Raw genomic sequence first — 57,671 nt, forward strand, 5'->3', positions numbered from 1 at the left:
GAAGACCCTGACGGACGCCTTCTTCAACGATCCGACGGGCACCGACATGAGCAAGATCTTTGCCACCAAGCTTGAACTGACCTGTCAGCCAGAAGGATAATTCCGGTGACGAAACCGTCCCTGCGTTTGGCATTCGGCCTCTTGGCCGTCGCCCTGGTGATGACGCACTTCCTTGGTTCCGCCCACGCCCAGAGTTCGCTCGGCATCGGCACCAATGACGGCATGGCCCCCAGCGCCTCTGGCCCGTTCGCGCACATACTGATGTGGATCAATCTCAAACAGCAGGAATTCTACCGCGCGCTGGCGACGGCCATGAAGGCAATGCGCGAGGACGGCAGCAAGCTGTGGCTGCTCGTCGGCCTCTCCTTCGCCTACGGCATTTTCCATGCCGCCGGCCCTGGCCATGGCAAGGCGGTGATCTCGTCCTACATGGTGGCGAACGAAGTGGCGCTGAAGCGCGGCATCCTGCTGTCCTTCGTCTCGGCGCTGCTGCAGGGATTGACGGCAGTCGCCGTCATGCTGCTCGCCTATTTCGTGCTGCGCGGCACCGCTATCTCGATGACCGACGCGGCATGGTTCATGGAGATCATGAGCTTTGTCTTCGTTACTTTGTTCGGCGCCTGGCTGTTGTGGCGCAAGCTCGGCCCCTCCGTTCTGCGCCTGTTCGGCGCCAGCCCAGCCTACAGCCTCTCGGCCGCCCACGCTGGCCACTCGCATGCAGGCCATTCGCATGCTGCCCATTCGGCACATGCCCATTCGCACGCGCATGACGACCACGACCACGCGCATGATCACGATCACGACCACGGCGCGCATGACCATGCTCAAGGCGCGCACGCTCACCACGATCATGCGGCCGGCGAGGTCTGTGAAACCTGCGGCCATTCGCATGCGCCGGACCCGGCGCTGCTTTCCGGCGATCGCTTCGACTGGCGCACGGCCTGGTCCGCAGTGGCCGCCGTCGGCATCCGCCCCTGCTCCGGCGCGCTGATCGTGCTGAGCTTCGCTTTGCTCAACGGGCTCTGGCTCGGCGGCTTGCTGTCAGTGCTGGCGATGTCTCTGGGAACCGCCATCACGGTTTCGGCGCTGGCGACGATTGCCGTGACCGCCAAGAACTGGGCAGTCTATTTCGCCGGCGACGGCCGCATGGGCAACCGCATCCACTCGATCGTCGAGATCGGCGGCGCGGCTTTCGTCTTCCTGTTCGGACTGCTGCTTTTGTCGGCAAGCCTCACCGGCAGCGTGTAACGCCCGTTCGCGTCTCCGGCTGGACGCGTACTGGTCCGCCTCAAGCGCAAATCTTGCCGTCCAGCTCATCCTCGATATGGGCGCGGATGATGTCGTCGAAGCTTTCTTCGGCGGCAAAGCCGAGTTCTTTTGAGCGTCGGGCCTCGAATCGCGTCGGCCAGCCCTGCACGATCGCCCAGATCGTATCATCGGGCTCCTCGCGGATCAGTTTCACCGCCTCGACGCCGGCAATGCGTTCCAGTGCCTCGATCTGTTCGCCGACGGTGACGGCGACACCGGGCATGGTCAGGTTGCGGCGCGGCCCGACTGTGGCGCCGTCGATCTCTGCCGCATGGATCAGGAAATTCACCGCCGAGCGCGGGCTGGCATGGGTATGCACCACCGAACGCGGCACCGGCAGTATCGCCTCCTGGCCGCTCAGCGGCTCCCGGATGATGCCCGAGAAGAAGCCCGATGCCGCCTTGTTCGGTTTGCCCGGCCGCACGCAGATGGTCGGCAGCCGGATGCCGATGCCGTCGAAGAAGCCGCGCCTGGAATAGTCGGCAAGCAGCGCCTCGCCCATCAGTTTCTGCGTGCCGTAGGAGGTCAGCGGCGTCGGATGGAATTCGTCCGGAATGATATCCGGGAACGGCGCGCCGAATACGGCGATCGACGAGGTGAAGACGACGCGCGGTACAAAATCCGCCAGCCTTATGGCATCGAACAGCGCCCTCGTGCCGTCGAGATTGACGCGGTAGCCAAGGTCGAAATTGGCTTCCGCCTCGCCCGACACGACGCCGGCGAGGTGGAAGATCACATCCGGTCGCGAAGCGACCAGCCTTTGCGTCGCGCCGGACGCGGCAAGATCGCCGGTATGGATGGCGACGTTGACGCCTTCCAGGGCCGGCGCCTGCGGCGGCACGATATCGTGGAGGTCGAGCGCGGCGATCTTGCGACCGTTGAGCGTCCCATCCTTTGCCAGCCGGGCGACGAGCTTGCGGGCGACCATGCCAGCGGCACCGGTAATCAGAATGCGCATATCAAAGATCCTTTTTGCGCTGGTTGCGGCCACGCAGCCAGAACACGACAAAAATCGCTACCATGAAGACGGCGGCGACGACACCGGCAAGGACGGTCGAAACGCTGCCGACCGCCAGCATCACCGTTGGCAGATAGTAGGCGGCAATGCCGAACAGGAGCAGGACCCAGGCAGCGCCGATCGCCGCATTGCGCGTGTCGCGATCCATCACGCGGCTGCCGACCGGCGGGGGTTCATCAAGCTCATTGCCAATGCCATGGAGTTCCCTGGATCAGTGATAGTGGCCACCATGCGGTGCCGCTTCGTGCGTATGGTCGTGCTCACGGTGCTCATCATGCTCGTGAAGGCTGTCGGCGCACTGGCCGAATTCCGGTTCGACGGTAGCATGTGAAATGCCATGCTCGGCCGCAAGCCGCTTCTTGATGGCGCTGACCGCGCTATGGGCGTCGACCCCCTCGTTGAGGCAGGCATGCAATGTCGCCATGTTGCTTGAACCGTCGAGCGACCAGACATGCATGTGATGCACTTCGCACACGCCCTTGACCGTCCCCTCCAGATCCCTGGCGATCAGGTCGCGGTCGAGGCTTGCCGGCACGCCTTCGAGCAGCACATGGGCGGCTTCGCGCATCAGCGACCATGCCGTGGACAGGATCAGCAGTGAAACGAGCACCGACAGGATCGGATCGATCGGCGTCCAGCCCGTCGCCAGGATGACCAGCGCCGCCACGATCGCCGCCGCCGAACCGAGCAGATCGCCCAGCACATGCAGGATGGCGCCGCGCATGTTCAGGCTTTCACGATCGCCGCCATGCAGCACGAAGAAGGAACCGATATTGACCGCCAGGCCGGCGATCGCAACGACCAGCATCGGCCCACCGAGCACCGGCGCCGGCGCCTGCAGGCGCCCCCAGGCCTCATAGACGATCCACAGCGCAATGGCGAAGATGGCAATGCCGTTGGTGTAGGCGACCAAAGTCTTGACCCGGCCGAAACCGTAGGTGAGGCGAACGGTCGCCGGCCGGCTTGCCAGATGGAAGGCATACCAGGCAAGGCCGAGCGCGATGCAATCGGCGAGCATGTGGCCGGCATCCGCCAGCAGCGCCAGCGACCCGGTGAGGAGGCCGCCGAGCGCTTCCACGACCATGAAGCCGGCGGTCAGGCAGGCAGCGATCAGGACGCGTTTTTTGTCAGTCGAGCCATGCACATGGCCGGCGCCGTGGTCGTGCCCTTGCGAACCATGGTCATGGCTATGAGCCATCCGCCTGCTCCTGTTACGCTCCGAACTCGGCGCGGAAATCCTCGAGCCGTCGCTTCTGCCGGCTCTCGCCATCGAAATTGGCCGGATCGAGCCATGCCTCATAGGCTCTGCGCAATGCCGGCCACTCCTTGTCGATGATCGAATACCACGCGGTATCGCGGTTTTCGCCCTTGACCACAAGATGCTGACGGAAAATGCCTTCGAACTTGAAGCCGAAACGCTCCGCCGCGCGCTTCGACGGTTCGTTGCGGTTGTTGCATTTCCATTCGTAGCGGCGATAGCCAAGCTCGTCGAAGATATATTGCATGAACAGGAACTGCGCTTCCGTCGCCGCCGGCTTGCGCGAGATAAGCGGACCCCAATAGATGTTGCCGATCTCGATCACGCCATAGGCCGGATCGATGCGCATCAGCGTCTGGCGCCCGGCGACCTTGCCGCTGGCCTTGTCGATTACGCTGAAGAACAGTGGATCCTCGCTGGCCTCGGCCTTGTCCAGCCAGGGCTGGAAGGCGGCGCGGGTTTCCGGTGGATAATCGGGCAGCCAGGCGAAGCGGCCACCGATGTCAGGCACCGACGATGCCTCGTAGAGGCCGTCGCCATGCTTTGCCGCGTTCAGCGGTTCGAGCCTGACATAGCGGCCTTCGATGATCCTGCGTTCCGGCCGCGGACGCGGCTGCCAATTCTCGAGATTTTCCGACACCCCAATATTTTCCGACACGGGGACTCCAATCCGTTTGACATTTGGCTACGGACGCTCACAAAAACGCTCGCCCACAGTAAGAACCACAGGGATGGGAAAAATGCTCCACACGATTGCGGCCTTCGACCGTCTCGGCGAGGAAAATGCCTTCGCGGTGCTCGCGCGTGCCACGGCACTTGCCCATCAGGGCCGCGACATTATCAATCTCGGCATCGGCCAGCCCGACTTCAAGACGCCGCAGCACATTGTCGAAGCGGCGATCAAGGCGCTGCGCGACGGCCATCACGGCTATACGCCGGCCAACGGCCTGCTGGCGACGCGCGAGGCGGTGGTGCGCCGCACGCTGACCACCACCGGCGTCGAGGTTTCTCCGGAATCCGTGATGATCCTGCCCGGCGGCAAGCCGACCATGTTCGCCGCGATCCTGATGTTCGGCGAAGCGGGCGCCGAGATCCTCTATCCCGATCCCGGCTTTCCCATCTACCGCTCGATGATCGAGTTCACCGGCGCTGCCCCCGTGCCGGTGCCGATGCGCGAGGAGAACGGCTTTGCCTTTTCGGCGCAGGAGACGCTGGCGCTGATCACGCCGAAGACCAGGCTCCTGATCCTCAACTCGCCGGCCAACCCGACCGGCGGCGTCACGCCCAGGGTCGAGATCGAGAAGCTCGTGAAGGGGCTGGAAGCGCACCCGCATGTCGCCATCCTCTCCGACGAGATCTACGACGTGATGACCTATGACGGCGAGACGCATTGCTCGCTGCTCAATTTTCCCGAAATCCGCGACCGGCTGATCATCCTCAACGGCTGGTCGAAGACCTGGGCGATGACCGGCTGGCGCATGGGCTGGTCGATCTGGCCGAACGGCGACAAGGGCGCCCACCTCTACGACAAGGTGCGCAAGCTGGCAGTCAACTGCTGGTCCTGCGTCAACGCGCCGAGCCAATATGCCGGCATCGCCGCCATCGATGGCCCGCAGGACGATGTCGACACGATGATGCGCGCCTTCGACCGTCGCAGGAAGGTCGTGGTCGAGGGGCTGAATGCCTTGCCCGGCGTTTCCTGCATCACGCCCAAGGGTGCGTTCTATGCCTTCCCCAACATCTCCGGGACAGGTCGAAAGGCCAAGAAACTCGCCTCGGCGCTGCTCGAGGATGCCGGCGTCGCGCTGATCGGCGGTCCTGATTTCGGCATTCTCGGCGAAGGCTATGTCAGGCTCTCCTACGCCAATTCCGAAGAAAACATTCTGCGCGCGCTGGAGCGGATCGAGGCCTTCCTGGGCAAGTGACACGGGAACCCGGGCTGACCATTTTGGCAAAGGCCCCCTTCGATCGTCCTTGGATATTCACGACTTGAGAAAGGAACCCTCGATGTTTTACGCCATCCTTGCCTATCACGTGGAAGAAGCGATCGAGGCGCTGACGCCGGAGCAGGATACGGCGCTGATGACCGATCTGCTCCAGATCAACGATCGGCTCTACCGGGAAGGCACACTTGGGCCTTCGGCGCGGCTCGGGGCGACCCAGGATGCCTGGACCTTGCGCGGGCCGGGCGACGGATTGATCATCGACGGCCCCTTCGCCGAGACCAAGGAGCAATTGCTGGGTCTTTATGTCGTCGACTGCGCCACACGCGATGCCGCGATCGCGATCGCGCGCGACCTGCGCCGTGTCAATCCGACCGCCGTCTACGAGATCCGCCCTATTTCGCTGTATCTTCCCGGCGTGCCGCTATCGCAGGGATGAGCGGCTACCCTCGTCCGACAAACGGCATCTTCGTCGCCATCACCGTCATGAACAGCACATTGGCGTCGAGCGGCAGGCTGGCCATATGGACGACGGCATCGGCGACATGCTGAACGTCCATCACCGCTTCGGCGGCGATCGAGCCATTGGCCTGCGGCACGCCGACCGTCATCGCCTGCGCCATGTCGGTCAGCGCGTTGCCGATGTCGATCTGGCCGCAGGCGATATCATAGGGCCTGCCATCCAGCGCCAGCGTCTTGGTCAGTCCGGTAATGGCGTGCTTGGTCGCGGTGTAGGGCACCGAGCCCGGCCGCGGCGCATAGGCCGACACCGAGCCATTGTTGATGATGCGGCCGCCCATAGGCTGCTGCTTGCGCATGGCGCCGAAGGCGGCGCGGGCGCATAGGAACGAGCCGGTGAGATTGACCCCGACAATGTCGTTCCACACTTCGACCGGAATTTCGTCGATCGGTGTCGACTTATAGCCCATGCCGGCATTGTTGAAGAGCAGGTCGACGCGACCGAAGGCGGCCGCTACCGTCTCGAACAGGTCGTCGACCTGATCGGCCTTGCTGATATCGCAGGCGACAGCCAATGCCTTGGCCTGTGTCGGTCCGGCCTCTGCGATCGCCTCGTCCAGCACCTTCTTGCGGCGCCCGCAGAACACCGTGTTCCAGCCGGCCCCGAGCAGCGCCGTGGCGACGCTTTTGCCAATTCCGGTGCCGGCGCCGGTGACGATGGCGGTTCTGGAATCTGTCTTGGCTGTCATCGCCGTCCTCCCGAGTCATGGCTGGAAGTGCCATCGCAAATGATGACGCCGATGGCAAGCTGAAGCTGCCAGCGGCAAGCTGAACTGGCGAGGCAAAGCCGGACAAAAAGGGCGGCCAAGGAGCGGCCGCCCTGATCTGAACCGGGCTTGGGAGGAGGAAGGCCGATCCGACTGCCTAAAATCATGCGCTTGCCGGGTTAACGAAACGTTAGCGCGAAATCGTACCAGTCGGCCCTCTATGGTTGCAGCCTACCAGCGCGAATTGGGCGCGGTCTTGCTGGCTGGCTTCGCTTCCTTGCCGGCGTCCGATGCCGGTACCTTTGCCGCCGACACCGTCGCCTCGACATGGTCGACCAGCGCATCCGGCAGACCGAGGCGGCCGGCGAGCAGATCGAGATAGCCGCGTTCGGCACGCGTATCGGGATCAATGGTCAGGCGCGAAGCGGTGTAGAGTTCGAGCTTCTGCGCATCGGTCTGGGCGCCGGCGACCAGCGTATCAAGATCGAGCGGCGTCTCCAGCTCCGACATCAGGAATTTCTCTGCGTCGGGGCCGATGCCCGCGAGGCTGAGCTTGCCGGCGATCTTTTGCCGCTCGCCATCGTCGATATGGCCGTCGGCCTTCGCCGCCGAAATCATCGCCCGCACCAGCGTCAGCGTGAAGGCGTCCTCGCCTTGCGGCGCCTGCGAGGGGTGGAAGCTGGTGTCGGCGGGCGGCGGCAGCAATTCCGGTTCGCCGGCTGCCTGCGTTTCCGCCGGCGCGCTGCCGTTCTTGTAATTCTGGTAGGCCTTGTAGGCGAGACCACCGATCGCGGCCAAGCCGCCGAGCTTGACCGCGGCACCGGTTACCTGACGACCCGCGCCGGTCCCAAGCAAAACCGCGGCCAGAGCACCCGCGGCCAGCGGATTATCCTTGGCCATCTGCACCGCCTGACCCGCCTTGTCACGGACGGTCGACCCTGTTCCGGGAATTTGCGAGCCAAGCAGATCGTCGAGAAGCTTCTTGGGATCGAGCATCAATGCCTCCAGAATTGGCCCGGCCGAACGTGCACGGGCAGGTTGCGGACGTTGAAGAGGTAGGCCCCGCATAGCGACATTACAATGACGGGCTGCCGCTTTGCCAACGACGGCGGAAGCATGTCGCTCTAACGTCCGATATGTGGCTCTCTGCCATGCGCTTGCGCCAGTTCGACCTGGCGCTGGCGCTCGCCATAGCGCGCACGGTCCTCATCGGAACGCGCATCGAAACAATGCGGGCACGATATGCCGGCGCTGTAGTGGGGCGACAACAGGTCGTTCCCGGTCAGCGGATGCCGGCAGGCGCGGCAAAGTTCGGCCTTGCCCTCGACCAGTCCGTGCGACACCGAGACGCGCTCGTCGAATACGAAGCACTCGCCTTGCCAGAGGCTTTGTTCGGCCGACACCTCTTCGAGATACTTTAGGATGCCGCCCTTGAGATGGAAGACGTCCTCGAAGCCGAGCGACTTCACATAGGCCGTCGCCTTCTCGCAGCGTATGCCCCCGGTGCAGAACATGGCGATCTTGCGGCCATCGAGTTCGGCCCGATACCGCTCGACCCAGGCCGGAAACTCGCGAAAGCTGCTCGTGGCCGGATCGACCGCGCCCTTGAAGCTGCCGATCGACACTTCATAGGCGTTGCGCGTGTCGATGACGATCGTGTCGGCATCCGAAATCAGCGCATTCCAGTCGGCCGGTGCGACATAGGTGCCGGCGCTTGTAACCGGATCGAGACCTTCGACGCCCATGGTGACGATCTCGCGTTTCAGCCGCACCTTCATGCGGTGAAACGGCATCCCGGCAGCGCTGCTGTATTTCACTTCGAGACCGGCGAGACCGTCGATCGCTTCCAGATGATCGATAAGTGCCGCGATATCAGCCTCGCTGCCGGCGACGGTCCCGTTGATGCCCTCATGCGCCAGAAGCAGCGTTCCCTTGATGCCGCGCCCGCAGCAGAAGGCAGCAAGCGGCGCCCGCAGCGCCTCGAAGGCATCGAGCCGGGCGAAGCGGTAAAGTGCCGCGACGCGAACAGGTTGATCGTGACTGGAAATTGTCATCGCCAAGCCACTAAACTCTGCTGAAAGCCATTTCAAGGCAGCGTGAACGAAGCCTGGGCGTTGGAGGCTTGGCTGCCGGCGTGCGTGACATCGCGACACGCCTGCCTTCGTGGACTCGAAATCTGCCTTCTGCTAATCGGTTGAAATCATCGACACCGGAGAGACAAGCCAATGTCAGCCAAGACCGAGAAACTCCTGTCGCTCCTCAACGGCCAGCCGGTCATTCCGGTGCTGAAGATCGCCAATGTCGCTGACGCCGTACCCCTGGCCCGCGCGCTGGCGCGTGGCGGCCTGCCGGCGATCGAAATCACGCTCCGGACCGCCGACGCGCTGGAAGCGATCCGGCGCGTGGCCGGCGAAGTCGAGGGCGCCATCGTCGGCGCCGGCACCATTCTGGACGCACGCCAGTTCGACGAGGCGGCTGCAGCCGGCTCCAGGTTCATCGTCAGCCCCGGCATCACAATTCAGCTTCTGGCGGCGGCGAAAGACAGCCCGGTTCCGCTGCTGCCAGGCGCCATCACTCCCGGCGAGATCATGGCCGCCCGCGAGGCAGGCTTGCGCTTCCTGAAATTCTTTCCGGCCGAGCAGTCGGGCGGCATCGCCTCGCTCAAGGCATTCGCCTCGCCGCTTGCCGATGTGAAATTCTGCCCGACCGGCGGCATCACCGGCAAGAACGCCGCCGACTATCTCGCTTTGCCCAATGTCATCTGCGTCGGCGGCTCCTGGGTGGCGCCGGACGACATGGTCAAGGCCGGCAAATGGGATGAGATCGAGGCTCTCGCACGCGCGGCGAGCCAACTCGCACGATAACGCGGCGGTGAAAAAAGGCCCGAGCGGCTTTCGCGGATCGGGCCAGTTCGCTCTGTGCCGCGGGATCAGCCGCAGACCTTGACCCTTTTCGACGACCTCACGGTGATGCCGCCAGTGCATGACCATTTTGGTCCTGCAGTGGTTTTTCATATGCATATGGTCGTTGGTTTTGACGATCATCGTCGCAGCCTGCGTTGCAGCATTGGCGGCCGGAGCCGCCGGCACTGGCGTCGACCGCATCGCCGGCTGGTGCACGATTATGGACCTGAGCCGCGATCACACCTTCAACGGGCGCTGCACACACACAGGGGCTGACAGCAAAAAGCCGCGGGGGTTGCCCGGCGCGGCTTTGTATGTGGCTTGTTCGGTCCGCTATTTGGTCTGGAAGCGAGCGACCGACAGGAACTTGACGGCGTTGCCGGTGAACCGGTTGGCCTCCAAGATCTCGCCATTAGGCTGGAAGCCGACCGCGTAGACCTCGTTCGGTGGGGTGTGGACGATGTTGTAGGCATAGCGCGGCGCCGTCGTCGCATCGGAAACGGCCGCGACAGTTTCGCCGCTGCCCAGCGCCCAGCGGGCGGCTTGCGGTGCGGCGGCAACCACCAGAGCCTTGGGACCAGGCTTTGAATCGCGAGCAGTTGCCCGGGCTTCCTTGCGGGTGGTCTTCACACCCGCGCCGATCGCCGCTGCCGGATCGGAACCCGCCGGCCGGCCAGCGACAGCCTCGCGCGGCGATGCCGTGTCGGCGCTTGCCGCATCGCTGAAGACCGGGGCCGGTTCGGAGAGCGAAGCCACCTGGTAGCCGTCGGTGACGCTGACCTTTTCGAGAACCGCCTTCACTACGTCCGGTTGGGTGGTGTCGGGACGCGCCGTCGGCAACACCGAAAACGCATCGGTCGCGGTCTTGCCGTGCTCGGCCGTGCCGGCCAGCGCCATAAGCACGTCCTTGTCCTGCGGCGCCAAATCGTCCGCCGAAAGGTCGGCCGGCAGCGAGTGATCGGGACGCCAGGTCGGCAGCGGTATGTTGTTGGCCGCAACCTGAGCCGGGTCGCCAGCAGTTGACGGCTCAGCGGACGGGTCCGCCATGCCGAAGGGAACGCTTGCCGGCGCTTGCGCGGTCGCCACCGTCTGCTCGGTGGTGGCGGTGGCATCGGCCATGCCGAAGGGAACGTCCTCGGGCGGCTGGCCACCGACATCGGCCTTTGGCCGCGGAGCGAAATCAGGCAACGGCACGCTACGCGCCGGCAGGGCAGCGATAATCGTCTCCGGCGTATCCTGCTCCGGTTCCGGAGCCAGCTCAGGCGCATCGGCGATTTGCGGGATATTGGCGCGCTTGGCATCCTTGGGCGACACGATGGCAATACCCGGAAGGTTGTCGCTCTTGGCGGCCGGCTTCGCATTTGCCAGCTTTACGCTCTTCGACTTCGGGGCGGGCGCGGCCGACGCCACATCGGCGCTGTCATCCGCCTCATCTTCACCACCGCCAAAGAAGGCGGCAAGCAGACCACCGGATCTCTTGGAACCGCCACTGGCGCTGGCCAATTCGATGTTGGGAGTGCCGGCGCCCTTGCGCGCCTTGTAGGAGGCCAGCGCCTGCGCATAGCCAGGCAGCGGCTTGCCGTCGCTCGGCACATGCAGCGTCTTGCCATTGGGGAACACGCGCGCCAGTTCCTGGCGGCTGATGCCGGGCCAATGGCGCACATTGCCGACATCCATGTGGACGAAGGGCGAACCGGACGACGGATAATAGCCGACGCCACCGCCCTGCATCTTTAGGCCGATGTCGCGCAGTTTCTTCAGCGGCACGCCGGGAATGTAGAAATCCATGGCCCTGCCGAGCATATGCTGGCTTTTCTGGGCGACGCCCCTGCTGCGGCCGCGCAGCATCGAATTCGTCGACGGCGAGCGATAACCGCAGACGACCTGGATATAGTCGGTAGCGCCGCTTTGCCGATAGGCCTCCCAGACCAGATCCAGCAGGCGCGGATCCATCTTGGTCGGCTCGTTGCGGCGCCAGTCTCGCAGGATGATGTTGATCTTCCTCAGGCCCGACTGGTCGTAGCGGCCATTGCGCTTGAATACGATCTCCGCCTTCTCGTGCGTATGGAGGTTATACAGCTTGAGCGAGCGCGTATCCGCGCTGGCGCCCGTTGCAGCCGCTACAAGAAAACCACAAGCAAGAATCACCGCTGCCAGCCATTTCGGCCAAGCGCTCATGTGATCGTGCCGTCCGTTTGTGTGTCGTTCGACTTGGTTCAAATCAAAAGGCCTTGCAGGCTGCCGTTTGTCCCCGGATTTGCCCAAACGGATGCGTTGTTGTCACATCCGAATATCGATCCTAATGGTTAATCATCACTTATTGAAGCCGAAATGCGGTAACACCGTGGCGACATCCCGTCAAAAATATTGCGCAGGGTTTCTTGGTAAACCGCTGGTTTAGATCATGTTTCAGCCCTTGCCCGAAACACGATCTGTTACAAATTGCCTCAATCCGTGAACGTCGCCACTGACGTGCACCCCTCGCGCTGTCATGCGCGGGTTCGTTGGCACAATCAGGAGGCGAGCCGGTCGACACGGCCCGTTTCGGGATCGATGCCGTGTTCCTTGAGCTTCCTGTAGAGCGTGGAGCGGCCGATGCCCAGGCGGCGGGCGACCTCGCTCATCTGGCCGTTATAATGGTCGATGGCGAGCTTTATCATTTCAAGTTCGACGTCGGCCAGCGCCCGCACATTGCCGCGTTCGTCGAGCGCCTTTAGCGTGCCGAAGCGAGGTTGCAGCCTGGCCGGCGCCTCAGGCCCCGTCGCGGCCATGCCGTCTTCGTCCGGCCCCTCGCCACGCGATTCGATGGCCAGGTCGGGAAATGCGGAAGGCGGCAATGCGCCATAGGCACCGAGATTGACGGTGCCATCGACCTGCGCCCGGATCTGCGGAAACTCCTCCACCGTCAGCACATCGCCTTCGCAAAGCACGGAGGCCCTGAAGACGGCATTTTCGAGCTGCCTGATATTTCCCGGCCAATCATAGGCCTGCAGCATGGCGAGTGCCGCGGCCGAGATGCCGTTGAGACGGCGGCGCGGATCGGCGGGCGCGACCTTTTCCATGAAATGTTCGACAAGGTAGGGGATGTCGTCGCGGCGATCGCGCAGCGGCGGCACGAAGATCGGATAGACGTTCAGCCGGTAGAACAGATCCTCGCGGAACTTGCCGTCCTTGACCTGCTGCAGAAGATTGCGGTGCGTCGCCGAGATCAGCCTGATGTCGACCCTGACGGTCGAGCGCCCGCCGACCGGATCGACCTCGCCGTCCTGCACGGCGCGCAAAAGCTTGACCTGCACGTCGAGTGGCAGGTCGCCGATCTCGTCGAGGAAAAGCGTGCCCGAATGCGCTTCCACAAACTTGCCGGTGTGCTTTTCGGTTGCGCCGGTGAACGAGCCCTTCTCATGACCGAACAGGATCGATTCGACCAGATTGTCGGGAATGGCGCCGCAATTGACGGTGACGAAGGGTTTAGAGCGGCGGTCACTGCTGCCCTGGATGGCGCGCGCCACCAATTCCTTGCCGACGCCCGATTCGCCTTCGATGAGGACCGGGATGTTCGACGCTGCCGCCTTCTGGCCGAGACGGATCACCCGGTCCATCGTCGGGCTGTGCGTGATCAGATCCTTGAAGGTCAGATGGTCGCCTCGCCGTCGCGACGTGCGCTTCACCTCGCCCTCGACCGCCTCGACCTTGAGCGCATTGCCGATCGACGCCTGCAGCCTGTCGGGAGAGGCGGGCTTGACGACGAAATCGAAAGCGCCGTGGCGCATCGCCGAAACGACGGTCTCGATGCCGCCCTGTGCGGTCTGCACAATGACCGGAACATTGATGCCGCGCTCACGCATCGCCTTCAGCACGCCGATGCCGTCGAGGCCCGGCATGGCGAGATCGAGGATGACCACCGACACGTCGCGCGCATGCGGTCCGTCGAGCGCGTCGAGGCCTGCCTCGCCGCCGTCTGTGACAATAGCGGTGTGGCCGAATTTCGTTACCGCCGCCTCGAGCAGCCTGCGCTGCACGGGATCGTCATCGACTATGAGTATGGAACCTGCCATGACTGGATCAACTATGCCCGCCCAATTTGCCCAACCCCAACATGATCACCAGGGGGGAACTGCGCCCTATGGATCATCTTGGCACAGGGTTCTAAATAAGGTTTCAAAAAACCCGGTGAACGAATTCCTTAGGATTTGACCGGCTTCCCATTCTTCTTGAGTTTTGGGCCCTTTGAATTTTGGTCCCCTTTGAATTTTGACCCCTCGAATCCTGGTTCTGGAAAGATGGCAATGCGTATGGTTTTTGGTCGGCAGTTAGCGGCGTCGTCCGGTCAGGGCGCGGCGGGCCTCGGCGACCTGCCGGAATGGAACCTCGCCGATCTCTATTCGGGCATGGACGCCCCGGAGCTGAAGCGCGACATCGCCAGGGCGGCCGCCGACGCCATCGACTTCGAGAGCCGCTGGAAGGGTACGCTCGCCGCCGAGGCCGAGCGCGGCGACGGCGGCAGGCTGGGCGAAGCGCTTGCCGCCTATGAAGCGCTGGAGGAACTGATCGGCCGGATCGTCTCCTATGCCGGGCTGGTCTATGCCGGCAACACGGCTGACCCGCAGCGCGCCAAGCTGTACGGCGACATTCAGGAGAAGATGACCGACGCCAGCGCGCATCTTCTGTTTTTCGCGCTCGAACTGAACCTCATCGACGATGCCGCGATCGCGACCGCGCTGGCCGCCGATCCCGGTTTCGCCCACTATCGGCCGTGGGTGCTCGACTTGCGCATGGACAAGCCCTACCAGCTCGAGGACCGGGTCGAGCAGCTCTTCCACGAAAAGTCGATCACCGGGCGCGGCGCCTGGAACCGGCTGTTCGACGAGACGATGACCGATCTGCGCTTCGACATCGACGGCGAGGAATTGACGCTGGAGCCGGCGCTCAACCGGCTGCAGGACGCCGATGGCGACGTGCGCCGCCGGGCCTCCGAGGCGCTGGCCGCGACCTTCCGCAAGAATTTGCGCACCTTCACGCTGATCACCAACACTTTGGCCAAGGACAAGGAGATTTCCGACCGCTGGCGCGGCTTCGAGGACATCGCCGATTCGCGCCACCTCGCCAACCGTGTCGAGCGCAGCGTGGTGGGCGCGCTGGCCTCAGCCGTTCGCGACGCCTATCCGCGCCTGTCGCATCGCTATTACGCGATGAAGGCGCGCTGGCTCGGCATGGACATGATGAACCATTGGGACCGCAACGCGCCGTTGCCCGAAACCCCGCAAGCGGTCATCGGCTGGGACGAGGCCAAGAACACGGTGCTGTCCGCCTATCAGCGCTTCTCCCCCGACATGGCGGAAATCGCCAGGACATTCTTCGACCGCAACTGGATCGATGCGCCGGTCAGGCCCGGCAAGTCGCCGGGCGCCTTCGCGCATCCGACCGTGCCGTCGGCGCACCCTTACGTGCTGCTCAACTACATGGGCAAGCCGCGCGATGTGATGACGCTGGCGCACGAGCTCGGCCATGGCGTGCACCAGGTGCTGGCCGGCGACCAGGGCGCGCTGATGGCTTCGACGCCACTGACGCTGGCCGAGACAGCATCCGTCTTCGGCGAGATGCTGACCTTCCGCTCGCTGCTCGAGCAGACCACCGATAAGCGCGAGCGCAAGGCCATGCTCGCCCAGAAGGTCGAGGACATGATCAACACGGTGGTGCGCCAGATCGCCTTCTACGAATTCGAGCGCAAGGTGCATGCCGAGCGCAAGAACGGCGAACTGACATCCGACAGGCTCGGCCAGTTCTGGCTGGAAGTGCAGGCGGAAAGCCTCGGGCCGGCGATCAAGCTGCGCGAAGGTTACGAGGTCTTCTGGACCTACATCCCCCACTTCATCCATTCGCCCTTCTACGTCTATGCCTATGCTTTCGGCGACTGTCTGGTGAATTCGCTCTATGCGGTCTACCAGAACGCCGAGCGTGGCTTTCAGGAGAAGTATTTTGCCATGCTGCGCGCCGGCGGCACCAAGCATCATTCCGAACTTCTGGCGCCCTTCGGCCTCGATGCCACCGACCCTGCCTTCTGGCAGATCGGCCTAGGCGTGATCGGCGGCCTGATCGACGAGCTGGAAGCGCTGGACAATTGATGCGCGCAGGCGAGCGCGCGGGGCAGGCAGAACAATTTAGCCGCAATGCATATTGAACCCTTCTATTCTTGCGTTGAATATTTGTTCTTGAATAAGTTTCTATGGAATTTTTCCGTTAGCTTTCGGGGGGCTGTATGATAGCGTCCCGCCTCAAGCTCAACCGGGCGCGCGGCTCGGGCCGGGAGATTCTCTGGCCGGCCATGGCGCTTCGGCGAATGCGACAGCGGCCGTTGGCCTTGGCGGGAAAAGCCGGTAGCCGACAGCTCGATCGAAGCCGGCTGTTCCGCGAACCGCGGAACCACCATCGAATGGTCCTTCGCCAAGGTCGCTGCTCCTGACCGCGGCCGATAGACCGGACTGGAGAGAGAGACAATGGGCACTTTTTTCTACATGCTCCTGGCGTTCCTTGTAGGTGTGTTGGTTGGCTGGTTCATCTGGGGACGACTGCGTGGCGAACTCGACAGCCTGCGCGGCGACCTCGACCGTACGCGCAGCGAGCGAGACAGGCTGCGCGCCGATAGCGATCGTCTGACCGGTGAGCTGGACGCATGCGGCCGCACCCGCGCCGATCTCGAGCGCCGGCTGGCCGAGGCGCAAGCCGCCAGGACCGGCCCGGCCAAGGCTGCCGCCCAGGCGCCGGCGGCGCTGATGTCGACACCAACGCCCAGCAAACCCGCGGCAGCGGCACCGAAGGCAAGTGCGACGAAAGCAAGTGCCCCGAAAGCAAGTACACCAAAGGTGGGGACGACCAAAGCAGGCACATCAAAGGCAGCGACATCGAGTGCGGCGAAGACGAGCACTGCCGCGAAGAAGGCCGTTCCGCCGGCAAGGAAAGCCACGGCAGCCAAGGCGACAACAGCGGCAGCCGGCAAGGCCAGCGATTTGCGCCGGCTGATCGGCATCGGCCCGGCCAACGAGAAGCTGCTCAAGGGGCTGGGGGTCACGACCTATGCTCAGATCGCCGCATGGACGGCCGCCGATGTCACCCGGATCGAGAAGACCTTGAACTTCGACGGCCGCATCGAACGCGAGCGCTGGATCGAGCAGGCCAAGCTGCTCGCCGCCGGCGACGAAGCGGAATTCGCGCGACGCTTCCCGACCGCGGGGACCGCCAGCAACACCTGAATTTGCTTGGCGGCATCGAACCCAAGACAAATGGCGGCGTCCCCCAGGACGCCGCCAGTTCGCTTTTTACATCACGGCTGTCTTTGCGTCCTGAGACGCCGTTCCCTCGATTGCGCTGAAACAAGGCCCCATATAGAGCGATCGATGATCGCCATTGGCCGCAGCATCCGAGCCTCATGTCCCTGCCCTCTGCAATTTTCCGCAACGACCAGAGCGCGCGTCAGCTCGTCTTCGACGATCCGGCCGACATCCTTGTGGCGCATGAGGCGCAGGATTTCCTGCCGGCGCTCGAAGCCGCGCAAGCCGCGCACAATGCCGGCAAATGGCTGGCCGGCTATCTCTCCTACGAGGCCGGCTATCTGCTCGAACCAAAGCTCGTTCCGCTGCTGCCGGGCGGACGCCGCGCCCCGCTTGTCTGCCTGGGCGTCTTCGACGCGCCTGTCGAACAGGCGGTCGGGCCCGGCAACGCTGCTGCAACCAACGGCCCGATCTTCGACGCAAAAGCGGCCTGGTCTTCGCAGGACTATGCAAAGCGCTTTGCGCGGCTCCACGACCACATCCGCAAGGGCGATTGCTATCAGGGCAATCTGACCTTTCCGGTCCAGGCGCAGTGGTCGGGTGATCCCCTGACGGCGTTCGACGCGCTGACCGAACGCCAGCCGGTGAAATACGGCGCGCTGGTCGCGCTCGGCGATCCCGTCGTTCTGTCGCGGTCACCGGAACTGTTCTTCGAGATCGACGCCGAAGGCATGATCGAAACGCATCCGATGAAGGGCACCGCTCCGCGCGGCGCGACCAAGGCGCAGGACAAGCAACTGAAGGCGTTCTTGGCCAACGACGAGAAGAACCAGGCCGAGAACCGGATGATCGTCGATCTCCTGCGCAACGACATCTCGCTGATCAGCGAGGTCGGCACGCTGGAGGTGCCGGAGCTTTTCCGCATCGAAACCTACCCGACCGTCCACCAGATGGTGAGCCGCGTGCGTGCGCGGCTTTTGCCCGGCCTGACAATCCGCGAGATCCTTGCGGCACTCTTTCCCTGCGGCTCGATCACCGGCGCGCCGAAGATCCGCGCCATGGAGATCCTGCACGATCTGGAAACCGCGCCACGCGATGTCTATTGCGGCGCCATCGGCTGGATCGCACCTGGCGGCACGATGCGCTTTTCGGTGGCGATCCGCACCATCTCGCTCTTTTCCAATGGCGAAGCAGTCTACAATGTCGGCGGCGGCGTCGTCTTCGATTCGACGGCCGAGGAGGAGTATCAGGAGTGTCTGCTGAAAGCGCGCTTCGCGACGGGAACGCCGCCGATTTCGAGCTGATCGAAACCATGCGCTGGGAGCCCGGCCAGGGCTTCCTGCGTTTCGACCGCCACCTCGCGCGCCTCTACGGCTCGGCAAGCGAACTGGGCTTCGCCTGCGATCCGCGCAAGGTCGGCGAGGTGCTGACAAACGTCATCGACCGGCCTGGCATCGCCTTGCGCACACGCCTCGTCCTGTCGCGCAACGGCAAGGCGACGGCGTCGGCCGTACCCTTCGAGCCGCTCGCCGCCGACAAGGTCTGGCGGCTGCAACTGTCGCGGGTACGGCTCGATTCGAACGACACGCTGCTGCGCCACAAGACCAGCCGCCGCGGCGCCTACCAGCGGGCGCGCGCCGAATATCTGATCAGCCGGGCCGACGAGGTGCTGCTGGCCAACGAGCGTGGCGAAATCTGCGAGGGCACGATATCAAACCTCTTCGCCGATTTCGGCGACGGCGCGCTGGCGACGCCGCGGCTCGATTGCGGCCTGCTCCCTGGTGTCCTGCGCGGTGAGTTGCTGGATCAAGGCCGCGCCCGAGAAGCGATCTACACTTTGGACGATCTTAAGTCGGCCAAGGCGCTGTTCGTCGGCAATTCGCTGCGCGGATTGATCCCGGCGCGGCTGGGCTGACGCGATCCGATTGGATCCCATATAAAAGGCATGAGCATCCCCGCCCACACGCCCTATGACGGCTCCTCGAAGCTTTTTGCCATCGGGCTGAAGCCGCTCGATTTCGATAGCTGGATCGAGGTCGATGGCCATCTGCTGCCTCATCTCGCCGAAAAGCGCCGGCTGTATACCGAAATCCCCGGCAGCGTCTTTGTCGAAGAGGACGGCACGCGCGACGCCCAGCGCGAGGTGCTTGATCTGCTCGGCACGCATTTGCTGGCGAAGTATCCAGACGTCTATCGACGCTCTGGCACCGGGATCGAGGTGATCGGCACTAGGGCCGGAACTGCCGGCGGCTTCAGCGATGCGCCGCTTGTCGCAGCCTCGTTGCTTGTCCAGGAAGACCTGATCCTGATGCGCCGCGACGAGAGTGGCTGGCGGCTGGTTGCCGGCTCGCTCTGCTTTCCCTCCTCATGGTCGCTGAGCGAAAAATTCGGCAGGCCGCTGCAGGAAATCCACGCGCCGGTGCCGGGCTTCGGTCCAGGCACGCGCCCGGCCGACCTTATCAACCGTATGTTCGACGGTCTTCAGGGCCAGGCCGTCGAGCGCTACAACTGGTCGATCCAGGCCGGCGATGCCCTCTACCATCCCCTCTCGAACCTCGAGCGCATCGACCGCACCGCCAGCCGCCCCTCCAGATTTCCGGATGGCGACATCGATGCCCGCGCCTTCATCCGTGTCGAGCGGCAGACGCTCAGGAAACTTCCCGCCTCGCGTGACGTCCTGTTCACCATTCGCATCCATCTCGATCCGCTCAACGTGCTGGCGCGCCATCCCGATCGGGCAAGGCTGGCAGCATCTTTCGCCGCGCAACTTCTGGCCCTCGACGAGGCCCAACTCGACTACAAGGGCATGACATCGGACCGCAACCGGCTGGTTGCCTTCCTTAACCACGTGGCGAATGCGGCCTAGCCGGCGATTGGCGCTTTTCACTGGTTTATGACAATGATCTGTGGTGTAGCGCTTGGCCGTCCGGCGGAAAATGCCGGATTTTTCCCTGTATTTTGAGGAGTGTTCGATAAAATGGCGAATGAAAACTGGCCCGTTTACGGTGAAATCACCGGCCCTGTCGTGATGATCGGCTTCGGCTCGATCGGGCGGGGAACGCTGCCTCTGATCGAACGCCATTTCAACTTCGACAAGTCGCGCATGACGGTCGTCGACCCGCGCGATGCCGACCGTAAGCTGCTCGACGAGCGCGGCATCGCCTTCGTCCAGGAAGCGGTGACGCAGAAGAATTACAAGAAGCTTTTGACGCCGCTTCTGACCAAGGGCGGCGGCCAGGGCTTCTGCGTCAACCTGTCGGTCGACACCGGATCGGTGGACTTGATGCGGCTTTGCCGCAAGCTCGGCGTGCTCTACATCGACACCGTCGTCGAGCCATGGCTCGGGTTCTATTTCGACGCCGAGGCCGACAATGCCAGCCGCACCAACTATGCATTGCGCGAAGCGTTGATCGAGGAAAAGCGTAAGCATCCCGGCGGAACGACCGCGATCTCCACCTGCGGCGCCAATCCCGGCATGGTTTCATGGTTCGTCAAACAGGCGCTCCTTAACCTCGCCACCGATCTCGGGCTGGAATTTTCCGAACCGGCCGAAACCGATCGCGAGGGCTGGGCCAGACTGATGAAGAAGGCCGGCGTCAAGGGCATCCACATCGCCGAGCGCGACACCCAGCGCACGAAGAAGCCGAAGCCGATGGATGTCTTCTGGAACACCTGGTCGGTCGAGGGATTCATTTCCGAGGGGCTGCAGCCAGCCGAACTCGGCTGGGGCACACACGAGACCTGGATGCCGAAGAACGCCAAAAAGCACAAGCATGGCTCGAAGGCCGCTATCTATCTGGAGCAGCCGGGCGCCAACACGCGCGTTCGCAGTTGGTGCCCGACGCCCGGTCCGCAATATGGTTTCATGGTGACGCACAACGAGGCGATCTCGATCGCCGACTTTTTCACGGTGCGCGGCAAGAAGGGCAAGGTTCATTACCGCCCGACCTGCCACTACGCCTACCATCCCTGCAACGACGCCGTGCTTTCCTTGCATGAGATGTTCGGCGCCGCAGGCAAGGCCCAACCCGTGCACCATGTGCTCGACGAGAACGAACTGGTCGACGGCGTCGACGAGCTCGGCGTGCTGCTCTACGGCCACGACAAGAACGCCTATTGGTACGGCTCGCAATTGTCGCTGGCAGAGGCGCGCAAGCTGGCGCCCTACCAGAACGCGACCGGTATGCAGGTTACCTCAGCGGTGCTGGCCGGCATGGTCTGGGCGCTGGAAAATCCTGAAGCCGGCATCGTCGAGGCCGACGAGATGGATTACAGGCGCTGCCTCGAAGTGCAGTCCCCCTATCTCGGACCGGTCAAGGGCTACTATACTGACTGGACGCCGCTCGATAATCGCCCCGGCCTGTTCCCGGAAGATCTCGACAAAAACGACCCGTGGCAATTCCGCAACATCCTCGTTCGATAGCACTCCCACCGGCATACCGCACCGCCTTGCAATCGCCCGGAAATCGGGCGATTGAAGGAAGCGGCCTGGAGCGAATGTGCGACTATTTGGAAAGTACGCTCCAGCACTTTGGATGTACGCATCGTGCTTTCCGAAAATCGAACAGATTTCCGGTCCGATGCTCGAGGAGAGGTTTTTCATGACGATCGCGCGAAAATTGCTTTCGGCCGGCATTGCCGCGGCCACAGCCGTCGCCTTGGCGGCCTGCACCACCACCGGCCCGAGCGAGCCGCCGGCAATCTCGGGAAAAGGCGTCGAAGGTTCCTGGATCGATGCGCAGGGCACGGGTTTGTCGACCTTTGCCGGCGGCAGCTTCAAAACCGTCGCCACCGATACAGGCCAGAAGCTTGCCGATGGCAGCTACACCATGACCAGCGGCACTTCGGTCGAGATCCATGGCACCTCGCTGATCCGTCAGACGCCGATCAGCTTCAACTGCCTGCTGATCTCCACCTCGCAGCTTAATTGCACCAGCGGCAGCGGACAGAATTTCGTGCTGACGCGACGCACCTGAGCGCTGTACTGAATTGCTTCCAAAAAGGGACGGCAAGCTTGGCTCGCCGTCCCTTTTTACGCCGGCAAAGCTGATCCCGATTCCGCTTGCATCGACTGAAACGCGATGTGAACATGACGAAAAAGTTGGCTGTTATGCTGCAGTCAAGCAAAAGCGTTAAACGCTTGATCAGGTCACCCGGGAGACAAATAATGAAGATCGCTGCCATTGCCGCCCTGTCGGCGTCCATGCTTGGCCTGTCGGCCGGAGCATCCTTTGCCGACTACACGCTGAACATCCTGCACATCAACGACTGGCACAGCCGCATCGAAGGCAACAACAAATATGAATCGACCTGCTCGGCCGAGGAAGAGACCAAGGGCGAATGCATCGGCGGCGCCGGGCGCTTGATCACGGCGATCGCTCAGGAGCGCAAGAAGCTCGAAGGCCAGAACGTGCTGCTGCTCAGCGCCGGCGACAATTTCCAGGGCTCGCTCTTCTACACGACCTACAAGGGCAAGGTCGAAGGCGAGTTCCTCAACCAGATGAAATTCGATGCCATGGAACTCGGCAACCACGAGTTCGACGATGGCGAGGCCGCGCTCGCGCCGTTCCTCGACATGATCAAGTTTCCGGTGCTCGGCGCCAATGTGAAGGCCAATGCGCAGTCCAAGCTCGGCGACCGCGTCAAGCCGTCAATCGTCGTCGAAGTCGGCGGCCAGAAGATCGGCATCATCGGCGCGGTCACCAATGACACGCCGGAACTAGCCACCCCCGGCCCGAACATCACCATCGAGGATGACGTCAAGTCGATCACATCAGAGGTCGAGAAGCTGAAGGCGCAAGGCGTCAACAAGATCATCGCCGTCACCCATATCGGCTACAGGCGCGAGCGCGATATCATCGCCAAAATCCCTGGCATCGACGTGGTGGTCGGCGGCCACAGCCATTCGCTGCTGTCCAACACCGACCCGAAGGCCGAAGGCCCCTACCCGACGATGGTCGACAATCCGGACGGCTACAAGGTACCCGTCGTCCAGGCGGCGTCCTATTCGAAATATCTCGGCGAGTTCAAGGTCGTGTTCGACGACAATGGCGTTGTCAAGCAGGCCAGCGGCGATCCGATCTATCTCGACAAGTCGATCACCCCCGATCCAGCCGTGCTTGCACGCATCAAGGAACTCGGCGCGCCGATCGAGGCCTTGAAGAACAAGGAAGTCGCCGAGACCACCAAGGCGATCGACGGCAGCCGCGAGAATTGCCGCACCCGCGAATGCGAAATGGGCAATCTCGTCTCCGACGCCATTCTCGACCGCGTCAAGGGCCAGGGTGTCGAGATCGTCGTCTCGAATGGCGGCGGCCTGCGCGCCTCGATCGACCAGGGCACCGTCACCATGGGCGAGGTGCTGACCGTGCTGCCGTTCCAGAACACACTGGCGACCTTCCAGATTTCCGGCAAGGACCTGGTCGCCGGGCTCGAAAGCGGCCTCAGCCAGGTCGAGGACGGCGCCGGCCGCTTCCCGCAGGTCGCCGGCCTGAAATATTCGTTCGACAAATCGGTCGCGCCCAATGCCGGTCGCGTCAAGTCGGTCGAGGTCATGGAAGGCGGCGACTGGACGCCGATCAATCCGGACAAGGATTATCTGGTCGCCACCAACAATTATGTCCGCCAGGGCGGCGACGGCTACAAGATTTTCGCCGACAAAGCCAAGAACGCATACGATTACGGTCCGGGCCTCGAACAGGTGGTCGCCGATTATCTCGGCGCGCACCGGCCCTATACGCCGAAGCTCGATGGCCGCATCACCGAGATCGCGGCGAACGCTGCGGCAGCCCCCGCGGCGCCGGCTGCTGAACCAGCCAAGCCGGCCGAGCCTGCTCCGACCGCGGAGCCGGCAGCACCTGCCGAACCGGCGATGCCTGCATTGCCGTCCGGTTCTGGCGATATCGCCACGACGCCGCCAAGCGTGTCTGAGGAAACAACACCAGCTCCGGCGACGCCTGCCCCGGCAGAGGCTACGCCGGCCCCCGCCCCGGCGGAGACAGCTCCAGCACCGCCCGAACCGGCAAAGCCGGCCGAGACCACCCCTGCCGAAAGCAGCCACGTGATCGTCGCTGGCGACACCTACTGGGACCTGGCCAAGAAAGCCTATGGCGACGGCACCAAGTGGAAGATCATTTCAGCCGCCAACGAAGGCTACGAACCGCGACGGCTCCCCGTCGGCGCGACGCTGACCATCCCCGCGAATTAACCGCGCTTTGGCCACTCCAACCACAGACCCGTCCGGAAAACCGGGCGGGTCGTCTGTTTTCGGCCTATAGCTATCGCCGACGCGGCGTGATCCGTCTTGAGGTGCGGCCAGAGGCTGCATTGAAAGCGCGCGCAAGAGGCTTAGGTTCGCGTCTCCTGGAGAACCATCATGCCGCTTTCCACCTCCATCGACGCCAAGGCCGCGAAGGCCATCGGCCCATTGCCGGCCGGACATCCTCCGGTAAGAACCGGCAAGATCGGCGTCATGCTGGTCAATCTCGGAACGCCCGACGGCACCGACTTCAAACCGATGTGGCGGTATCTGAGGGAATTCCTGTCCGATCCGCGCGTCATCGAGCTCAACAGGGCGATCTGGTATCCGATCCTCTACGGGCTGGTGCTAACCACCCGGCCGAAGAAGTCGGGGGCCAACTATGCCCGTATCTGGAACCGCGAGAAGAACGAGTCGCCGCTGCGCACCTACACCCGCGCCCAGGGCGAGAAGTTGGGCCAGGCATTGGCCGACCTGCCCAATGTCGTTGTCGACTGGGCGATGCGCTATGGCAATCCGTCGACCGCGAGCGTCGCCAGAAGCCTGGTCGAGCGGGGCTGCGACCGCATCATCTCCTTCCCGCTCTATCCGCAATATTCGGCGACCACGACCGCTACCGCCAACGACCAACTGTTTCGCGCGCTGATGAAGATGCGCGCCGCCCCCGCCATCCGCACCGTGCCGCCCTACTATGACGAACCGGTCTATATCGAGGCGCTGGCGCGATCCATCGAACGGCATCTGGCCACGCTCGACTTCGAGCCGGAGGTTGTCATCACCTCCTATCATGGCATCCCGAAGCCTTATTTCGAGAAGGGCGACCCCTATCATTGCCATTGCCAGAAGACGACGCGGCTGTTGCGCGAGCGGCTCGGCTGGAGCGAGAAGAAGCTGATCACCACCTTCCAGTCGCGCTTCGGCGCCCAGGAATGGCTGCAGCCCTACACCGACAAGACGGTCGAGAAATTGGCCACGGAAGGCGTGAAATCGATCGCCATCGTCAACCCCGGCTTTTCCGTCGATTGCATCGAGACGCTGGACGAGATCGGCCGCGAGGCAGCCGAAACCTTCCATCACGCCGGCGGCGGGAAATTCGCGCACATACCTTGTCTCAACGACAGTGCCGAGGGGATGGCAGTGATCGAGGCGATGGTGCGGCGCGAACTTGCCGGCTGGATCTGAACGTCCCCGACGGGATGGCTGAAACCGGTGCGCAAAAGCCTTCGCTAACCAATATTCGTGATCACCTGATTGTAACGCCGCGGAAACACACTTAAGTGATTCCGTGAGGTCGTCGGCTTTGAGGGAGAAATGAAATGGGCTTCAGCGGTTTCGACATTGCCATCGTTGTTCTTGTCTTTCTTGTCATTATCCTTCTTTTCAAGGGCATCAAGACGGTACCTCAGGGCTATAACTATACGGTGGAGCGCTTCGGCCGCTACACCAAGTCTTTGACGCCGGGTCTTAACATCATCAACCCCATCTTCGAGCGCGTTGGCGCCAAGATGAACATGATGGAGCAGGTGCTCGACGTTCCCACCCAGGAGATCATCACACGCGACAACGCCATCGTCGCCGTCGACGGCGTCGCCTTCTATCAGGTGCTCAACGCCGCGCAGGCCGCCTACCAGGTCGCCGGCCTCGAGAACGCCATCCTCAACCTGACGATGACCAACATCCGCACCGTCATGGGCTCGATGGATCTCGACGAATTGCTGTCAAACCGCGACGCCATCAACGAGCGCCTGCTGCGCGTCGTCGATGAGGCCGCGCATCCTTGGGGCATCAAGATCACCCGCGTCGAGATCAAGGACATCAATCCGCCGGCCAACCTCATCGAATCGATGGGCCGCCAGATGATGGCCGAGCGCAACAAGCGCGCGCAGATCCTCGATGCCGAAGGCCTCAAGCAATCGCAGATCCTCGAGGCGGAAGGGCGCAAGGAAGCCGCCTTCCGCGACGCCGAGGCACGCGAACGCTCCGCTGAGGCCGAGGCGCGCGCCACACAGGTGGTGTCGGAGGCGATCGCCAAGGGCGACGTGCAGGCGCTCAACTACTTCGTCGCGCTGAAATACACCGAAGCCCTGACCAGGATCGGCTCCGCTACGAACAGCAAGGTCGTGCTGATGCCGATGGAGGCTTCATCACTGATCGGCACGCTCGGCGGCATCGGCGAGATCGCCAAGGAAGTCTTCAGGAGCGAAGGCACTGCCGGCGCCGCACGGCAGACCGCGCGTCCGCCGGTGGTTCGCCCGGGCGAAAACTGAGGCCACTCCCATGTTGGAACGCATCGTTTCCGAACTCGGCCCGTGGAACTGGATGGTTCTCGGCTTCGTCCTCCTGGTGATGGAAGTCGTCGCGCCAGGCGTGTTCATGCTGTGGATCGGCATCGCCGCCCTGATCATCGGCGCGGTGTCACTGCTCGTCTGGGACACGGCCTTCTGGACCTGGCAGGTCCAGGTGCTGGCCTTCTTGGCTTTGTCGCTGGTTTCGGCCTTCGTCGGCAAGAAGCTGGTCGGCGGCCGTCATGGCGACGTCGACCAGCCGCTGCTCAACCGTCGCGGCGCGCAGATGGTCGGCAGGATGGCGACGCTGGCCGAGCCGATCAAGAACGGCCGCGGCCGCATCCGGCTGGGCGACACGCTGTGGCGCGTTTCCGGCCCGGATTTGCCGGCAGGTACACAAGTGCGCGTGACCGGCTCCGCCGATACGGATCTGGAACTGACCGTAGAGGCCGTCTAAATCAGGTTGGGAGTATCGGCAAACTGGTCAGGCCGCGCCGATGCGCAGCAGATCGTGCAGGTGGACTAGTCCGACCGGACGTTTGCCTTCCACCACCATCAGGCTGGTTATGGCCGAGTTGTTGATCGTCTGCAGCGCCGTCGCCACCAGCGTATCGGGTCCGGCCGTCTTCGGCTCCCTGGTCATGACCTGATCGACGCTCATCGCCAGAAGATTGCTGCCGATATGGCGCCTGATGTCGCCGTCGGTGATGATGCCGACCAGCGCGCCGTCCGCGCCGGTGATCGCCACGCAACCAAACCCCTTGCGCGACAATTCGAGGATCGCCTCCTGCATTCCGGTGCCGGAGGGCACCAACGGCAGTTGCTCGCCGACATGCATGATGTCGCGGATCTGCGTCAGATTGGCGCCGAGCTGTCCACCGGGGTGGAAGGTGCGGAAATGATCGGGCGTGAAACCGCGCGCTTCGAGCAGCGCGATTGCCAGCGCATCGCCGATCACCAGTTGCAGCAGCGTCGATGTCGTCGGCGCCAGGCCGTGCGGGCAGGCTTCCGGCGCGCGCGGCAGCAGAAGCACTACATCCGCCTCGCGCGCCAGCGCCGATGTCTCTCCGGACGTGACCGCGATCAAGGGGATCGAGAAACGCCTGGAATAGGCGACGATGCCCATGAGTTCCCTGCTCTCGCCCGACCACGACATGGCGATGATGGCGTCGTCCCTGGCAATCATGCCGAGGTCACCATGATTGGCTTCGGCAGGGTGGACGAAGAAGGCGGGCGTGCCTGTCGAAGCAAGCGTCGCGGCGATCTTGGAGCCGATATGGCCACTCTTGCCGACGCCGGTGACGATGACGCGGCCGTCGATCCGCGACACCAGGTCGACGGCGCGCGCGAACGGTTCGGCAAGCCCGTTTTCGAGCGCGGCCGCCAGTGCTGCGATACCAGCCTGCTCGGTTGCCACCGTTCTGAGCGCCGAAGCGATTGAAGCTGGCCTGTCGAGCGGCTTCTTCTCTGGGGATCCCGCATGCATGGCTGAAGCGATTAGCGCTTTGCCGCGCGCCTGTCCAACGGAATTGCCGCCTCACGCGTGCAGCGCCGCGCGTGAATCCCTTGGGTCACAGGCGCGCGACAGGGTTAATCGGCCGCCACCTCAACCCTCCGTTAACCATCCCCATTTACGGTTCGGTAAGTACGGCGCGCAGGCGCGGCGCAAGCAGTGGTGGCAATGTCCAAGGCCCAGCCCGAAAAGAAAAGAGGACGCAAGGGCAAGGCGGTCTGCGCCTTGTTGCTGGCGACCAGCGTCTTTGCCTTGCTGCGGCCGGCGCTACCTCTCGCCCAGGAGACCGAGTTGCGCGGCGAGGTTTCGGAATCGGCTATCCTGGCCGACCAGCGGCGCAAGACCAGGCAAATGAGCATGGCCGGTTCCCAGGATCAGGCGACGACCGGCGCGACCGCCCAGGGGGACGTGCCGGCACCCACCTATCAACCGGCCAGTCCCGGCGCCGTACCCGATGACACCGGCACGGCATCGGCGACCGGCAGTATTTTCGATCCGCCCGCGGCCGCCGACGACCCGTTTGCCGATGACCCCGCCCCCGTCCCGCCACGCCGCTCGGCGAGCGCCAGGCAACGCGCCGCCGATGAAGACAAGGCGCAGGACGAGGCCGCCGACAGCGAGAAGACAAGGAAAACCACCGTCGACGCGACAACCACGGCCAATACGGATAACGCCGACACCGCGGAGACGGATCAGGACACCAATCGCCGCGCCGTGACTATTGATTCCGCCGACAGGCTGCAGCTTGACCCGGGCGCCGAGCGTACCGAGGCGATCGAGGGCCAGGACAAGAAGGCGGAGGACGACCCATTCGCCGCCACTGGTCTCAGGCTCGGCTCCTTCGTGATCAGGCCGACGCTCGAGCAGGGCCTGACGGCCACGTCGAATGCCGATTCGAGCAATGGCGGCAAGTCCGCGCTGCTGTCGGAAACGGCGTTGCGCTTCAACGCTGTCTCCGACTGGGCGGAGAATTCGGCCACCATCGACGGCTACGGCATTTTCCGCAACACCGTATCGGGCCAGAAGATCAATGAGGCGCGCGGCCGCATCGAAGGCACGCTCAACGTCGACCTCGGCAATGAACTGCGCGCCATCGCCAGGCTCGGTTACGAGATTGCGCCGGAATCGGCCTCCTCGCCCGACGCCATTGCCGGCGTCAACTCGCAGCCGATACGCCAGACTCTCGACGGCAGCCTCGCCGTCGAGAAGGACGCCGGCAAGATGCGCTTCGCGCTGACCGGTGCCGTCTCCCACGACATCTATGGCGATGCCAAGCTTTCGGACGGCACCGTCGTGTCGCAGAAGGACCGCGATTCCACCCTTTACACGACGACTTTGCGCACCGGCTACGAGATCTCTCCCGCCATCACGCCCTTCACCGAGGTCGAGGTCGGCCGACGGCTCTATGATCAGCGCGTCGATAGCAGCGGGTACGAACGATCCTCGACACGGCTCGGCGCCCGGGCTGGCGTCGAACTCGACATGGGCGAGAAACTTGCCGGCGAGTTCTCGGCCGGCTGGCTCAGGGAAGCCATCGACGACGACCGGCTGCAGGCGATTTCGGGCGCCACGGTGAACGCCGACCTCAAATGGTCGCCCGAGCGCGGCACTATAATCGGCCTCACCGCGCAGACGACCGTGGAGGGCACGACGAACGCCGGACAAAGCGGCGACATCCTCTATTCCGGCCGCCTCACTGGCGAACGGCAAATCCGTGCCAACCTGACCGGGAATGCCGCCCTTGGCGCGGACTGGCGCGATTACGTCGGCTCCGACGGCCATGATCTGACGCTGAGCGCCGAGGCTGGGCTGACATGGTGGCTGAACCGCTATGCCGGCCTCACCACCCGCGTCAGGACCGAAAAGCAGACCAGCAACCTGGCGGGCCGCGATTATACGGCCAACAGCATATTCCTTGGCGTGAAGGTTCAGCGGTAAGGCAGGCCGGCCGATATTGATGAAGGCTTAAAAAGCAGCGCCCTTGCGTTCCGACGGCTTCAACTCGTCGAGCAGCGTGCGGATGACGCCCGCCATGCTTGCACTCATATCGCTTCGCCACAGCGCGAAGGCGACATTGGCCTCGACAAAGCCCTCCGGCGATCCGCAGTCGAAGGTGCGCCCTTGGTAATGGTAGCCGTAGAAGGGCTGCTGTTTCTCCAGTTTCAGCATCGCATCGGTGAGCTGGATTTCGTTGCCGGCGCCCTTTTCCTGGCTTTCGAGGATCCCGAATATCTCCGGCTGCAGGATATAGCGTCCGTTGATGTAGAGATTGGAGGGTGCGGTGCCCGTCTTCGGTTTTTCCACCATGCCGGTGATGCGGAAACCGTGATGCGTGTCCTCGCCGCGGCCGACAATGCCATATTTATGGGCTTCGGCCGGGTCGCATTCCTGGACCGCGATGATGTTGTTGCCGGTCTCCTCGTAGAGCTCGACCATAGACTTCATGCAGCTCTTTTCCGACTGCATGATCATGTCGGGCAAGAGCAGCGCGAAAGGCTCGTCGCCGACCAGTTCGCGGGCGCACCAGACGGCATGGCCGAGGCCCATCGGCACCTGCTGGCGGGTGAAGCTGGTCTGGCCCGGCGCGGGCTGCAACCGTTGCAGGCGGGCGAGCTGGTCATCCTTGCCGCGCTGGGCGAGCGTGTCATAGAGTTCGAACTGGACGTCGAAATGATCCTCGATGACCGCCTTGTTGCGGCCGGTCACGAAGATGAAATGCTCGATGCCGGCTTCACGCGCCTCATCCACCACATACTGGATGACTGGCCTGTCGACGACGGTCAGCATCTCCTTGGGGATGGCCTTGGTGGCCGGGAGAAACCGCGTGCCGAGGCCGGCGACCGGGAAAACTGCCTTGCGAACTCTCTTCATGCTGCCAATCATCCTTGCTTGCCTCGTCGCACCGCTCGCAGACATTTTCATGCCGAAATCAGGGATTACCGACTATCCGATGAAAATTTGCAATCTCTAAAGCATCGACCTGTCTTTTCGTTCCCAGCGACACCTATGGTAAACTAAATCCTAACCGGCTTCGGCGAAGAATGATCCTTCCTGTGATGAAAAAGGAGGAAAAAATGTCCCTACGCAATGCAGCAAGGCGCCTGACAAGCGTCGTGGCGGCCGCCGGCCTCTCGCTTGCCTTGCTGATGCCAGCCGGGCCGGCTTTTGCCGACGCCGGTTTCCGCCAATGGGTTACCAGCTTCCGCGCCACCGCGGTGCAGAGTGGCGTTTCCGGCGCTGTCTACGACCAGGCATTCAGGGGCATCAGGGATGCCGACCCGGAGGTGCTGGAGAAAGCACGCTTTCAGCCCGAGTTCACGGCGCCCGCCTGGGACTATTTCGACAATCGCGTCCATGACCAGTCGATCGCCGTCGGCCAGCAGATGGCCAGGAAATGGAAGCCGTGGCTGGACAGGATCGAGGCCAAATACGGCGTCGACCGCTACGTCCTGCTGGCCATCTGGTCGATGGAATCGAACTATGGCGAAACCCTCAAGCGCGACGATATCATCCGCAATGTCGTGCGTTCGCTGGCAACGCTTGGCTACGCCGATCCCCGGCGCTCGAAATATGCCCGCACACAGTTGATCGCGGCCTTGAAGATCCTGCAGAGGGGCGACATCGACGAAAGCCACCTGGTCGGCTCATGGGCAGGCGCGATGGGCCATACCCAGTTCATTCCGACCAGCTACCAGGCCTACGCGGTCGACATGGACGGCGACGGCAGGCGCGATATCTGGAATTCGATCCCCGACGCCCTGGCAACGTCCGCCAATCTTCTCAGGAAGAACGGCTGGCAGGCCGGCAAGACCTGGGGCTATGAAGTCGTCCTTCCGGACGGCAAGAAATTCCCGAAAGGATCGATGTCGCTGTCGCAATGGCAAGCGCTGGGTGTCAAGCGCGCCAACGGCAAGCCGTTCAGGAATGGCGCGGACAAGGCGACGTTGAAGGTGCCCGGCGGTCGCGGTGGACCGACTTTCCTGATGATCAAGAATTTTTCGGTCATCAAGCGCTACAACAATGCCGACAAATACGCGATTGCCGTCGGCCTTCTTGCCGATGATATCGCCGGCTATGGCGGGCTTGTGCAGGATTGGAAACGGCCCTTCACCAAGCTTTCCTTCGAGGAAAGGCAGGAGCTCCAGCAACGGCTTTCCGAGCACGGCTACTATTCGGGCAAGTTCGACGGCAAGATCGGCGACGGGTCGAAAGCCGCCATCATGGCCTTCCAGGCGAAGGCCGGCTTGACCCAGGACGGACATCCGAGCATGGAAGTGCTCAAATGGCTCAGACAAAAATAGAGCCGTCTACGGCGTGCGTCCTTTCGAACGCGCAGAGGACGCTGTAGCACGTTAATTCGCGCGCATGGCCCCTTCCGAAATCCGCTTTCGGGCCATGCGCCCAGGGATGGAGAGGGTGATTGGTTTCGGCTGCGCGCATCCGGGTGATCCTTCGTCGCGTGCCGATACTCGCTCTGGCCATCGTCGTCCTGGTGGCGGGCATCGCCGGCGCCTTTCACACACCGGCCATGGCGCAGGAAGAAAGCCGCGGCTGGTCGCTGCGCGACCTGTTGTTTCCGCGCCGAAGCGAGCGGATCGAACCGCCGCCGCAGCAAATCCAGCGAGCCAGGCCACCCACGAAGGCAAGAAAGCCTCGCGCCGCGCCGCGCCGACCAGCTGAGCCAGCAACCCCCATTGTCGAGAAGGCGCCGGATGCCCGCACTGTCCTGGTGGTCGGCGATTTCATGGCGAGCGGCCTCGCCGAAGGGCTGGATGCCGCTTTTGCGCAAAACGCTGGCGTCAGGATCGTCGTTCGCGGCAATGGTTCGTCGGGCCTCGTGCGTGACGACGTCTACAACTGGCCCGAACAGATCAAATCGCTGATCGAGACCGAAAAGCCCGCGGCCGTGGTCGTCATGCTTGGTTCCAACGACCGTCAGCAAATGCGCGTCGACGATGTGCGCGAACAGCCGCGATCGGAGAACTGGACCAAGGAGTATGAGCGCCGGACCGAGGCGCTCGGCAAGGCCATCGCGTCGACCAAGGTTCCCTATCTGTGGGTCGGCATGCCGCCTTTCCGGGTGGCGAAGATGACCTCCGACATGCTGGCTTTCAACGACATCTACCGGTCGGCGGCCGAAACTCACGGCGGCGAATTCGTCGACATCTGGGACGGTTTCGTCGACGAGAACGGCGCCTTCGTCATCAGCGGGCCGGATATCAACGGCCAGGCGGTGCGCCTACGCACCGATGACGGCATCAACGTGTCGAAGGCCGGCAAACGCAAGCTCGCTTTCTATGCCGAAAAACCGCTGCTGAAGATCCTGGGGCTGAGTGCGCCGGGCGGCGTCACGACCGCCGCCGCGCCGGCCGGCGCTCCCGTCGAGGCGCCGGCGGCCGCGCCAATGGAAGTTGACCGAACCGTACCGATGCTGCTCAGCGATCCGGCGCTCGACGGCGGCTCGGAACTTCTCGGCGCCGCCCCACTGAAAAAGGCGGACAGACCCGGCGAAAAGCTCGCCGTCGAGGGCAAGGCCCCCAAAGCCTCGCCCGGCCGCGCCGACGATTTTTCCTGGCCGCCCAAGGTCAATCCCGCGACGGCAGCCGCTGGAAGCGACAAGACGACGGCAATCAATCCTTGATACGGCGGAAACGCCCGCAGATGGCCGCCGGAGTAGGGTTTCCAAACGGTCTCAGCGTGGCAGGACGGTCGATCCCATCAGCGCCTCGTCGATCGCACGCGCCGCCTGGCGGCCCTCGCGGATCGCCCAGACGACCAACGACTGGCCACGGCGCACGTCGCCCGCCGCGTAGAGCCGTTCGACGCTGGTCCTGTAATCGCGGTCGTTGGCCTCGACATTCCTGGAGCGACGGGCATCGGTGGCAATCTTCATCTGCCCGTCCAGTTCCTGCACCACGCCAGCCGCGGCAGGGCCGGCAAAGCCGATGGCGATGAAGGCCAGATCCGCGCGGATGACGAATTCGGTGCCGGCGATCGGCTTGCGCTTTTCATCGACCTCGCAGCATTTGACGCCGGTCAGCTGGCCATCCTCGCCGATGAACTCCAGTGTCGCTACCTGGAATTCGCGTTCCGCGCCCTCGGCTTGCGAGGATGACGTACGCATCTTGGTCGCCCAATAGGGCCAGACCGCGAGCTTGTCTTCCTTCTCCGGTGGCTGCGGGCGGATGTCGAGCTGGGTGACGCGCACGGCGCCCTGGCGGAAGGCGGTGCCGACGCAATCGGAGGCGGTGTCGCCGCCGCCGACGACGACGACATGCTGGCCGCCGGCAATGATCGGATGCGACGGCCACGCCACCGACTGGATCGGCTCGCCGCCGACACGCTTGTTCTGCTGCACCAGATAGGGCATCGCGTCATGCACGCCGCCGAGATCATCGCCGGGAATATCGGCGGCGCGCGGCGTTTCCGAACCGCCGCAATAGAGCACCGCATCATATTCGGCGAGCAATTCCTCCACCTTCTTGTCGACGCCAACATTGACGCCGCAGTAAAAGCTCACGCCCTCGCCCTGCATCTGTTCGATGCGCCGGTCGATATAGTGCTTCTCGATCTTGAAGTCGGGGATGCCGTAGCGCATCAGCCCGCCCGGCCGGCTCTCGCGCTCATAGACATGCACATCGTGGCCGGCGCGGCCGAGCTGCTGGGCGGCCGCCATGCCGGCCGGTCCCGAGCCGATGACGGCGACCCGCTTTCCCGTCTTCTTCTCCGGCGGATAGGGCCGGATATGGCCGGTTTCGTAGGCCTTGTCGGCGATCGCTTGCTCGACGGTCTTGATGGCGACCGGAATGTCCTCGAGGTTCAGCGTGCAGGCTTCCTCGCAAGGTGCCGGGCAGATGCGGCCGGTGAATTCCGGAAAATTGTTGGTCGAATGCAGGTTGCGGATCGCATTGTCCCAGTCGCCATTGTAGACGAGGTCGTTCCAGTCCGGGATCTGGTTGTGGATCGGGCAGCCGGTCGGCCCATGGCAGAACGGAATGCCGCAATCCATGCAGCGCGCGGCCTGTTTCTCGACCTCCTTGTCCGACATCGGCAGCGTGAATTCGCGGAAATGCCGAATGCGGTCGGAAGCCGGCTGGTACTTGTGCACCTGCCGGTCGATTTCGAGAAAGCCTGTTACCTTGCCCATAGTCCAGTTCCTGCTGTCCAGATGGTGCGGTTTTCGCCGCACCCGTTAACCTCTTGAGGCAGCCATGGCAACCTTCAGCCCGAGGTCAGGATTGTTGATGAGGCCCGTGCCGGGAAGCCAGGCTTCCCGGCCGTCGCAAAATCTATTCCGCTGCCACGCCCATGCGCATGCGTTCCATCTCGATCAGCGCGCGGCGGTATTCGACCGGCATGATCTTGCGGAATTTCGGCCGGAAAGTCGTCCAGTCGTCGAGGATCTCGCGGCCGCGCACCGAACCCGTATAGTGGACGTGGTTCGAGATCAGCTGATAGAGCCGTTCCTCGTCATGGCTGGTCATGTCGCCCGACACGTCGACGCGACCCTTGTGATCGAGGTCGCCGCCATGATGCAGCAGCTTTTCCATCAGATCGTCTTCTTCCGGAACCGGCTCCAGCTCGACCATCGCCATGTTGCAGCGCTCGGCGAAATCGCCTGCCTCGTCGAGCACATAGGCAACGCCGCCCGACATGCCGGCGGCGAAGTTGCGGCCGGTCTGGCCGATGACGACGACGATGCCGCCGGTCATGTACTCGCAGCCATGGTCGCCGACGCCTTCGACGACGGCGGCCACGCCAGAGTTGCGCACAGCGAAACGCTCGCCGGCGACGCCGGCGAAATAGGCCTCGCCCTCGGTCGCTCCATAGAGCACCGTATTGCCGACGATGATCGATTCGGCAGCGACGATCTTGGCCTCTTCCGGCGGACGGATGACGATGCGTCCGCCCGACAGGCCCTTGCCGACATAATCGTTGCCGGCGCCGACCAGATCGAACGAGACGCCGCGCGCCAGGAAGGCGCCGAAGGATTGCCCCGCCGTGCCGGTGAGCTTGACCGAGATCGTGTCCTCGCGCAGCCCTTTGTGCTTGAAGCGTTTGGCCACTTCGCCCGATAGCATCGCGCCAGCCGAGCGATCGACATTGCGGATCGGCAGCTCGATGGTAACTGGCTGCCGGCTTTCCAACGCCGGCTTGGCCAGCTCGATCAGCTTGCGGTCGAGCACATCGTCGATCGGATGCTTCTGCCGCTCGGTCCAGTGCACCGCGTGATGCGGCGCGTCCGGCTTGAAGAACATCTTGCCGAAATCGAGCCCGCGCGCCTTCCAGTGCTCGATCACGTCGCGCTTCTCCAGCAGGTCGGTGTCGCCGATGATCTGGTCGATGTGGGTGAAGCCCATTTCGGCGAGCAGCTCGCGCACCTCTTCCGCCACATAGAAGAAGAAGTTGATGACGTGCTCGGGCGTGCCCTTGAAGCGCTTGCGCAGCACCGGGTCCTGCGTCGCCACACCCACCGGACAGGTGTTGAGATGGCACTTGCGCATCATGATGCAGCCGGCCGAAATCAGCGGCGCGGTCGAGAAGCCGAACTCGTCGGCGCCAAGCAGGGCGCCGATGATGACGTCGCGGCCGGTGCGCAGGCCGCCATCGACCTGCAGCGCCACTCTGCTGCGCAAGCCGTTGAGCACCAGCGTCTGGTGTGTCTCGGCAAGGCCCATTTCCCACGGGCTGCCGGCATGCTTGAGCGAGGTCAGCGGCGAGGCGCCGGTGCCGCCATCATAGCCCGATATGGTGATGTGGTCGGCGCGCGCCTTGGCGACGCCGGCCGCGACGGTGCCGACGCCGACTTCGGACACCAGCTTGACCGAGACATCCGCCGCCGGATTGACGTTCTTCAAATCGTAGATGAGCTGCGCCAGATCCTCGATCGAATAGATGTCGTGATGCGGCGGCGGCGAGATCAGGCCGACGCCGGGCGTCGAGTGCCGGACCTTGGCGATGGTGGCATCGACCTTGTGGCCGGGCAACTGGCCGCCCTCGCCAGGCTTGGCGCCCTGCGCGACCTTGATCTGCATGACGTCGGAATTGACCAGATATTCGGCAGTCACGCCGAAACGTCCCGAGGCGACCTGCTTGATCGCCGAGCGCTCGGGGTTCTTGCCGCCGCCCGGCAGCGGCAGATAACGGTCGGCCTCTTCGCCGCCCTCGCCGGTGTTCGACTTGCCGCCGATCGCGTTCATGGCGCGCGCCAGCGTGGTGTGCGCCTCCCGAGAGATCGAGCCGAAGGACATCGCCCCGGTCGAGAACCGCTTGACGATGTCGGCCGCCGGCATGACCTCGTCGAGCGCGACCTTCTTGCGGCCGGTCTCATCCGCGAGCCTGATCTTGAACAGGCCGCGAATGGTCTGGGCGCGGGCCGTCGCACTGTCGATCTGGGCGGAATATTCCTTGAAGGTTTCCCACGAGCCCTGGCGCACGGCGTGCTGCAGGGTGGCGACCGCATCGGGCGACCACATATGCGCCTCGCCGCGCATGCGGAACATGTATTCGCCGCCGACCTCAAGGCTGTTGCGCAGCACCGGGTCGTTGCCGAAGCCGTCGGAGTGGCGGCGGACCGTCTCTTCCGCGATCTCGTCCAGCCCGACGCCTTCGATCAGCGTTGCGGTGCCAGTGAAATACTGCTGCACGAAATCCGACTTCAATCCGATGGCGTCGAATATCTGCGCGCCGCAATAGGACTGGTAGGTCGAGATGCCCATCTTGGACATCACCTTGAGGATGCCCTTGCCGATAGACTTGATGTAGCGGGAGACGACTTCATAGGCGTCGACCTCGGCCGGCAGCTCGCCACGCTTGTGCATGTCGAGCAGCGTGTCGAAGGCGAGATAAGGGTTGATCGCTTCGGCGCCGTAGCCGGCGAGGCAGCAGAAATGATGCACCTCGCGCGGCTCGCCGGATTCCACCACGAGCCCGACCGACGTGCGCAGCCCCTTGCGGATCAGGTGGTGATGCACCGCGGCCGTCGCCAGCAGCGCCGGTATGGCGATGCGGTCCGGCCCGAGCTGGCGGTCGGACAGGATGATGATGTTGTAGCCGCCGGCGACCGCCGCTTCCGAGCGCTCGCACAGCCGGTCGATGGCGCCCTGCATGCCGGCCGCGCCCTCGTTCGAGCCATAGGTGATGTCGATCGTCTTGGTGTCGAAACGGTCCTCGGTGTGGCCGATGGAGCGGATCTTTTCGAGATCGCCATTGGTCAGGATCGGCTGGCGCACTTCGAGCCGCTTGCGGCGCGAATTGCCGACCAGGTCGAAGATGTTCGGCCGCGGCCCGATGAAGGAAACCAGGCTCATCACCAGTTCCTCGCGGATCGGATCGATCGGCGGGTTGGTGACCTGGGCGAAGTTCTGCTTGAAATAGGTGTAGAGCAGCTTCGACTTGTCCGACATCGCCGAAATCGGCGTATCGGTGCCCATCGATCCAACCGCTTCCTGGCCGGTCGTCGCCATCGGCGACATCAACAGCTTGGTGTCTTCCTGGCTGTAGCCGAAGGCCTGCTGGCGATCGAGCAGCGAGACATCCTTGCGCAGCGCGCGCGGCTCGACCGGCTTCAGATCTTCCAGAATAAGCTGCGTATTGGCGAGCCAGCTTTTGTAGGGGTGCTTGGTCGCGATCTCCGACTTGATCTCCTCGTCGGAGATGATGCGGCCCTTTTCCAGGTCGATCAAAAGCATGCGGCCGGGCTGCAGCCGCCACTTCTTGACGATCTTTTCCTCCGGCACCGGCAGCACGCCGGCCTCGGAAGCCATGATGACGCGGTCGTCATCGGTGACGATGTAGCGCGCCGGACGAAGCCCGTTGCGGTCGAGCGTAGCGCCGATCTGGCGGCCATCGGTGAAGACGACCGCCGCCGGCCCGTCCCAGGGCTCCATCAGCGCGGCATGGTATTCGTAAAAGGCCTTGCGATCGGCATCCATGAGCTTGTTGCCGGCCCAGGCTTCCGGGATCAGCATCATCATGGCGTGGCTGAGCCTGTACCCGCCCTGGAACAGGAATTCGAGCGCGTTGTCGAAGCACGCGGTGTCGGATTGGCCGTCATAGGAAATCGGCCACAACTTCGAAATGTTGTTGCCGAACAGTTCGGAATCGACGGACGCCTGCCGCGCCGCCATCCAGTTGTTGTTGCCGCGCACGGTATTGATCTCGCCATTGTGGGCGACCATGCGATAGGGATGCGCCAGCTTCCACGACGGGAAGGTGTTGGTCGAGAAACGCTGGTGGACAAGGATCAGCGCGGTTTCGAAGCGCGGATCGGTGAGGTCCTTGTAGTAGGCGCCGACCTGATAGGCCAGGAACATGCCCTTGTAGACGATGGTGCGCGCCGACAGCGACACGCAGTAGGAACCGATGTCCTTGTTGTCGTTCTCGGCGTAGATGCGGCCCGATATGACCTTGCGCAGCAGATAGAGCCTGGCCTCGTACTCCTCGTCATCGGTAATGTCTGCCGTGCGGCCGATGAAGACCTGCCGGTGGTAAGGCTCGGACGCCACGATGTCCGGAGCCTTCGACAGGGACGAATTGTCGACGGGCACGTCACGGAAACCGATCAGCGGAAGCCCTTCGGACTGCGCCGATTCGGCAATGATGTCCTCGATATGGGCGCGAAGTGCCGCGTCCTGCGGCATGAACCAGTGGCCGACGCCGTATTGACCCGCCGGCGGCAGTTCGATGCCCTGGGCCGCCATTTCCTCGCGGAAGAAACGATCGGGAAGCTGCACCAGCACGCCGGCGCCATCGCCGACGAGCGGATCGGCGCCGACGGCGCCGCGATGCGTCAGGTTTTCAAGCACGGCAAGTCCGTCCTTGACGATCTGATGCGACTTGACGCCCTTCATGTTGACGATGAAGCCGACGCCGCAGGCATCATGCTCGTTGCGCGGATCGTAAAGGCCCTGGGCGGCGAAGCCGTTGGCGGTTCGCCCAATTTTGGTCAGGCCGGTGGTGATGGACGTATTTTTGACGGCTGCCGCGTTCGTCTGCGCGGCCTGGCCGTTGATCGCAGATGGCGTCAATTCCGTCATCATCCTGTCCTCCATTCGACGCCCTCTGGGCGCTGGTTTGCGTCGGGAAGCGCATGGCTCCCCTCCATCCTTGCGGCACGTCTTGCGAAATCCTTGCCGAACCATGCGGCTTTCCGCATGCATCGCATATGGTATTCGTACTGGCCAGAGCCGGACCGTCTACCTGTCGCTCGCGGCAAAAGCCGGAGAGGCCAATGATACGCCACTCCAGCCTGATTTGTGCGACAAAATAAGACAGCACTACTGTCCTAAATTTTTATGACAGAAATCCTGGACGCGCACAAGACCGATTCACGAAAAACTTGGTCGTTCGGCGACAGAAAATTTCGTGGAGACGAAGGAAAACGTAAGCTTCAGTCGCCATCTGCCGGCTGCCGGACAGGCTGGCTTTAACGGTTTTCCGACGTCTGGCCTCTTGCGGTTGGCCTGTGAAACCGGTCAACTTCATGCGGATTTCCCCAAAACACAGGCAGATGCATGTTCTTCGCTTCCGACAATTGGGCAGGCGCCCATCCCAATATCGTTGCCGGCCTGTCGGGCGCTGCCGGCGGCTTTTCCACCGCCTATGGCGACGGTGCGCTCGATCAGGCGGTCTATCAACGCTTCAGCGAGATTTTCGAACGCGAGGTTGCGGTGTTTTTCGTGGCGACCGGCACCGCCGCTAATTCACTGTCGCTGACCACCTACAACAAACCGGGGGGCATTTCCTTCTGCCATCGCGAATCGCATGTCATCGAGGATGAATGCGGCGCGCCGGAATATTTTAGCGGCGGCTCGCGGCTCTGTGCCATCGACGGTGCTCTTGGCAAGATCGACCCGCACAATCTGGAAAACACGATTGGCCGTTACGCACCGGAAATCGTCCATTGGGGACGGCCGATGGCGGTTTCGATTACCCAGTCGACCGAGGTCGGTACCGTCTACACGCTGGACGAGATCGACAAGATTTCGGCGATCGCCAGGCGTTACAAGGTGCCGTTGCATATGGACGGCGCCCGTTTTGCCAATGCGCTGGTCGCGCTGGATACGACGCCGGCGGAAATGACCTGGAAGCGCGGCGTCGATATCCTCTCCTTCGGCGGCACCAAGAACGGCTGCTGGTGTGCCGAAGCGATCGTGCTTTTCGGTCTCGATCGCGCCGGGGAACTGGCCTTTCTGCGCAAACGCGCTGCGCAATTGTTCTCGAAATCGCGTTTTGTCGCGGCACAGTTCGACGCTTATTTCAAAGATGGCCTGTGGCTTGACACGGCTCGGCATGCCAACGCCATGGCGGCTCGGCTTGCGGCGGCGATCGAGGATTCTTCATCCGCTAGTCTGGCCTGGCTGCCACAAGCCAACGAGGTCTTCGCGGTGATGAAAAAGGCCGAGGCCGAGAGGTTGCAAGCGGCGGGAGCCGCCTTCTACGACTGGCACAGGCCGCTTGGTTTCGACGGCCATATAGGTGAGGACGAAGCGCTGTATCGCTTCGTCACCAGCTTTGCCACAACCGACAAGGACCTTGCGCAATTCGAGGCGCTGATAGCGGCATGATCCGGCAAACACGGAACCCAAGAACCGAAAGCGCGCCGCATGATCCATTCAGATGCAACGCGCACATCTAAGCCAGGAAAGGCCGCGCCAGCAGCTCAAGGCCAAGCAGCATCAGCAGGATCAAAAACCAGCGCCGGAAGGTCGCCGGGCTGATCCGCTGCCTGAGCAGTTGGCCGAGCCACATGCCGAGCAAAGCCGGCACGACGGCCAGCGACGACAGCGCCATATGCTCGACCCGGAAGGCTCCATGCGAGCCAAGGCCGGCGGCCAGCGCGATTGTGGACACGGTGAAGGAAAGGCCGAGCGCCTGGATGAGGTCGTCCCGGCTCAGCCCCAGCGCCTGGATGTAGGGCACGGCTGGAACCACGAAGACCCCTGTGCCGCCGGTGACAAGGCCGGTGAGAAAACCGATGATAGGCGACGACCAGCGTTCAATCCCCGAGGGAATGCTGAGTTGTCGCGCCAGCAAGGTGTAGACGGCATAGAGCACCAGGGCGGCACCGAGGCCAGCGGTGGTCCATTTGACATTGTCGCTGGCCAGCAGCCATGAGCCAGCCAGCGTGCCGATTGTGATGCCGGCCATCATCAGCCAGAGCCGGCGCAGGATCGACGCGAAGCTCGGCCCGGCCAGCAACTGCCAGACATTGGTGACGAAGGAGGGAACGATCAGCAGCGAGGCGGCGGTGACAGGCGGCATGACCGTGCCCAGCAGTCCCATCGCCAGCGTTGGCAGGCCCATGCCGGTGACCCCCTTGACGATGCCGGCCAGCAGGAAGGTGACGGCGACGGTACCTGTCAGCACCAGGGAAAAATCAGACATCGCCCTTCATGATCAGGCAAGGGCTGCCGTGAAAGGGCCAGTACCATCGGTTGGGGGTGGCACAGGCACCAGGGCAAACAAGAAGCGACGCCTTCCGGCGCCGCTTCTCAGATACTTTACACTCAACCGCGATTAGGCAGCGGTCTTGGCCTCGATCTGCTTGGCCTTGCCGGAAGACGCGGTAATCGCGATCTTGCGCGGCTTCAGCTCCTCGGGGATGTTGCGTTTGAGGTCGACGAAGAGCAGGCCGTTCTTCAGCGTGGCGCCGACGACATCGACGTGGTCGGCAAGCTGAAAGCGGCGCTCGAAGGCGCGCGAAGCGATACCGCGGTAGAGCAGCTCGGAACCTTCGCCATTGCCCTCTTCCTTGCGCTCGCCCTTGACGGTCAACACATTGCGGTGGGCCTCGATCGAGATTTCCTCGTCCGAGAAACCGGCGACAGCCATCGAGATACGGTAGGAATCCTCACCGGTACGCTCGATGTTGTAGGGCGGATAGGTCTGCGCGCCGTCGGGCTGCGCAAGCGAATCGAGCATGGTGAACAGCCGGTCGAAGCCGACGGTCGAACGATAAAGCGGGGAAAAATCAACGTGACGCATGGTGTGTTCTCCTGTTGAGCAACATGGTTTGCGTATGGCCGGTGCGAAACCCGTTGAGGCGTTCCGAGTAGGCCAGCGGCCCCGACATTGGCGGCCGCATTCGACATTTGGGAAGCAGGCACGAGCATTTCAAGATTTTCCTGCCGGCGAAAAACCGCTGGGTTTCGAGCCTTGATGAACGGCAGATGAACCGAGGCTTCGGCGGACGTTCAGCTAGGCAGAACTAGATTGTTCTCCAGGATCAAGAAACAGCGGCACCCGGGTGCGGTGCCACGACGAGGCCGAACCGGGTGTAACGTCCCTTCCTCCCGGATCGACAGAGGCCGGAAGCCCGCCGCAGGCTGCTTCCGGCCTCATTCGTTGCCTTTCCATCTCCCGCAACGCCTTTGCTTTTGGCGCATGGCCGTCTATCACCATGCCGACGTCTCGGCAGGCTAGGCCGGGACAGCAAACAACGAAGCGCCGAATGACGGATCTCTTCCACGAAATTCCGGGCAATCCGACACCGGAAAATGCGGCCGGCGGCTTCTTCACCGCACGCGACGGCAAGAAAATTCGCTATGGCCTGTTTGCCGCCACCACTCGCCCGATCAAGGGCACCGTGGTCGTGCTGACCGGCCGCAACGAGTGCATCGAAAAGTACTTCGAGACCATCGGCGATCTTACCGGGCGCGGCCTCGGCGTCGCCACCCTCGACTGGCGCGGCCAGGGCGATTCCGACCGGCTGATCGGCGACCGCCAGCGCGGTTATGTCAGGAGCTTCTTCGATTACACCAGCGATCTGGAACAGTTCTTCGAGGAGATCGTGTTGCCCGATTGCCGCGGGCCATATTACATATTGGCCCATTCGGCCGGCGCGGTGATCACGCTGCTTGCCGCGCCCTCGATGGTCAACCGCGTGCGGCGCATGGTGCTGATCGCGCCATTCCTGACCGTACCCGACCTGCCGGTATCGATAACGACAGTTCGCCGCGTCTGTACGCTGTTCTGTTACCTCGGCCTTGGCCGGCTCTATGCCGCTTGGGGCCCGCGGCCGAAGGAAACCGCGCCCTTTGCCACCAACAAGGTGACATCGGATCCGCAGCGGTACCGGCGCAACACCTTGCTCTACGAAACCTATCCGCAACTGGCGCTCGGCGGCCCCACGATCCGCTGGCTGAAAGCGGCGGCGGAAGCGTCCGAAATCATCAGCGATCCCGACTTCATGGCCAGGATCCAGATTCCGTTGCTGGTGATCGCCGCCGGCGCAGACCAGGTCGTCTCGACCAGGGCGGTGGAAGCCTACACCAGGCGTCTGCGTCTCGGCTCCCTGCTGATGATCGACGGCGCGCGCCATGAAATCCTGCAGGAAGCCGACCTCTACCGCGAGCAGTTCCTTGCCGCCTTCGATGCCTTCATCCCCGGAACCGACGACGCAGTCTGATCAGCCCTATCCGGCATTACGCTTGCCCAGAGCATGATCCCGAAAAGTTGCAGACTTTTCGGACAAGATCATCGACTCGATTTCAATTCATCCTGCTCTAGCGAAATCCATGATCCAGTTGGTTTCCCAGGTCTCGCCGCCATCGGGTGAAAAAGCCTGCTCCCAGCGCGCCGACTTTTCCGTCATCCGCGACCAGAGGAAACGAACCTGGATCTTGCGGCCGTCGAAAACGTCGTCGCACAGGAACGTACCGACGCCCGCCTCGAAGCGGCCGCGCATCGGCACATCGATGCTCGAGGGGTTGCGGCCGTCGATCCACCAGATGGACCATTGTCCCGTCGCTGGATCGAAGGTCCGCACCGTAGCGGCAAGATAAGCGCCGCCCGGCAATTCAATGACATTATCGTCCACATTGCCGAGACCGCCGAGGATCCGGCGCACGTCGCATGTCCCGCCGAACTCGTCCCAATTCGTATTACCCGCAAGCCGCGCTTGCAGCCTTCGATGGCTGACGTCCCAGCGGCCGAAAAAGAAATCGAAGTCGGTCCGGCCGTCTGCCGGGCCATCGCCGGAACGGCCGGCTGCTGATTGCGTTGGCATGTGTAGTCCTCCCTCTGGTGAGGTCGCTTCATAGCAGAACGCTACTGACATCCTGCTGTCAGGAGTACTGGCAATCGCCTCGGCGTTAGCCGCGTAGCGCCGCCATGGCCGCGGCATGAAGCTCCGGCGTCGCCGCGGCCACGATGTCGCCGCCCTTCTCGGCCGGTCCGCCGTCGAAGGTGGTGATGACGCCGCCGGCCTTCTCGATGATGGGGATCAGCGCGACGATATCGTAGGGTTTCAGTCCGGGGTCGGCGACGATGTCGACGCTGCCCGCCGCGACCATGGCGAAAGCGTAGCAGTCGGTGCCGTAGCGGGCGAGCCGGACGGTTGTCTCGAAGCGGTCGTAACGCTGGCGCGCATCGCCCTTGAACAGCGCCGGCGTCGTGGTGAACAGCGTCGCGTCGGCGAGATCGGTCGTCTTGCGCGTCGCCAGTTTTCGCGGTCCGCCCGGCCCCTCATAGTGGGCGCCGGAAGCATTGGCGTAGAACAGTTCGCCGGTGAAGGGTTGCGACATCATGCCGGCAACGGCATCGCCGTCGACCGTCAGCCCGACCAGAGTTCCCCACACCGGCAGGCCGGAAATGAAGGCGCGTGTGCCGTCGATCGGATCGATCACCCAGACATGCCGGCTGGATATGTTCTCGCTGCCATGCTCCTCGCCAAGGATGCCATGCTCCGGATATTCCGCCGATATCAGCGCCCGGATGACCCGCTCGGCCTCGCGGTCGGCCTCGGTGACCGGATCGAAGCTGCCTGCTTCCTTGTTGACGACAGCACCTTGGCTGCGAAAGCGCGGCAAGGTCTCGGCGGCGGCGGCATCTGCAATGCGGCGCATGAAATCGATGCTGATGTCCAACTGATTCTCCCGCGTCGCAGCATGCTGGACCTGTCATTTGCCTGCGGTTCTTCGCCAAGACAAGGGCGCGCAGAGACATTTGCGCATCGACAACTGTTGCCTCAATGTCACGCTGGTGGCACCGAAATGCAATTTCCACATCAGAGTGATTTAAAAACCTGCGGGACAGCTTGACATTTGTGCACCGCACAATACGTTTGTTCTCGAACAGGTTTTCCTGTTCATGCCCTCCTTGGGCGTTTCCTCCCTAGACTTCGACCGTGTCGTGCGAACGATGCGGTCTTTTTTTCAGGGCGGCATCCGGCGAACCAGGCGTCTGTTCCCACCAGCACTCGAAACTTCTATTGGTCATTCTGCGGCAAGCGGGAGGTCGATGAAATGATGGTCGGGCATCGCCATCAGATCGGCCGAGAATTGTGCCAGATCGTCGGCGAGTGCGTCGAAGCCGGCGGATTTCTGGAACGTCCGCTCGTTCATGTAAAGCCCGCGATTGACCTCGATCTGCAGCGCATGGAGATGGCGCGCCGGGCGGCCATAATGCTCGGTGATGAAGCCTCCGGCATAGGGCTTGTTGTGGGCGACGGTATAGCCCATGCCGATGAGCAGGCCGATCGCCGTCTCGGTCAACGCCGGCGAGGCCGAGATGCCGAAACGATCGCCGACGATGAAGTCCGGCCGCAGCCCGTTGTCGCCGACCCGGATGCTTGCCGGCATCGAGTGGCAGTCTATCAGCACGGCATAGCCGAACCGCGCATGGGTCCTGGTCAGCAGCCGCTTCAGCGTCTCGTGATAGGGCTTGTAGACGGCCTCGATGCGCGCGACCGCCTCCGCCAGCGGCAAACGGCCGGAATAGATGTCGAGCCCCTCTCCCACCAGCTTGGGCACGGTGCCGAGCCCGCCCGCCACCCGCGCCGAGCGGATGTTGCAGAAGGAGGGCACCGGTTCGGCGAACATGCGCGGATCAAGCTCCCACGGCTCGCGGTTGACGTCGAGATAGGCGCGCGGGAAGTTCGCCGCCAGCATCGGCGCGCCGAGCGCGACGGCGCCACCGAACAGTTCCTCGACATAGCAATCCTCGGACCGGCGGATGGCGTTGCGGTCCAGCCGCGCCATCGCCAGGAAGCGGTCGGGATAGTAGCGGCCGCTATGCGGCGAGTTGAAGAGGAAGGGGACGCGCTGCTCGGCGCCCGACCGGATTTCGAAGGGTGGAACGACCGAAAAATCCTCGGCTGCCGTTTTCAATTTGAACGAACCCGGAAACACCAATGCATCATCATTGGAAAGTGCCATCTCGCCGGGCGCATGTCCAGCATTTCAGCATCCGGGCCGCCTTGTTAAATGCGGATCGCATCTGTCTTCGTTCACTTGATGTTTACCGTCACATCCTCATATACAGGATGGTTAACGGGGTTGCCCCACGGCAGTCTCGGGCGGGTGATTCGGACGGGTTACAATGGCACGCATTCTATTGGCGGAAGACGACGACGATATGCGCCGGTTCCTCGTCAAGGCATTGGAGCGCGCCGGCTACCAGGTCAGCGACTTCGACAATGGCGCCAGCGCCTATGAGCGTCTGCGCGAAGAGCCCTTCTCGCTGCTGTTGACCGATATCGTCATGCCGGAGATGGACGGCATAGAGCTCGCCCGCCGCGCCACCGAGATCGATCCCGACCTCAAGGTCATGTTCATCACCGGTTTCGCCGCCGTTGCGCTCAATCCCGATTCCAAGGCGCCGAAAGACGCCAAGGTGCTGTCCAAGCCGTTCCACCTGCGCGACCTCGTCAACGAGGTCGAAAAGATGCTGCAGGCCGCCTGACGCGCTTTTCGGCGCGTCTTCAACGACGCGACACGGCGAGGCTTTCTTTCCCTTTTCGGGCTATTGACGCGCTGGACCAAAAATGGTGTATGCGCGGCTTCGGATGGGCGTGTAGCTCAGCGGGAGAGCACTGCATTGACATTGCAGGGGTCACAGGTTCAATCCCTGTCACGCCCACCATCCGGTCAAAGCCTCATTGCATTTTGTTCCCGCCCCTTGGCAGGAAGCGAGCAACTAAGCTGCTTGGAGCAACATTTCGGTCTCGCGCTCAAAAAGCCAGCTCTCACTCTCTTTCGGAGCATCGGCTTTCCAACCATAGCGAGCCGCTATCTCGTCTTTCACAAGGGTGGCAGCACCCATAAAGTTGTCATTCAACGAAAAATATCGATCCCGTGCGTCTGCTATTCGTCCCGCTCCTGCTAACGCATGAATCTGCAAGAGTCTTTCGTATGGCGTCCTAGGATCATGCAATAGAACCGATGCTTCGACAAATTGCTTTTTACGCAACTTGGCTGACGCCAACGCAGATCTAAAGTAATCTCTTAATCTGTGGAACGGTACTTCGTTCAAGCCTTTCTCGAAAATCGACTGAGCTTGTTCGATATCACTCTCCGCTAATGCGACCATTCCTCTCAGATGGAACCCAACCCATTCATCCTTAGTCCGAGGTTCATTGATAGGAAGCATGCTCTTAGCCGTATCCAGGTTGTTCATGGCAATGTGAACTGCAGCCTTGGAGGTTATGGCGCGTAAGAAATGAGGCCGCCGTCTTAAAACTACATCGTAGGCTGAAAGAGCGGATTGATAACTCCCTAGCCGCTTCAATAAGTCTGCTCTACCAACCAAACTGTGGATATCGTAAGGGAAGTCCCTGACATTCTCGTCGTATGCTTGGAGGGCTGCCTGATGGTCGCCCATCAATTTAAGGATGTTGGCCCTACCATTTCTTGCAACGACGTCCAGATCGAATCGCTCAATGGCATCATCGTAAGCAGTCAACGCGTCAGAAAGCCGACCAGCATCCCTCAAGGTTTCAGCTAAACCACACCAAGGAGTTGGGTTGTGAGGATAGCGAGCACTTGCATGTGAAAAAGTTGCTAAAGCACCTGCTGTGTCCCCCATGTCAGCAAGCACGCCAGCTTTCCCCGTAATTGCGTACATCGCATCTGGGAAATTTCGCGCCGCAACTTCGTAGACTGAAAGCGCATCTTCAAGACGACCCATTTTCGCTAATACGTCTGCTTGCCCACAATAGGCCACTTCCTCATCCGGAAAGACGTCTATGACCTTTTGATATGCCCTTAGAGCCTCACTAGTTCGACCCAACTCAAAAAGGGTAGCGCCTCGCTGGCACTGAAGAGATGGGTCACCCGGAAATTCGCTAATTCCGGCATCGAGAACATCTAAGGCTTCCTCAAACCTCAACATGTCGCGTAGAACGCCCGCTTTGCCGGAATACGCAAAAAGCTTGTCCTCCGTTTGATTTGGCAGAACCTCGATCAATTCCGAGAAGGACAACAGAGCTTGCTCCCAGTTGCCACTCATACGCAGCGTGCGTGCAAGTCCAACGCGAGCAAAATGCTCCTCCCCGAATGCGCTGGCCATGTTGAATGCTTCTTCCGCTTCCCGAAGCCGAAAGAGGCTTAGGTACGTGTCAGCAAGCACGCCGAACGCAAACCCATCATCGGGAACTAGTTCAGTGGCTTGCTTTGCCCACTCTAACTCGATTGAGTGCTGCGCCAATCTCCTGGCCTCGGTGGCCAGCAAGGTTAGTGACTTTGCCGCGAATTCCGGCTCACTATTATGTAACTGCCACCTGATCAGATCTTCTGCGAATTGCCTTGCACGATTTATTTCACCAACCCTAAGTTTTGATATGATCGCCTGCTGCTGCTTCTTGACCGCCTCGAACATTTCATTGCTTCTTATCGTTTGGTACTCTGATCCTCCAAACTCATAATTTTCAATATCTTCATCTTCCTTCTCAACCAGTTTTAAATACTTCTTTGTACTCTTTTCAAGAAAAGGTTTAATCCAGTCTTGAATGATAATTCTTGATCCTTTTATTTTAGATAAATCTTTAAATCCTCGAAACACGGCGCCATTGATAAGTTCTCGGTCGCCCTTTGCTTCAACAATAGAACGAAACAGGCCAGTGCTGACTGCGTGCGCCTTAAATGCAAGCGAGGTAGACCGATCTGTCGAGTTTGCACCAAGGGCTCTGCCCAAGGCGTCGGATACCGACAATATATACAGTTGATGCTCTGATATTTTTGATACGATGTCATAAAAAGATTTGGAGAAATGAATACCGGAGTTAGATTCATCAAAACCGGAAACTGATTTATTATAGTATGAAAATACAGTGTTATAGAATGCTCTTTTTACGTCCTCTGAATTAAGAACGTCTATAAGCACATTCGAAGCAGTCAGTCGCACATCTTCATCAACATCCTCCGAGATTGCAATATCCATCATCCTCAAGGCACGATCAAAGTCATACTTGTACAATAACAGGCTAAAGGCATCTTGAGGCTCGCGTACGCTAAGGGTCTGAACATCGCAAGCGCCAGCTAGGACAACTGATATCTGCTGTCGAGTTATCCGCATCCTGTTGCTTGGGTCGTCTGCCTCTATAAACGAGATATGCTCACCATCAACGAAAACGACGCGCGCTGCTTGTCCAGAAATCAGAGCTTGCATCATGTGACGTTTGCCTAGCTGTTGAGCGTCTGTACCGTTGATTTCAGCGCCATCCACATCGCTCTGTCAGCCGCCAGCCTTGGCATGGGGCCTGTGACATCTTGAACAGCGTTCCTGTTTATTGAACCGAAAATGTGGACTTCTATGAAGTCGGAGTTGCCAGAGCCTCCTTGATCATTCTCTAAGATGGCCGGGAATTCAGCTTCTGTCGTCTCGATAGCAATCTTGCTGTGAAGCTTCGCGGCAGCTAGCAAATGCCGGTCTTGCCAGGTTGCTCGGAAACCTGCTGGTATTGGCTGGTTCAGCAGAACCCGGTGCCGTTCGACGAATATATGAGGGTTCTCTTCAAAGACGGTCGCACGATGTCCAATTAGATCTGTCTTCAGCACCATGACATACTTTCCGTATCCGGAGATACCAGCGTTCGATAGGCTTAGCGACGCAAAGACGATGTCGTTGGAGAAGTAAGGATAAAGCGCCTCTTCATACTGTTTCCGAACCGCATCAAATTCGTTGTCCAATGGCGTTCGAATTCCGGCTTCGACCTGTTTTTGGAAGCTGACATACGATTGGCGTTCATTGCTGATCAAATCAGCAAGCGTGGCCAAGGGGCGCGCAATTACCGCCTTCGATTGATCCCTGACAACCTCCTGGAACCGCAGAAGTTGCGCCATGCACCCGCGAGCGTCGGCGGAGGCATAAGCTGCCGCCACACGTTCCGCCAAGGCAGCAATTTCATCCGCCCTTTGGGCGAGCCTAACATTTGGAAATCCGCTGTCCACGCCGCAGGATGGACAAGCTCGTAGGTGATCAGCGACGTTGTTCTTGCACTCTTTACAATCCATGCGGCGAGCCAACCAGGGCGGTCACCATATTATGAAGCGCCACGACCTCCCCCACAACGTGAACACACCTCTACATAAGCACTTTTTGTCTGGGAGCGCCACTGGGGCTGATCTGCACACCAATCGGCGCAATAGGAGGAGGTAGCTCACGGAAGCGCAACTCGGCGGGTCCACTTGGATATGCGGCCCCGTGTAGGAACCCTTCAGTCGAGCCGCAATGCAGCCACGAAAGGCCGTCGGACGCCCCCGGGCACACCTGCGTTTTGGCAAGCCAGCGAGATTTGCCTGAATGCGCGTTGCATAGTATGTGGCGAGGCATTGAAGGGAAGCATTTTTGTCTCCCTCCTTTTACCAGCACGCTCGGCAACATTGGGCTTCGAGACTAGGGTGGATAGCCCTGTCACGCCCACAATCCGGTCCAGCCTTCATTGCATCATCTGTTTGGTTGGCCCTTCGACTTGAAGGCGACGACGCCATTTTCGGTTTTGCCTCGCTGGCGGGGCCAACCTAAATCCTGATCCCGGCCTTCCAGAGTTGCAAACGTGCTTTCGGCAACAGGCTGGACTTGCGCGGGGTGATTGGCCGTATGGATCTTCTGATTTTCTTGAACAATGTATTTGTCGGTTCCGTGTTCAACGATTGTGCGATCATCTGCAGCGCGGGTTTCAACTCCCCAAATGCTCGATGCAGAATGTGCGCCGAACACGCCGCGGCATAGGGATAGCCCGCCCGTGCCGCCGCAAGGAAAGGTTCAAAATCCTTTGACATGGCATGGCCGCTGCACAGACGGATGGTTAGAACCTTCATGGCCCTCAGAGGCATTTCAGAAGAGACGAGAAATTCCCTGGTCATGAGCGACTTCAGAATTGCCTCGCCTGAACGACAGTCATTTTCACGAAAGTAGGACGCGGCTATCTTCAGGGCGTAGACATCGTTTTCCGGATCAAGCCCGTAGGCTTTCTCCAGAATTTCTCTCGCCCGCGCGGAACTGATCCGGTCTTCCAGGCTGAGGAAAGCGGCTTGATAACCGAAGGCTGCCTCCAGCGGATGGTAGTCCGACTGATGAGCCTGCAATTCGCCGAGGATGATTTCCGCGGCTCGGGAACTGTCGAACAATGTCGTTGTCTCGGTAGAGGGAATATCACCCATCACCGACGCCACCGTCGCAAAGACACTGCTCCCGGCATAGATTTTCTGGCATCGCGCCATGAGCCGCATCTCAAAAAATGCCTTGAGTGTCGGATCGTCGAATTCCCTCGCCCCGAAATCATCGGTCAGCAAGGCTCCGGTTTCGGATCTCAGATATTCGAGCGTGGCGCGATCCTCGCCGATCAGCAGGGTCGAAAGGCCCTTCGACGAAAGTTCCGACACGATCGACCTGGCCAAGGTGGAAGGGACCACCTTGTTCGCAAAACCCAGGCTTGAGCGGTACTTGCCGCGCACGATATCGCCGCTGCGCAGATGCAATGCGGCCATTGGACCGGGAAAGCGACATCTGTCGGCGGCGTCGAGCGCCTGTTTCACATTCCCGGAAAAGCCAAAACCTCGCAAGGTCTCCGACCGTCGGATCGTTTCAGCGCCCTCGTCCTGAAATGCTTCCAGAATGCGGAATTCGTTGCAGATCCAGCCGCGGAAATTCCGTTTTACCGCAGCGGCGTCCAGCCTGGACCGTGTGAAGGCGGTATTTTCGAGAAGGCCAAAATCGGATCTCTTGATTTTCTTGCCCAGCCAATATTTCTCGATGAACTCGGCCGAGAATATCTCCTCCACCCCGTCGATGACATGAAATTCCTTGTCCCTGATGGCCTTCCAGGTGAACCCGAAACGGTATCCGAGCGCGTCCGCGAGCGACTTTGCATTGGCCATGGCCAAAAGCCGGCCGCCCAGGCCGTCATCCCTGGTGGCGGCAATCAGCGTCGATTGAGGATCACGCCGCCCCGAGGCGGAGATCGCCTGTCTCAATATGCTGGAGAAACCATGCATAAGTCTGTTCCAAGCCGCTGCGAAGCGAATATTGCGGGCGCCAGCCGGTGGCGAACAGGCGCGACACGTCCATCAGCTTGCGCGGCGTGCCGTCCGGCTTCGTCGAATCGAATGTAAGCACGGCATTGGCGCCGACGACGGAGAGCATGGTGCGGGCCAGCTCGGCAATGGTGATGTCTTCGCCCGAGCCGACATTGACATGGCTGTCGCCGCTATAATTCTGCAGGAGCCAGACCATGGCGTCGGCGGCATCGTCGACATGCAGGAATTCGCGCATCGGCGTGCCCGATCCCCAGACCTCCAGGGTCTTGTCGCCGGCGCGCCTGGCCTTGTGCGCCTTGCGCATCAGCGCCGGCACGACATGGCTGGTGGAGAGGTCGAAATTGTCGCCGGGGCCGTAGAGATTGGTCGGCATCGCCGAGATGTAATCGACGCCATACTGGCGCCGATAGGCCTGGCACAGTTTCAGCCCGGCGATCTTGGCGATTGCATACCATTCGTTGGTGGGTTCGAGCGGACCGGTCAGCAAGGCGTCCTCGGAGATCGGTTGCGCCGCGAACTTCGGATAGATGCAGGACGAACCGAGAAACAGCAATTTCTGCACCTCGTTGCGGAAGGCGCTCTCGATGACATTGGTCTGCATGACGAGATTGTCCTGCAGGAAATCCACCGGCAGCCGGTTGTTCGCCAGGATGCCGCCGACCTTGGCCGCCGCCATCACCACCGCGTCCGGTCTGCGATCGGCCATCCAGCGCCGCACGCCGGCCTGGTCCTGAAGATCTAGTTCATCGCGGGATGCCGTCAGGACCTCGCAATCCTCATCAGCCAGCTTGCGCAGGACGGCGGAGCCGACCATGCCGCGGTGCCCGGCCACGAAAACACGCTTTCCCTGAAGTTCGAAATTCATTGGCGTATCCCTATGCAGAACGGCAGCCGGGCCCTCAGCGTCGGCACGCCGGGTGGGCCTTGCATGGGACGCATAGCGCATACGGATTTGCCCAGACAAGGCAAATCGCCAAACAGAGCAAAATCAACGGCCGGGTACCATATGGGTATGGCGCTCAGACGCCTGCCACGGCGCACAGACGACGCCACGCGTCCTATGGACGCGCAAAGAACGCTGTAGCACTTTGATTTTGCGCATGATCCTTTTGCGAAAACCGATTCCGGTTTTCGAGGTCATGCGCTGCGCAGCATAGGGACTGGAAGAATGATCAGGCATTGTGTTTTCGTCAGATTCCGCAACGACGTTCCCGACGCCGAGCGCGCGGCGATCCACGCCGACCTCGAAGCGCTACGGTCGGTGATCTCAGGCATGGACAAGGTCGAGTTCAGCGCCAATGTCAGCCCCGAACCGTTCGCACGCGGCTTCGGCCACGGCTTCACCATCGACTTCCGCGACGCCGCGGCGCGCGATGCCTATCTGGTGCACGAAGCGCATCAGCGAGCCGGCGCACGATTGGTCGCGGCACTCGAAGGCGGCACCGATGGGCTGATGGTGTTCGATCTCGATCTTACGGAAGAATGACCGCCGGTTTTATCGAAAACCGCTGACAGTTATGGCTACGCATTGGCGCTCTTTGCCGGCGTAGTCGCCGTCTGCATCATCGTCGTCATCCGCTTCAGCCCGGAAAAGCGCGGCCAGGTGATGACGGTGCTCGGCTGAATCATCGGCTCAGCAGTTAACCAAGTCTGAGCGCCACGACACCGGCGACGATGCTGAGCACGGCAGCACCGCGCCATGCCGTCATCTTCTCGCCGAGCGCGAACACCGAGATCATCATGGCGAATAGGATCGATGTTTCCCGCAGCGACGCCACCGAGGCGATCGGCGCCTTGGTCATCGCCCACATCACGATCCAGTACGCAGCCCCACTGAGCACGCCGGTATACGCGCCCGCCTTCCAGTCGCGCGCCAGCACCGGCAGCGCCTGCGGCCCGCGGAAGATGACGCACAGCACCAGCGCCCCCAGCGCATCGCAGACGAACAGCCATGCCGCATAGCTCGAGGCCGTCGCTGCCAGCCGCGCGCCGCTGCCGTCGGACAGCGTATAGCTGGCGATGAAGAGCGATGTGCCCAGCGCAAAGCCGACGGCGCGCAGGTTCAGCCGCTCCAGATGCGCGCCGCCGCGAAACGACAGCACCAGAGTGCCGGCCGACAGAAGAACGATGCCGAGAATGGCCAGCGGCGCCGGAAGCTCGGCAACGACCACAATACCGCCGAGCGCCGTCAGCAACGGCGCTGTACCGCGCGCCAGCGGATAGGTCTGGGCGAAATCGCCGGCCTTGTAGGCGCCGATCAGGAACGTCCTGTAGCCCATGTGGAAGATCACAGACGCGATGATATATGGCCACACCTGTGCTTTCGGCACTTCGACGAAGGGCAATGCCACCAGCGCCGCCGCGCCCATGCCGAGCGTCATCAGCGTGATCGACAGGAAGCGGTCGAGATGGACCTTGACCAGCGCGTTCCAGATCGCGTGCATGGCGGCGGCGGCGAGCACCGCAAGGAAGACGAAAAGCGTCATTTCACGTTCATCCGCCGCCGGGCAATGCGAGCGGCGTTGCCAGGTCGATGTCGATCCGCAGCGGAAAATGGTCCGAGGCGATCTCGCCGATATCGGCATCAACCGAGCGCACGCGATCCGCGAGCATGCCACCGACGAAGCAATGGTCGAGCCGGCGCTTTGCCAGCTTGCCGTCAATGACCTTCTCATGGGTATGGAAGTCCACCGACGGCTCCCGGGCGACAGCGGCGGCACCGACGAAACCGTCGAGATAGGCCGCGTCCCGGTGGTATGGTGTACTGCCCGTGATACGCCGGTATTCGGCGCTGTGCGGCTCCATGTTGAAGTCGCCCATCCAGATCGCCGCCAGCGGGTTTTCCGGCGCCGGCTCGGCATTGCTCCAGTTGCGCGCGGGCTCATCGTCGAGGCCGCTCCACGGGCCGCCGTCGGACGGCGCTCGGCGATGCTCGGCAAGCAGGTAGTCGATCTGCTCCAGCCGCTCCTCTGCCGCGATATGCGCCAGATGCAGCGAGAAGAACCGCACCGGGCCGGCGGGCGTGCGGATCATGCATTCGAGCGCGGCGTTGCGGGTGTTGAGCGGACGCACCGTGCGTCGCATGGGCAACGTATGCAGGCGCGACCAGGCGATCGGCAACTTCGACAGGATCATTGTGCCGAATTGCCGCCGCCGGTTGACGATGCGGCCATCACGCTGTTCGCTGGCATCCATGTCGAAGGCCGGGCCGTAGACCCAGTAATAGCCAGGTAGTAGTTCGGAAAGGAGCGCCGGTTGGTCGTCTTGATTTGTGCGCAGCCAGTGTCGTTCCACCTCCTGCAGCGCGATGATGTCGGCGCCGGCAACCACCTTGGCGCAGCGCGCGAGATCATAGCGCCCATCGCCGCCGAACCCGTACTGGATGTTGTAGCTGACCAGCTTCATTGCTTATCCGGCTCAATTTCGTGATGGCTGTAGCGGTTAGGCGATAACGACGCAATGTACCCCGCAGAGGACGGGGCTGGGCCAAGAGGCGGATTGTCTGCGCGCTAAGTCGTCAGCGGCTGGAACCGCCCCGCCGGCGAAGCCGCCAGTTCCGACCAGTCGATCTCTTCCTCCAACCGGTGATAGGCCTCGTCGCCGATCGTCCCGTTGCGGCGCAGTTCCTCCAGGGCGTCGCGCTGGCTGTTGATGGCATAGAGGCGCAGCCGGTCGTACTCCGTTGCCGCCTGCGCGTTCTCAGGGTTTTCGGCAATCGCGCGTTGGGCCTTATATTGCTCCCGCACGGCGGCAGCCGCATTCGACGTCTTGCCGCTCAGCACCTTGAGGGCCGCCTCCATGATGACAACGCGCGCTTGCGCCACTTCGCGATCGACTGTCGTGTCCGGATCGAAGTTGAGCCAGCGCAGCAGCGGCTTCAGCGTCATCCCTTGCAGCACCAGCGTACCCAGAACCACCGCGAAGGCGGCAAGCACGATCGGATCGCGGCCGGGGAAGTCCGCCGGCAGGGCAATGGCCACCACCAGCGTCACCAGCCCCCGCATGCCGCACCAGCCGACAAGCACGGCGCCGCCAAACGTCGGCAGATCCTGCCTTTTGTCTTCGCCGTCGAAGCGGGCAAGCCATCGTATGATCGCAACGTAACTCATCACCCAGACGAGGCGCGCCACGACGACAACGGCCAGCACCGTCGCGGCGAAGAGAAAGGCTTCGCCCTGCCCTTCGCCGGAGAGCCGGCCGACGATCGATCGGGCCTGCAGGCCCATCAGCACGAAGGCCAGCACGTTGAGCACGAACACCGCCGACTCCCAGACCGAATAGGTGCTGACACGCCTTCTGGCCGACATCAGGCGCGGTGCTGTGCGCGCGATCGTCATGGCATAGACGACGATGGTGATGATGGCGGAAAGGCCCAGCCTGTCAGCCAGGATCCAGACCCCGAATGTTCCGGCGAATTGCACCACCGTGCTGCTGG

48 protein-coding genes and 1 tRNA gene (2 of these 49 only partly in view) are annotated in these 57,671 nt (G+C 62.2%); 24 read left to right on the forward strand and 25 right to left on the reverse strand.

Annotated features, from left to right (window positions below):
* Both AC0L2H_RS01690 and AC0L2H_RS01695 read left to right on the forward strand, forming a co-directional pair.
* Positions 1–100: the end of a DUF1007 family protein gene (locus AC0L2H_RS01690; protein WP_473588564.1), read on the forward strand. Its footprint begins 569 nt before the window's first position; the window shows 100 of its 669 coding nt (coding positions 570–669); the start codon falls outside the window, past its left edge; its stop codon occupies positions 98–100.
* Positions 101–105: 5 nt separating this feature from the next.
* Entirely contained in the window at positions 106–1,248 is a 1,143-nt protein-coding gene (locus tag AC0L2H_RS01695) for a nickel/cobalt transporter (protein WP_473588565.1), read from the forward strand.
* A 40-nt stretch (positions 1,249–1,288) separates the two neighbouring features.
* On the opposite strand, the gene denD is transcribed toward AC0L2H_RS01695, so the two are convergent.
* The 4 genes from denD to AC0L2H_RS01715 form a co-directional block, all read right to left on the reverse strand.
* Positions 1,289–2,266 (reverse strand): D-erythronate dehydrogenase, encoded by a 978-nt coding sequence (gene denD, locus AC0L2H_RS01700; RefSeq protein WP_473588566.1) that lies wholly within the window; start codon positions 2,264–2,266, stop codon positions 1,289–1,291.
* 1 nt (position 2,267) lies between these two features.
* Positions 2,268–2,474 carry a hypothetical protein gene (locus AC0L2H_RS01705; protein ID WP_473588567.1) on the reverse strand — a complete coding sequence of 69 codons (207 nt, stop codon included), beginning with the start codon at positions 2,472–2,474 and terminating at the stop codon, positions 2,268–2,270.
* Between the two features lie 63 nt (positions 2,475–2,537).
* Positions 2,538–3,524, reverse strand: a complete 987-nt coding sequence (locus AC0L2H_RS01710) for a cation diffusion facilitator family transporter (protein ID WP_473588568.1) — start codon at positions 3,522–3,524, stop codon at positions 2,538–2,540.
* 13 nt (positions 3,525–3,537) lie between these two features.
* Positions 3,538–4,224 carry a GNAT family N-acetyltransferase gene (locus tag AC0L2H_RS01715; RefSeq protein ID WP_473588871.1) on the reverse strand — a complete coding sequence of 229 codons (687 nt, stop codon included), beginning with the start codon at positions 4,222–4,224 and terminating at the stop codon, positions 3,538–3,540.
* A gap of 100 nt (positions 4,225–4,324) precedes the next feature.
* Here AC0L2H_RS01715 and AC0L2H_RS01720 point away from each other — a divergent pair, with 100 nt between their 5' ends.
* Positions 4,325–5,509: a pyridoxal phosphate-dependent aminotransferase gene (locus AC0L2H_RS01720; RefSeq protein WP_473588569.1), complete on the forward strand. Its 1,185-nt coding sequence runs from the start codon at positions 4,325–4,327 to the stop codon at positions 5,507–5,509.
* An 82-nt stretch (positions 5,510–5,591) separates the two neighbouring features.
* Entirely contained in the window at positions 5,592–5,966 is a 375-nt protein-coding gene (locus tag AC0L2H_RS01725) for a YciI family protein (protein ID WP_473588570.1), read from the forward strand.
* A 4-nt stretch (positions 5,967–5,970) separates the two neighbouring features.
* On the opposite strand, the gene AC0L2H_RS01730 is transcribed toward AC0L2H_RS01725, so the two are convergent.
* The 3 genes from AC0L2H_RS01730 to trhO all read right to left on the reverse strand — a co-directional run bounded on the left by AC0L2H_RS01730 (position 5,971) and on the right by trhO (position 8,807).
* Entirely contained in the window at positions 5,971–6,735 is a 765-nt protein-coding gene (locus tag AC0L2H_RS01730; RefSeq protein WP_473588571.1) for an SDR family oxidoreductase, read from the reverse strand.
* Positions 6,736–6,984: 249 nt separating this feature from the next.
* Entirely contained in the window at positions 6,985–7,749 is a 765-nt protein-coding gene (locus AC0L2H_RS01735; protein WP_473588573.1) for a tellurite resistance TerB family protein, read from the reverse strand.
* Positions 7,750–7,877: 128 nt separating this feature from the next.
* A complete protein-coding gene (gene trhO / locus AC0L2H_RS01740) occupies positions 7,878–8,807 on the reverse strand; it encodes an oxygen-dependent tRNA uridine(34) hydroxylase TrhO (protein WP_473588574.1) in 930 nt (309 codons plus the stop codon).
* A gap of 171 nt (positions 8,808–8,978) precedes the next feature.
* Here trhO and AC0L2H_RS01745 point away from each other — a divergent pair, with 171 nt between their 5' ends.
* Positions 8,979–9,617, forward strand: coding sequence for a 2-dehydro-3-deoxy-phosphogluconate aldolase (locus tag AC0L2H_RS01745; protein ID WP_473588575.1), 639 nt, complete (start codon positions 8,979–8,981; stop codon positions 9,615–9,617).
* 372 nt (positions 9,618–9,989) lie between these two features.
* Here AC0L2H_RS01745 and mepK read toward each other — a convergent pair whose 3' ends face one another.
* Entirely contained in the window at positions 9,990–11,834 is a 1,845-nt protein-coding gene (mepK, locus tag AC0L2H_RS01750; protein WP_473588576.1) for a peptidoglycan L,D-endopeptidase MepK, read from the reverse strand.
* 335 nt (positions 11,835–12,169) lie between these two features.
* Complete coding sequence (locus AC0L2H_RS01755; protein WP_473588577.1) at positions 12,170–13,711, reverse strand: sigma-54-dependent transcriptional regulator; 1,542 nt, start codon at positions 13,709–13,711, stop codon at positions 12,170–12,172.
* Between the two features lie 231 nt (positions 13,712–13,942).
* On the opposite strand from AC0L2H_RS01755, the gene AC0L2H_RS01760 reads away from it, so the two are divergent.
* The 11 genes from AC0L2H_RS01760 (at position 13,943) to AC0L2H_RS01810 (ending at position 26,921) form a co-directional block, all read left to right on the forward strand.
* Positions 13,943–15,778, forward strand: coding sequence for a M3 family oligoendopeptidase (locus AC0L2H_RS01760; protein ID WP_473588578.1), 1,836 nt, complete (start codon positions 13,943–13,945; stop codon positions 15,776–15,778).
* 372 nt (positions 15,779–16,150) lie between these two features.
* Entirely contained in the window at positions 16,151–16,903 is a 753-nt protein-coding gene (locus tag AC0L2H_RS01765) for a proton-conducting membrane transporter (protein WP_473588580.1), read from the forward strand.
* Between the two features lie 176 nt (positions 16,904–17,079).
* Entirely contained in the window at positions 17,080–18,225 is a 1,146-nt protein-coding gene (locus tag AC0L2H_RS01770; RefSeq protein WP_473588581.1) for an aminodeoxychorismate synthase component I, read from the forward strand.
* Entirely contained in the window at positions 18,174–18,836 is a 663-nt protein-coding gene (locus tag AC0L2H_RS01775; RefSeq protein WP_473588582.1) for an aminotransferase class IV family protein, read from the forward strand. The genes AC0L2H_RS01770 and AC0L2H_RS01775 overlap by 52 nt, the downstream gene beginning before the upstream one ends.
* A 30-nt stretch (positions 18,837–18,866) precedes the next feature.
* A complete protein-coding gene (locus tag AC0L2H_RS01780; protein WP_473588583.1) occupies positions 18,867–19,787 on the forward strand; it encodes a heme-dependent oxidative N-demethylase family protein in 921 nt (306 codons plus the stop codon).
* A gap of 111 nt (positions 19,788–19,898) precedes the next feature.
* Complete coding sequence (locus tag AC0L2H_RS01785; RefSeq protein ID WP_473588584.1) at positions 19,899–21,344, forward strand: homospermidine synthase; 1,446 nt, start codon at positions 19,899–19,901, stop codon at positions 21,342–21,344.
* 178 nt (positions 21,345–21,522) lie between these two features.
* Positions 21,523–21,897: an outer membrane lipoprotein Omp10 gene (gene omp10, locus AC0L2H_RS01790; protein ID WP_473588585.1), complete on the forward strand. Its 375-nt coding sequence runs from the start codon at positions 21,523–21,525 to the stop codon at positions 21,895–21,897.
* A 188-nt stretch (positions 21,898–22,085) separates the two neighbouring features.
* Positions 22,086–24,128, forward strand: coding sequence for a 5'-nucleotidase C-terminal domain-containing protein (locus AC0L2H_RS01795; protein WP_473588872.1), 2,043 nt, complete (start codon positions 22,086–22,088; stop codon positions 24,126–24,128).
* A gap of 168 nt (positions 24,129–24,296) precedes the next feature.
* Positions 24,297–25,361 carry a ferrochelatase gene (hemH, locus tag AC0L2H_RS01800; RefSeq protein ID WP_473588586.1) on the forward strand — a complete coding sequence of 355 codons (1,065 nt, stop codon included), beginning with the start codon at positions 24,297–24,299 and terminating at the stop codon, positions 25,359–25,361.
* 134 nt (positions 25,362–25,495) lie between these two features.
* Positions 25,496–26,446: an SPFH domain-containing protein gene (locus tag AC0L2H_RS01805; RefSeq protein ID WP_473588587.1), complete on the forward strand. Its 951-nt coding sequence runs from the start codon at positions 25,496–25,498 to the stop codon at positions 26,444–26,446.
* A gap of 10 nt (positions 26,447–26,456) precedes the next feature.
* Positions 26,457–26,921: an NfeD family protein gene (locus tag AC0L2H_RS01810; protein WP_473588588.1), complete on the forward strand. Its 465-nt coding sequence runs from the start codon at positions 26,457–26,459 to the stop codon at positions 26,919–26,921.
* A gap of 27 nt (positions 26,922–26,948) precedes the next feature.
* Here AC0L2H_RS01810 and AC0L2H_RS01815 read toward each other — a convergent pair whose 3' ends face one another.
* Positions 26,949–27,950 carry a KpsF/GutQ family sugar-phosphate isomerase gene (locus AC0L2H_RS01815; protein ID WP_473588589.1) on the reverse strand — a complete coding sequence of 334 codons (1,002 nt, stop codon included), beginning with the start codon at positions 27,948–27,950 and terminating at the stop codon, positions 26,949–26,951.
* A gap of 195 nt (positions 27,951–28,145) precedes the next feature.
* Between AC0L2H_RS01815 and AC0L2H_RS01820 the strand changes: the two genes are divergently transcribed.
* Complete coding sequence (locus tag AC0L2H_RS01820) at positions 28,146–29,915, forward strand: outer membrane beta-barrel protein (protein WP_473588590.1); 1,770 nt, start codon at positions 28,146–28,148, stop codon at positions 29,913–29,915.
* Between the two features lie 27 nt (positions 29,916–29,942).
* On the opposite strand, the gene galU is transcribed toward AC0L2H_RS01820, so the two are convergent.
* A complete protein-coding gene (galU, locus tag AC0L2H_RS01825; protein ID WP_473588591.1) occupies positions 29,943–30,848 on the reverse strand; it encodes a UTP--glucose-1-phosphate uridylyltransferase GalU in 906 nt (301 codons plus the stop codon).
* Between the two features lie 203 nt (positions 30,849–31,051).
* Between galU and AC0L2H_RS01830 the strand changes: the two genes are divergently transcribed.
* Positions 31,052–32,278: a lytic murein transglycosylase gene (locus tag AC0L2H_RS01830; RefSeq protein WP_473588592.1), complete on the forward strand. Its 1,227-nt coding sequence runs from the start codon at positions 31,052–31,054 to the stop codon at positions 32,276–32,278.
* Positions 32,279–32,397: 119 nt separating this feature from the next.
* A complete protein-coding gene (locus tag AC0L2H_RS01835) occupies positions 32,398–33,618 on the forward strand; it encodes an SGNH/GDSL hydrolase family protein (RefSeq protein ID WP_473588593.1) in 1,221 nt (406 codons plus the stop codon).
* A gap of 51 nt (positions 33,619–33,669) precedes the next feature.
* Here the strand turns inward: AC0L2H_RS01835 and AC0L2H_RS01840 are convergent, their stop codons facing one another.
* Both AC0L2H_RS01840 and gltB read right to left on the reverse strand, forming a co-directional pair.
* On the reverse strand, positions 33,670–35,124 hold the full coding sequence (locus tag AC0L2H_RS01840; protein ID WP_473588594.1) for a glutamate synthase subunit beta: 1,455 nt from the start codon (positions 35,122–35,124) through the stop codon (positions 33,670–33,672).
* A 142-nt stretch (positions 35,125–35,266) separates the two neighbouring features.
* Positions 35,267–40,015 (reverse strand): glutamate synthase large subunit, encoded by a 4,749-nt coding sequence (gene gltB, locus AC0L2H_RS01845; RefSeq protein ID WP_473588595.1) that lies wholly within the window; start codon positions 40,013–40,015, stop codon positions 35,267–35,269.
* A gap of 477 nt (positions 40,016–40,492) precedes the next feature.
* Here gltB and AC0L2H_RS01850 point away from each other — a divergent pair, with 477 nt between their 5' ends.
* Entirely contained in the window at positions 40,493–41,545 is a 1,053-nt protein-coding gene (locus tag AC0L2H_RS01850) for a threonine aldolase family protein (RefSeq protein WP_473588596.1), read from the forward strand.
* A gap of 67 nt (positions 41,546–41,612) precedes the next feature.
* Here AC0L2H_RS01850 and AC0L2H_RS01855 read toward each other — a convergent pair whose 3' ends face one another.
* Positions 41,613–42,365 carry a sulfite exporter TauE/SafE family protein gene (locus AC0L2H_RS01855; protein ID WP_473588597.1) on the reverse strand — a complete coding sequence of 251 codons (753 nt, stop codon included), beginning with the start codon at positions 42,363–42,365 and terminating at the stop codon, positions 41,613–41,615.
* Between the two features lie 132 nt (positions 42,366–42,497).
* Entirely contained in the window at positions 42,498–42,965 is a 468-nt protein-coding gene (locus AC0L2H_RS01860) for an Hsp20 family protein (RefSeq protein ID WP_107649556.1), read from the reverse strand.
* A 466-nt stretch (positions 42,966–43,431) separates the two neighbouring features.
* Between AC0L2H_RS01860 and AC0L2H_RS01865 the strand changes: the two genes are divergently transcribed.
* Complete coding sequence (locus tag AC0L2H_RS01865) at positions 43,432–44,388, forward strand: alpha/beta fold hydrolase (RefSeq protein WP_473588598.1); 957 nt, start codon at positions 43,432–43,434, stop codon at positions 44,386–44,388.
* 87 nt (positions 44,389–44,475) lie between these two features.
* Here the strand turns inward: AC0L2H_RS01865 and AC0L2H_RS01870 are convergent, their stop codons facing one another.
* The 3 genes from AC0L2H_RS01870 to AC0L2H_RS01880 all read right to left on the reverse strand — a co-directional run bounded on the left by AC0L2H_RS01870 (position 44,476) and on the right by AC0L2H_RS01880 (position 47,137).
* Complete coding sequence (locus tag AC0L2H_RS01870) at positions 44,476–44,988, reverse strand: DUF1579 domain-containing protein (RefSeq protein ID WP_473588599.1); 513 nt, start codon at positions 44,986–44,988, stop codon at positions 44,476–44,478.
* Between the two features lie 85 nt (positions 44,989–45,073).
* Complete coding sequence (gene hisN / locus AC0L2H_RS01875) at positions 45,074–45,847, reverse strand: histidinol-phosphatase (RefSeq protein WP_473588600.1); 774 nt, start codon at positions 45,845–45,847, stop codon at positions 45,074–45,076.
* Positions 45,848–46,195: 348 nt separating this feature from the next.
* Entirely contained in the window at positions 46,196–47,137 is a 942-nt protein-coding gene (locus tag AC0L2H_RS01880; RefSeq protein WP_473588601.1) for an N-formylglutamate amidohydrolase, read from the reverse strand.
* 163 nt (positions 47,138–47,300) lie between these two features.
* Here AC0L2H_RS01880 and cpdR point away from each other — a divergent pair, with 163 nt between their 5' ends.
* Together cpdR and AC0L2H_RS01890 are read left to right on the forward strand one after the other, a co-directional pair.
* Complete coding sequence (gene cpdR / locus AC0L2H_RS01885) at positions 47,301–47,663, forward strand: cell cycle two-component system response regulator CpdR (protein WP_006199474.1); 363 nt, start codon at positions 47,301–47,303, stop codon at positions 47,661–47,663.
* Between the two features lie 105 nt (positions 47,664–47,768).
* A tRNA-Val gene (locus tag AC0L2H_RS01890) sits at positions 47,769–47,843 on the forward strand.
* Between the two features lie 54 nt (positions 47,844–47,897).
* Here AC0L2H_RS01890 and AC0L2H_RS01895 read toward each other — a convergent pair.
* The 4 genes from AC0L2H_RS01895 to fcl form a co-directional block, all read right to left on the reverse strand.
* A complete protein-coding gene (locus AC0L2H_RS01895; protein WP_473588602.1) occupies positions 47,898–50,423 on the reverse strand; it encodes a tetratricopeptide repeat protein in 2,526 nt (841 codons plus the stop codon).
* Positions 50,381–51,091, reverse strand: coding sequence for a hypothetical protein (locus AC0L2H_RS01900; protein ID WP_473588603.1), 711 nt, complete (start codon positions 51,089–51,091; stop codon positions 50,381–50,383). The genes AC0L2H_RS01895 and AC0L2H_RS01900 overlap by 43 nt, the downstream gene beginning before the upstream one ends.
* A 627-nt stretch (positions 51,092–51,718) precedes the next feature.
* Positions 51,719–53,077, reverse strand: a complete 1,359-nt coding sequence (locus AC0L2H_RS01905) for a hypothetical protein (RefSeq protein ID WP_473588604.1) — start codon at positions 53,075–53,077, stop codon at positions 51,719–51,721.
* A gap of 61 nt (positions 53,078–53,138) precedes the next feature.
* Positions 53,139–54,101 (reverse strand): GDP-L-fucose synthase, encoded by a 963-nt coding sequence (gene fcl / locus AC0L2H_RS01910; protein WP_473588605.1) that lies wholly within the window; start codon positions 54,099–54,101, stop codon positions 53,139–53,141.
* Between the two features lie 303 nt (positions 54,102–54,404).
* Here fcl and AC0L2H_RS01915 point away from each other — a divergent pair, with 303 nt between their 5' ends.
* Positions 54,405–54,722, forward strand: coding sequence for a Dabb family protein (locus AC0L2H_RS01915; protein WP_473588606.1), 318 nt, complete (start codon positions 54,405–54,407; stop codon positions 54,720–54,722).
* 154 nt (positions 54,723–54,876) lie between these two features.
* Here the strand turns inward: AC0L2H_RS01915 and AC0L2H_RS01920 are convergent, their stop codons facing one another.
* The 3 genes from AC0L2H_RS01920 to AC0L2H_RS01930 form a co-directional block, all read right to left on the reverse strand.
* Positions 54,877–55,722 (reverse strand): EamA family transporter, encoded by an 846-nt coding sequence (locus tag AC0L2H_RS01920; protein WP_473588607.1) that lies wholly within the window; start codon positions 55,720–55,722, stop codon positions 54,877–54,879.
* A 7-nt stretch (positions 55,723–55,729) separates the two neighbouring features.
* Positions 55,730–56,641, reverse strand: coding sequence for an endonuclease/exonuclease/phosphatase family protein (locus AC0L2H_RS01925; RefSeq protein WP_473588608.1), 912 nt, complete (start codon positions 56,639–56,641; stop codon positions 55,730–55,732).
* Between the two features lie 104 nt (positions 56,642–56,745).
* On the reverse strand, positions 56,746–57,671 hold the 3' portion of the coding sequence (locus AC0L2H_RS01930) for a cation:proton antiporter (RefSeq protein WP_473588609.1). Its footprint extends 625 nt past the window's final position; only the last 926 of its 1,551 coding nucleotides appear in the window; the start codon falls outside the window, past its right edge — the gene reads right to left on this strand; its stop codon occupies positions 56,746–56,748.

This window comes from Mesorhizobium sp. WSM4871 (assembly GCF_055811295.1).

Excerpts from the sequence above, each read along its gene's own strand:
- hemH (WP_473588586.1), top strand. The coding sequence starts at position 24,297 with ATGCCGCTTTCCACCTCCATCGACGCCAAGGCCGCGAAGGCCATCGGC.
- AC0L2H_RS01735 (WP_473588573.1), bottom strand. The coding sequence starts at position 7,749 with ATGCTCGATCCCAAGAAGCTTCTCGACGATCTGCTTGGCTCGCAAATT.
- AC0L2H_RS01725 (WP_473588570.1), top strand. The coding sequence starts at position 5,592 with ATGTTTTACGCCATCCTTGCCTATCACGTGGAAGAAGCGATCGAGGCG.
- denD (WP_473588566.1), bottom strand. The coding sequence starts at position 2,266 with ATGCGCATTCTGATTACCGGTGCCGCTGGCATGGTCGCCCGCAAGCTC.
- AC0L2H_RS01760 (WP_473588578.1), top strand. The coding sequence starts at position 13,943 with ATGCGTATGGTTTTTGGTCGGCAGTTAGCGGCGTCGTCCGGTCAGGGC.
- AC0L2H_RS01860 (WP_107649556.1), bottom strand. The coding sequence starts at position 42,965 with ATGCGTCACGTTGATTTTTCCCCGCTTTATCGTTCGACCGTCGGCTTC.
- AC0L2H_RS01720 (WP_473588569.1), top strand. The coding sequence starts at position 4,325 with ATGCTCCACACGATTGCGGCCTTCGACCGTCTCGGCGAGGAAAATGCC.
- AC0L2H_RS01770 (WP_473588581.1), top strand. The coding sequence starts at position 17,080 with ATGTCCCTGCCCTCTGCAATTTTCCGCAACGACCAGAGCGCGCGTCAG.
- AC0L2H_RS01710 (WP_473588568.1), bottom strand. The coding sequence starts at position 3,524 with ATGGCTCATAGCCATGACCATGGTTCGCAAGGGCACGACCACGGCGCC.
- AC0L2H_RS01730 (WP_473588571.1), bottom strand. The coding sequence starts at position 6,735 with ATGACAGCCAAGACAGATTCCAGAACCGCCATCGTCACCGGCGCCGGC.
- AC0L2H_RS01905 (WP_473588604.1), bottom strand. The coding sequence starts at position 53,077 with ATGGCCAATGCAAAGTCGCTCGCGGACGCGCTCGGATACCGTTTCGGG.
- omp10 (WP_473588585.1), top strand. The coding sequence starts at position 21,523 with ATGACGATCGCGCGAAAATTGCTTTCGGCCGGCATTGCCGCGGCCACA.
- AC0L2H_RS01920 (WP_473588607.1), bottom strand. The coding sequence starts at position 55,722 with ATGACGCTTTTCGTCTTCCTTGCGGTGCTCGCCGCCGCCGCCATGCAC.
- AC0L2H_RS01855 (WP_473588597.1), bottom strand. The coding sequence starts at position 42,365 with ATGTCTGATTTTTCCCTGGTGCTGACAGGTACCGTCGCCGTCACCTTC.
- AC0L2H_RS01780 (WP_473588583.1), top strand. The coding sequence starts at position 18,867 with ATGAGCATCCCCGCCCACACGCCCTATGACGGCTCCTCGAAGCTTTTT.
- AC0L2H_RS01840 (WP_473588594.1), bottom strand. The coding sequence starts at position 35,124 with ATGGGCAAGGTAACAGGCTTTCTCGAAATCGACCGGCAGGTGCACAAG.
- galU (WP_473588591.1), bottom strand. The coding sequence starts at position 30,848 with ATGAAGAGAGTTCGCAAGGCAGTTTTCCCGGTCGCCGGCCTCGGCACG.
- AC0L2H_RS01880 (WP_473588601.1), bottom strand. The coding sequence starts at position 47,137 with ATGGCACTTTCCAATGATGATGCATTGGTGTTTCCGGGTTCGTTCAAA.
- AC0L2H_RS01815 (WP_473588589.1), bottom strand. The coding sequence starts at position 27,950 with ATGCATGCGGGATCCCCAGAGAAGAAGCCGCTCGACAGGCCAGCTTCA.
- AC0L2H_RS01820 (WP_473588590.1), top strand. The coding sequence starts at position 28,146 with ATGTCCAAGGCCCAGCCCGAAAAGAAAAGAGGACGCAAGGGCAAGGCG.
- AC0L2H_RS01915 (WP_473588606.1), top strand. The coding sequence starts at position 54,405 with ATGATCAGGCATTGTGTTTTCGTCAGATTCCGCAACGACGTTCCCGAC.
- trhO (WP_473588574.1), bottom strand. The coding sequence starts at position 8,807 with ATGACAATTTCCAGTCACGATCAACCTGTTCGCGTCGCGGCACTTTAC.
- cpdR (WP_006199474.1), top strand. The coding sequence starts at position 47,301 with ATGGCACGCATTCTATTGGCGGAAGACGACGACGATATGCGCCGGTTC.
- fcl (WP_473588605.1), bottom strand. The coding sequence starts at position 54,101 with ATGAATTTCGAACTTCAGGGAAAGCGTGTTTTCGTGGCCGGGCACCGC.
- AC0L2H_RS01870 (WP_473588599.1), bottom strand. The coding sequence starts at position 44,988 with ATGCCAACGCAATCAGCAGCCGGCCGTTCCGGCGATGGCCCGGCAGAC.
- AC0L2H_RS01830 (WP_473588592.1), top strand. The coding sequence starts at position 31,052 with ATGTCCCTACGCAATGCAGCAAGGCGCCTGACAAGCGTCGTGGCGGCC.
- AC0L2H_RS01865 (WP_473588598.1), top strand. The coding sequence starts at position 43,432 with ATGACGGATCTCTTCCACGAAATTCCGGGCAATCCGACACCGGAAAAT.
- AC0L2H_RS01810 (WP_473588588.1), top strand. The coding sequence starts at position 26,457 with ATGTTGGAACGCATCGTTTCCGAACTCGGCCCGTGGAACTGGATGGTT.
- AC0L2H_RS01705 (WP_473588567.1), bottom strand. The coding sequence starts at position 2,474 with ATGGATCGCGACACGCGCAATGCGGCGATCGGCGCTGCCTGGGTCCTG.
- AC0L2H_RS01805 (WP_473588587.1), top strand. The coding sequence starts at position 25,496 with ATGGGCTTCAGCGGTTTCGACATTGCCATCGTTGTTCTTGTCTTTCTT.
- AC0L2H_RS01765 (WP_473588580.1), top strand. The coding sequence starts at position 16,151 with ATGGGCACTTTTTTCTACATGCTCCTGGCGTTCCTTGTAGGTGTGTTG.
- AC0L2H_RS01850 (WP_473588596.1), top strand. The coding sequence starts at position 40,493 with ATGTTCTTCGCTTCCGACAATTGGGCAGGCGCCCATCCCAATATCGTT.
- AC0L2H_RS01755 (WP_473588577.1), bottom strand. The coding sequence starts at position 13,711 with ATGGCAGGTTCCATACTCATAGTCGATGACGATCCCGTGCAGCGCAGG.
- AC0L2H_RS01785 (WP_473588584.1), top strand. The coding sequence starts at position 19,899 with ATGGCGAATGAAAACTGGCCCGTTTACGGTGAAATCACCGGCCCTGTC.
- mepK (WP_473588576.1), bottom strand. The coding sequence starts at position 11,834 with ATGAGCGCTTGGCCGAAATGGCTGGCAGCGGTGATTCTTGCTTGTGGT.
- gltB (WP_473588595.1), bottom strand. The coding sequence starts at position 40,015 with ATGACGGAATTGACGCCATCTGCGATCAACGGCCAGGCCGCGCAGACG.
- AC0L2H_RS01925 (WP_473588608.1), bottom strand. The coding sequence starts at position 56,641 with ATGAAGCTGGTCAGCTACAACATCCAGTACGGGTTCGGCGGCGATGGG.
- AC0L2H_RS01745 (WP_473588575.1), top strand. The coding sequence starts at position 8,979 with ATGTCAGCCAAGACCGAGAAACTCCTGTCGCTCCTCAACGGCCAGCCG.